At 38.5% G+C, this 56,954-nt stretch carries 70 protein-coding genes and 1 other annotated feature (2 of these 71 running past the window's edge); of the genes, 67 read left to right on the forward strand and 3 right to left on the reverse strand.

Annotated elements, in window-relative coordinates; genetic code table 11:
• Together ACKVQX_RS12735 and ACKVQX_RS12740 are read left to right on the forward strand one after the other, a co-directional pair.
• Positions 1-1,250 carry the 3' portion of an aldehyde dehydrogenase family protein gene (locus ACKVQX_RS12735; protein WP_068450056.1) on the forward strand. Its footprint begins 178 nt before the window's first position, so only the last 1,250 of its 1,428 coding nucleotides appear in the window; its start codon lies beyond the left edge, outside the window; its stop codon occupies positions 1,248-1,250.
• A 117-nt stretch (positions 1,251-1,367) separates the two neighbouring features.
• Positions 1,368-1,856: an acyl-CoA thioesterase gene (locus ACKVQX_RS12740; RefSeq protein ID WP_068450058.1), complete on the forward strand. Its 489-nt coding sequence runs from the start codon at positions 1,368-1,370 to the stop codon at positions 1,854-1,856.
• A gap of 46 nt (positions 1,857-1,902) precedes the next feature.
• On the opposite strand, the gene ACKVQX_RS12745 is transcribed toward ACKVQX_RS12740, so the two are convergent.
• The 3 genes from ACKVQX_RS12745 to corA form a co-directional block, all read right to left on the reverse strand.
• Positions 1,903-2,529, reverse strand: coding sequence for a histidine phosphatase family protein (locus ACKVQX_RS12745; protein ID WP_068450061.1), 627 nt, complete (start codon positions 2,527-2,529; stop codon positions 1,903-1,905).
• Positions 2,530-2,628: 99 nt separating this feature from the next.
• A complete protein-coding gene (locus ACKVQX_RS12750) occupies positions 2,629-3,933 on the reverse strand; it encodes a globin-coupled sensor protein (RefSeq protein ID WP_087681992.1) in 1,305 nt (434 codons plus the stop codon).
• Between the two features lie 576 nt (positions 3,934-4,509).
• Complete coding sequence (gene corA, locus ACKVQX_RS12755; protein WP_087681991.1) at positions 4,510-5,475, reverse strand: magnesium/cobalt transporter CorA; 966 nt, start codon at positions 5,473-5,475, stop codon at positions 4,510-4,512.
• Between the two features lie 136 nt (positions 5,476-5,611).
• On the opposite strand from corA, the gene ACKVQX_RS12760 reads away from it, so the two are divergent.
• From ACKVQX_RS12760 to ACKVQX_RS13080, 65 genes are all read left to right on the forward strand, one after another.
• Positions 5,612-5,926, forward strand: coding sequence for a DUF4870 domain-containing protein (locus ACKVQX_RS12760; protein WP_068450068.1), 315 nt, complete (start codon positions 5,612-5,614; stop codon positions 5,924-5,926).
• 161 nt (positions 5,927-6,087) lie between these two features.
• Positions 6,088-6,558 (forward strand): CtsR family transcriptional regulator, encoded by a 471-nt coding sequence (locus ACKVQX_RS12765; protein WP_068450070.1) that lies wholly within the window; start codon positions 6,088-6,090, stop codon positions 6,556-6,558.
• Positions 6,559-6,575: 17 nt separating this feature from the next.
• On the forward strand, positions 6,576-7,130 hold the full coding sequence (locus ACKVQX_RS12770) for a UvrB/UvrC motif-containing protein (RefSeq protein ID WP_068450072.1): 555 nt from the start codon (positions 6,576-6,578) through the stop codon (positions 7,128-7,130).
• The gene (locus ACKVQX_RS12775) at positions 7,120-8,223 is read left to right on the forward strand and encodes a protein arginine kinase (protein ID WP_409136389.1); all 1,104 of its coding nucleotides are present in this window, start codon (positions 7,120-7,122) and stop codon (positions 8,221-8,223) included. The genes ACKVQX_RS12770 and ACKVQX_RS12775 overlap by 11 nt, the downstream gene beginning before the upstream one ends.
• The gene (locus ACKVQX_RS12780) at positions 8,213-10,651 is read left to right on the forward strand and encodes an ATP-dependent Clp protease ATP-binding subunit (protein ID WP_068450076.1); all 2,439 of its coding nucleotides are present in this window, start codon (positions 8,213-8,215) and stop codon (positions 10,649-10,651) included. The genes ACKVQX_RS12775 and ACKVQX_RS12780 overlap by 11 nt, the downstream gene beginning before the upstream one ends.
• Before the next feature lie 109 nt (positions 10,652-10,760).
• Positions 10,761-12,140: a DNA repair protein RadA gene (gene radA / locus ACKVQX_RS12785; RefSeq protein ID WP_068450078.1), complete on the forward strand. Its 1,380-nt coding sequence runs from the start codon at positions 10,761-10,763 to the stop codon at positions 12,138-12,140.
• A 91-nt stretch (positions 12,141-12,231) separates the two neighbouring features.
• On the forward strand, positions 12,232-13,311 hold the full coding sequence (locus ACKVQX_RS12790) for a PIN/TRAM domain-containing protein (protein WP_409136390.1): 1,080 nt from the start codon (positions 12,232-12,234) through the stop codon (positions 13,309-13,311).
• 98 nt (positions 13,312-13,409) lie between these two features.
• Positions 13,410-14,108 (forward strand): 2-C-methyl-D-erythritol 4-phosphate cytidylyltransferase, encoded by a 699-nt coding sequence (gene ispD, locus ACKVQX_RS12795; protein ID WP_325922554.1) that lies wholly within the window; start codon positions 13,410-13,412, stop codon positions 14,106-14,108.
• Positions 14,101-14,577: a 2-C-methyl-D-erythritol 2,4-cyclodiphosphate synthase gene (gene ispF / locus ACKVQX_RS12800; RefSeq protein WP_068450084.1), complete on the forward strand. Its 477-nt coding sequence runs from the start codon at positions 14,101-14,103 to the stop codon at positions 14,575-14,577. The genes ispD and ispF overlap by 8 nt, the downstream gene beginning before the upstream one ends.
• A gap of 78 nt (positions 14,578-14,655) precedes the next feature.
• Entirely contained in the window at positions 14,656-16,116 is a 1,461-nt protein-coding gene (gene gltX / locus ACKVQX_RS12805; RefSeq protein ID WP_121176055.1) for a glutamate--tRNA ligase, read from the forward strand.
• Positions 16,117-16,457: 341 nt separating this feature from the next.
• Entirely contained in the window at positions 16,458-17,858 is a 1,401-nt protein-coding gene (gene cysS / locus ACKVQX_RS12810; RefSeq protein WP_087681984.1) for a cysteine--tRNA ligase, read from the forward strand.
• Positions 17,859-17,862: 4 nt separating this feature from the next.
• On the forward strand, positions 17,863-18,270 hold the full coding sequence (locus ACKVQX_RS12815; protein WP_276309703.1) for a Mini-ribonuclease 3: 408 nt from the start codon (positions 17,863-17,865) through the stop codon (positions 18,268-18,270).
• A gap of 165 nt (positions 18,271-18,435) precedes the next feature.
• Entirely contained in the window at positions 18,436-19,161 is a 726-nt protein-coding gene (gene rlmB / locus ACKVQX_RS12820; protein ID WP_231727016.1) for a 23S rRNA (guanosine(2251)-2'-O)-methyltransferase RlmB, read from the forward strand.
• Positions 19,162-19,171: 10 nt separating this feature from the next.
• Positions 19,172-19,681, forward strand: a complete 510-nt coding sequence (locus ACKVQX_RS12825) for an NYN domain-containing protein (protein ID WP_068450092.1) — start codon at positions 19,172-19,174, stop codon at positions 19,679-19,681.
• 73 nt (positions 19,682-19,754) lie between these two features.
• Entirely contained in the window at positions 19,755-20,393 is a 639-nt protein-coding gene (sigH, locus tag ACKVQX_RS12830; protein WP_373863103.1) for an RNA polymerase sporulation sigma factor SigH, read from the forward strand.
• 47 nt (positions 20,394-20,440) lie between these two features.
• Complete coding sequence (rpmG, locus tag ACKVQX_RS12835; RefSeq protein ID WP_255314689.1) at positions 20,441-20,608, forward strand: 50S ribosomal protein L33; 168 nt, start codon at positions 20,441-20,443, stop codon at positions 20,606-20,608.
• A 34-nt stretch (positions 20,609-20,642) separates the two neighbouring features.
• On the forward strand, positions 20,643-20,828 hold the full coding sequence (secE, locus tag ACKVQX_RS12840; protein WP_068450094.1) for a preprotein translocase subunit SecE: 186 nt from the start codon (positions 20,643-20,645) through the stop codon (positions 20,826-20,828).
• Between the two features lie 97 nt (positions 20,829-20,925).
• The gene (gene nusG, locus ACKVQX_RS12845; protein WP_068450096.1) at positions 20,926-21,459 is read left to right on the forward strand and encodes a transcription termination/antitermination protein NusG; all 534 of its coding nucleotides are present in this window, start codon (positions 20,926-20,928) and stop codon (positions 21,457-21,459) included.
• A 167-nt stretch (positions 21,460-21,626) separates the two neighbouring features.
• Positions 21,627-22,052 carry a 50S ribosomal protein L11 gene (gene rplK / locus ACKVQX_RS12850; protein ID WP_068450098.1) on the forward strand — a complete coding sequence of 142 codons (426 nt, stop codon included), beginning with the start codon at positions 21,627-21,629 and terminating at the stop codon, positions 22,050-22,052.
• A 124-nt stretch (positions 22,053-22,176) separates the two neighbouring features.
• Positions 22,177-22,872 (forward strand): 50S ribosomal protein L1, encoded by a 696-nt coding sequence (gene rplA / locus ACKVQX_RS12855; RefSeq protein WP_068450100.1) that lies wholly within the window; start codon positions 22,177-22,179, stop codon positions 22,870-22,872.
• Between the two features lie 46 nt (positions 22,873-22,918).
• Positions 22,919-23,067: a sequence feature (ribosomal protein L10 leader region), on the forward strand.
• A gap of 34 nt (positions 23,068-23,101) precedes the next feature.
• Positions 23,102-23,602 (forward strand): 50S ribosomal protein L10, encoded by a 501-nt coding sequence (gene rplJ, locus ACKVQX_RS12860; protein ID WP_068450102.1) that lies wholly within the window; start codon positions 23,102-23,104, stop codon positions 23,600-23,602.
• A gap of 76 nt (positions 23,603-23,678) precedes the next feature.
• Positions 23,679-24,038, forward strand: a complete 360-nt coding sequence (gene rplL, locus ACKVQX_RS12865) for a 50S ribosomal protein L7/L12 (protein ID WP_087681983.1) — start codon at positions 23,679-23,681, stop codon at positions 24,036-24,038.
• Between the two features lie 82 nt (positions 24,039-24,120).
• On the forward strand, positions 24,121-24,720 hold the full coding sequence (locus tag ACKVQX_RS12870) for a class I SAM-dependent methyltransferase (protein WP_068450106.1): 600 nt from the start codon (positions 24,121-24,123) through the stop codon (positions 24,718-24,720).
• A gap of 245 nt (positions 24,721-24,965) precedes the next feature.
• Positions 24,966-28,526: a DNA-directed RNA polymerase subunit beta gene (rpoB, locus tag ACKVQX_RS12875; RefSeq protein ID WP_068450108.1), complete on the forward strand. Its 3,561-nt coding sequence runs from the start codon at positions 24,966-24,968 to the stop codon at positions 28,524-28,526.
• Positions 28,527-28,654: 128 nt separating this feature from the next.
• Positions 28,655-32,254 carry a DNA-directed RNA polymerase subunit beta' gene (rpoC, locus tag ACKVQX_RS12880; protein WP_325943733.1) on the forward strand — a complete coding sequence of 1,200 codons (3,600 nt, stop codon included), beginning with the start codon at positions 28,655-28,657 and terminating at the stop codon, positions 32,252-32,254.
• Between the two features lie 448 nt (positions 32,255-32,702).
• Positions 32,703-33,122 carry a 30S ribosomal protein S12 gene (rpsL, locus tag ACKVQX_RS12885; protein WP_068450113.1) on the forward strand — a complete coding sequence of 140 codons (420 nt, stop codon included), beginning with the start codon at positions 32,703-32,705 and terminating at the stop codon, positions 33,120-33,122.
• Between the two features lie 37 nt (positions 33,123-33,159).
• On the forward strand, positions 33,160-33,630 hold the full coding sequence (rpsG, locus tag ACKVQX_RS12890) for a 30S ribosomal protein S7 (RefSeq protein ID WP_066790941.1): 471 nt from the start codon (positions 33,160-33,162) through the stop codon (positions 33,628-33,630).
• A gap of 42 nt (positions 33,631-33,672) precedes the next feature.
• Entirely contained in the window at positions 33,673-35,754 is a 2,082-nt protein-coding gene (gene fusA / locus ACKVQX_RS12895) for an elongation factor G (RefSeq protein WP_121176051.1), read from the forward strand.
• Between the two features lie 142 nt (positions 35,755-35,896).
• Complete coding sequence (gene tuf, locus ACKVQX_RS12900) at positions 35,897-37,084, forward strand: elongation factor Tu (protein ID WP_068450118.1); 1,188 nt, start codon at positions 35,897-35,899, stop codon at positions 37,082-37,084.
• Between the two features lie 385 nt (positions 37,085-37,469).
• Positions 37,470-37,778 (forward strand): 30S ribosomal protein S10, encoded by a 309-nt coding sequence (gene rpsJ, locus ACKVQX_RS12905; protein ID WP_029500598.1) that lies wholly within the window; start codon positions 37,470-37,472, stop codon positions 37,776-37,778.
• A gap of 48 nt (positions 37,779-37,826) precedes the next feature.
• A complete protein-coding gene (gene rplC, locus ACKVQX_RS12910) occupies positions 37,827-38,456 on the forward strand; it encodes a 50S ribosomal protein L3 (RefSeq protein WP_068450120.1) in 630 nt (209 codons plus the stop codon).
• Between the two features lie 26 nt (positions 38,457-38,482).
• Entirely contained in the window at positions 38,483-39,106 is a 624-nt protein-coding gene (rplD, locus tag ACKVQX_RS12915) for a 50S ribosomal protein L4 (protein ID WP_068450123.1), read from the forward strand.
• The gene (gene rplW / locus ACKVQX_RS12920) at positions 39,106-39,384 is read left to right on the forward strand and encodes a 50S ribosomal protein L23 (protein ID WP_068450125.1); all 279 of its coding nucleotides are present in this window, start codon (positions 39,106-39,108) and stop codon (positions 39,382-39,384) included. The genes rplD and rplW overlap by 1 nt, the downstream gene beginning before the upstream one ends.
• Positions 39,385-39,417: 33 nt before the next feature.
• Positions 39,418-40,248 (forward strand): 50S ribosomal protein L2, encoded by an 831-nt coding sequence (gene rplB / locus ACKVQX_RS12925; RefSeq protein ID WP_068450128.1) that lies wholly within the window; start codon positions 39,418-39,420, stop codon positions 40,246-40,248.
• A gap of 60 nt (positions 40,249-40,308) precedes the next feature.
• Positions 40,309-40,590: a 30S ribosomal protein S19 gene (gene rpsS / locus ACKVQX_RS12930; protein ID WP_068450130.1), complete on the forward strand. Its 282-nt coding sequence runs from the start codon at positions 40,309-40,311 to the stop codon at positions 40,588-40,590.
• A 22-nt stretch (positions 40,591-40,612) separates the two neighbouring features.
• The gene (gene rplV, locus ACKVQX_RS12935) at positions 40,613-40,957 is read left to right on the forward strand and encodes a 50S ribosomal protein L22 (RefSeq protein ID WP_068450132.1); all 345 of its coding nucleotides are present in this window, start codon (positions 40,613-40,615) and stop codon (positions 40,955-40,957) included.
• Positions 40,958-40,960: 3 nt separating this feature from the next.
• The gene (gene rpsC, locus ACKVQX_RS12940) at positions 40,961-41,617 is read left to right on the forward strand and encodes a 30S ribosomal protein S3 (RefSeq protein WP_068450135.1); all 657 of its coding nucleotides are present in this window, start codon (positions 40,961-40,963) and stop codon (positions 41,615-41,617) included.
• A 2-nt stretch (positions 41,618-41,619) separates the two neighbouring features.
• The gene (gene rplP / locus ACKVQX_RS12945) at positions 41,620-42,054 is read left to right on the forward strand and encodes a 50S ribosomal protein L16 (protein ID WP_068450137.1); all 435 of its coding nucleotides are present in this window, start codon (positions 41,620-41,622) and stop codon (positions 42,052-42,054) included.
• Entirely contained in the window at positions 42,044-42,241 is a 198-nt protein-coding gene (gene rpmC / locus ACKVQX_RS12950) for a 50S ribosomal protein L29 (RefSeq protein ID WP_068450139.1), read from the forward strand. The genes rplP and rpmC overlap by 11 nt, the downstream gene beginning before the upstream one ends.
• Positions 42,242-42,263: 22 nt before the next feature.
• The gene (gene rpsQ, locus ACKVQX_RS12955) at positions 42,264-42,527 is read left to right on the forward strand and encodes a 30S ribosomal protein S17 (RefSeq protein WP_068450141.1); all 264 of its coding nucleotides are present in this window, start codon (positions 42,264-42,266) and stop codon (positions 42,525-42,527) included.
• Positions 42,528-42,566: 39 nt separating this feature from the next.
• Positions 42,567-42,935: a 50S ribosomal protein L14 gene (rplN, locus tag ACKVQX_RS12960; protein ID WP_068450143.1), complete on the forward strand. Its 369-nt coding sequence runs from the start codon at positions 42,567-42,569 to the stop codon at positions 42,933-42,935.
• Between the two features lie 34 nt (positions 42,936-42,969).
• Positions 42,970-43,278, forward strand: coding sequence for a 50S ribosomal protein L24 (rplX, locus tag ACKVQX_RS12965; RefSeq protein WP_068450144.1), 309 nt, complete (start codon positions 42,970-42,972; stop codon positions 43,276-43,278).
• Between the two features lie 24 nt (positions 43,279-43,302).
• Positions 43,303-43,842, forward strand: coding sequence for a 50S ribosomal protein L5 (rplE, locus tag ACKVQX_RS12970; RefSeq protein WP_068450146.1), 540 nt, complete (start codon positions 43,303-43,305; stop codon positions 43,840-43,842).
• A gap of 16 nt (positions 43,843-43,858) precedes the next feature.
• Positions 43,859-44,044 carry a type Z 30S ribosomal protein S14 gene (locus ACKVQX_RS12975; RefSeq protein WP_068450148.1) on the forward strand — a complete coding sequence of 62 codons (186 nt, stop codon included), beginning with the start codon at positions 43,859-43,861 and terminating at the stop codon, positions 44,042-44,044.
• A gap of 30 nt (positions 44,045-44,074) precedes the next feature.
• Positions 44,075-44,473: a 30S ribosomal protein S8 gene (rpsH, locus tag ACKVQX_RS12980; protein WP_068450150.1), complete on the forward strand. Its 399-nt coding sequence runs from the start codon at positions 44,075-44,077 to the stop codon at positions 44,471-44,473.
• Between the two features lie 32 nt (positions 44,474-44,505).
• Positions 44,506-45,045: a 50S ribosomal protein L6 gene (gene rplF / locus ACKVQX_RS12985; protein ID WP_068450152.1), complete on the forward strand. Its 540-nt coding sequence runs from the start codon at positions 44,506-44,508 to the stop codon at positions 45,043-45,045.
• A gap of 33 nt (positions 45,046-45,078) precedes the next feature.
• Complete coding sequence (gene rplR / locus ACKVQX_RS12990; RefSeq protein WP_068450154.1) at positions 45,079-45,438, forward strand: 50S ribosomal protein L18; 360 nt, start codon at positions 45,079-45,081, stop codon at positions 45,436-45,438.
• A gap of 21 nt (positions 45,439-45,459) precedes the next feature.
• On the forward strand, positions 45,460-45,963 hold the full coding sequence (gene rpsE, locus ACKVQX_RS12995) for a 30S ribosomal protein S5 (RefSeq protein ID WP_068450156.1): 504 nt from the start codon (positions 45,460-45,462) through the stop codon (positions 45,961-45,963).
• Positions 45,964-45,978: 15 nt separating this feature from the next.
• Positions 45,979-46,161, forward strand: coding sequence for a 50S ribosomal protein L30 (gene rpmD / locus ACKVQX_RS13000; protein WP_068450158.1), 183 nt, complete (start codon positions 45,979-45,981; stop codon positions 46,159-46,161).
• A gap of 36 nt (positions 46,162-46,197) precedes the next feature.
• Positions 46,198-46,638 carry a 50S ribosomal protein L15 gene (gene rplO, locus ACKVQX_RS13005; RefSeq protein ID WP_068450160.1) on the forward strand — a complete coding sequence of 147 codons (441 nt, stop codon included), beginning with the start codon at positions 46,198-46,200 and terminating at the stop codon, positions 46,636-46,638.
• Positions 46,638-47,924, forward strand: a complete 1,287-nt coding sequence (gene secY / locus ACKVQX_RS13010) for a preprotein translocase subunit SecY (RefSeq protein ID WP_068450162.1) — start codon at positions 46,638-46,640, stop codon at positions 47,922-47,924. Before rplO ends, secY begins: the two co-directional genes overlap by 1 nt.
• Positions 47,925-47,989: 65 nt before the next feature.
• Entirely contained in the window at positions 47,990-48,643 is a 654-nt protein-coding gene (locus tag ACKVQX_RS13015) for an adenylate kinase (protein WP_068450164.1), read from the forward strand.
• 456 nt (positions 48,644-49,099) lie between these two features.
• On the forward strand, positions 49,100-49,318 hold the full coding sequence (gene infA / locus ACKVQX_RS13020; protein WP_038179110.1) for a translation initiation factor IF-1: 219 nt from the start codon (positions 49,100-49,102) through the stop codon (positions 49,316-49,318).
• 38 nt (positions 49,319-49,356) lie between these two features.
• The gene (gene rpmJ, locus ACKVQX_RS13025; RefSeq protein WP_000868344.1) at positions 49,357-49,470 is read left to right on the forward strand and encodes a 50S ribosomal protein L36; all 114 of its coding nucleotides are present in this window, start codon (positions 49,357-49,359) and stop codon (positions 49,468-49,470) included.
• A 24-nt stretch (positions 49,471-49,494) separates the two neighbouring features.
• Positions 49,495-49,860 (forward strand): 30S ribosomal protein S13, encoded by a 366-nt coding sequence (rpsM, locus tag ACKVQX_RS13030; protein WP_068450165.1) that lies wholly within the window; start codon positions 49,495-49,497, stop codon positions 49,858-49,860.
• Between the two features lie 26 nt (positions 49,861-49,886).
• Positions 49,887-50,276: a 30S ribosomal protein S11 gene (gene rpsK, locus ACKVQX_RS13035; RefSeq protein WP_068450167.1), complete on the forward strand. Its 390-nt coding sequence runs from the start codon at positions 49,887-49,889 to the stop codon at positions 50,274-50,276.
• 125 nt (positions 50,277-50,401) lie between these two features.
• Positions 50,402-51,346 (forward strand): DNA-directed RNA polymerase subunit alpha, encoded by a 945-nt coding sequence (locus tag ACKVQX_RS13040; protein ID WP_068450169.1) that lies wholly within the window; start codon positions 50,402-50,404, stop codon positions 51,344-51,346.
• A 56-nt stretch (positions 51,347-51,402) separates the two neighbouring features.
• Positions 51,403-51,783: a 50S ribosomal protein L17 gene (rplQ, locus tag ACKVQX_RS13045; RefSeq protein ID WP_068450171.1), complete on the forward strand. Its 381-nt coding sequence runs from the start codon at positions 51,403-51,405 to the stop codon at positions 51,781-51,783.
• Between the two features lie 476 nt (positions 51,784-52,259).
• Complete coding sequence (locus ACKVQX_RS13050; RefSeq protein ID WP_068450173.1) at positions 52,260-53,105, forward strand: energy-coupling factor ABC transporter ATP-binding protein; 846 nt, start codon at positions 52,260-52,262, stop codon at positions 53,103-53,105.
• The gene (locus ACKVQX_RS13055) at positions 53,081-53,953 is read left to right on the forward strand and encodes an energy-coupling factor ABC transporter ATP-binding protein (RefSeq protein ID WP_409136391.1); all 873 of its coding nucleotides are present in this window, start codon (positions 53,081-53,083) and stop codon (positions 53,951-53,953) included. Before ACKVQX_RS13050 ends, ACKVQX_RS13055 begins: the two co-directional genes overlap by 25 nt.
• The gene (locus ACKVQX_RS13060) at positions 53,950-54,753 is read left to right on the forward strand and encodes an energy-coupling factor transporter transmembrane component T family protein (RefSeq protein ID WP_409136392.1); all 804 of its coding nucleotides are present in this window, start codon (positions 53,950-53,952) and stop codon (positions 54,751-54,753) included. Before ACKVQX_RS13055 ends, ACKVQX_RS13060 begins: the two co-directional genes overlap by 4 nt.
• A 15-nt stretch (positions 54,754-54,768) precedes the next feature.
• Complete coding sequence (gene truA, locus ACKVQX_RS13065; protein WP_141275014.1) at positions 54,769-55,521, forward strand: tRNA pseudouridine(38-40) synthase TruA; 753 nt, start codon at positions 54,769-54,771, stop codon at positions 55,519-55,521.
• A 175-nt stretch (positions 55,522-55,696) separates the two neighbouring features.
• Positions 55,697-56,134, forward strand: a complete 438-nt coding sequence (gene rplM / locus ACKVQX_RS13070; protein ID WP_068450181.1) for a 50S ribosomal protein L13 — start codon at positions 55,697-55,699, stop codon at positions 56,132-56,134.
• Positions 56,135-56,155: 21 nt separating this feature from the next.
• Positions 56,156-56,548 carry a 30S ribosomal protein S9 gene (rpsI, locus tag ACKVQX_RS13075; RefSeq protein WP_068450183.1) on the forward strand — a complete coding sequence of 131 codons (393 nt, stop codon included), beginning with the start codon at positions 56,156-56,158 and terminating at the stop codon, positions 56,546-56,548.
• Positions 56,549-56,653: 105 nt separating this feature from the next.
• A protein-coding gene (locus ACKVQX_RS13080) for a GNAT family N-acetyltransferase (RefSeq protein ID WP_409136393.1) crosses the window boundary here: on the forward strand, positions 56,654-56,954 show its 5' portion. It continues 230 nt past the right edge of the window; the window shows 301 of its 531 coding nt (coding positions 1-301); its start codon is at positions 56,654-56,656; its stop codon lies off the right edge, out of view.

Here is a 56,954-nt window from a genome sequence, read left to right on the forward strand (position 1 = left end):
CTTATGAAAGAGCTGAAATTTTACATCGCGTATCTGAAATTATGAAAGATAAAAAAGAAGAACTAGCTAAAATGATTGCAATGGAAGCAGCGAAGCCTTTAACAGCTGCTTTAGGTGAATTAGATCGTACAATTGCAACGTATGAGTTTGCGGCGGAGGAAGCAAAACATTTACATGGTGAAACAGTACCTTTAGATGCAGCGCCTGGCGTACGTGATCGAATTGGTTGGACAAAAAGAGAATCACTTGGTGTCGTATCTGCTATTACACCATTTAACTTTCCGTTCAATCTAGTTGCACATAAATTAGGGCCTGCTTTTGCTGTAGGTAACGCAGTTGTATTGAAACCAGCTTCTCAAACACCTTTAAGTAGTATTGCGCTAGCTGAAATATTTAAAGAAGCAGGATTACCAGATGGAATGTTACAAATTGTAACGGGAAAAGGTAGTGAATTAAGTGAGATTCTTGTAACACATCCATTAGTTAAAAAGGTGACATTCACAGGTAGCAGTGCTGTCGGAATGAAGATTAAGGAACAAGTAGGCCTACGTAAGATTACACTTGAACTTGGATCTAACGCAGCAGTCATTGTTGAACCAAGTACACCAATCGATAAGATGGTGAAACGTTGTGTAGATGGCGCATTTGGTTTTGCAGGACAAGTATGTATTTCAGTACAACGTATTTATGTACATGCGTCGATTTATGAAGAATTCACAAAAGCTTTTGTAGAAGAAACAGAAAAGCTAGTTGTAGGTAGTCCAATGGATCAAAAAACAGATGTAAGTGCAATGATTCATCCAAAAGAAGTAACGCGTATTAAAGAATGGGTGGATGAAGCAGTAGCAGACGGTGCAAAGGTAGCGACAGGTGCAGAATATACAGAACGTACGATGAAACCAACTGTGATATTAAACGCTAAACATGATGCGAAAATTATTAAACAAGAAACATTCGCACCGATTGTTTCAATCATTCCATATGGCACATTAGACGAAGCGATTCAATATGTGAATGAATCAGATTTAGGCTTAAATGCGGGTATTTTCACAATGAATATTGAAGATGCTTTAAGAGCAGCAGATGAGATTGAAGCTGGCGGCGTTATTATTAATGATATTCCAACATTCCGCACAGATAATATGCCATATGGCGGTGTGAAAACGAGTGGTTATGGACGAGAAGGAATTAAATATGCTGTTCAAGAAATGTCTGAAATGAAATTCATTACTATAAAAACAAAACTGTAATAATATATTTTCATTGTGTATAGGTACAGAATATTTATTTTAATATGTAAATAATGGGTGTGTTTCATTTTATTTATGTTAAAATAGATACAGAAAATAAAAAAAGGAGTGTTGATCATGTTAGAAGCGATTCCAATGTCAAATTCACGTACAGTTCAAACAAGGCTGGTTGCTCCACCTGATACCAACTATATGAATACAATTTTTGGTGGTAAGGTATTAGCGTATATCGATGAAATTGCAGCAATTATTTCGATGAAACATTCTAAAATGGAGACAGTTACAGCATCTTTTGATTCAGTGGATTTCTTCTCACCAATTCGTGCAGGAGAAATTATGGAGTTAGAAGGAATTGTCAGTGCAACAGGTCGCACTTCGATGGAAGTTTATATTCGTGTATCTTCACTTAACATTCAAACAAAAGAACGAAAATTAACAACTGAATCTTTTGTAACGATGGTAGCGATTGATGCAGATGGGAAACCTCAAGCTGTTCCACCTGTTTTCCCTGAGTCAGAAGAAGAAAAGAGACTGTTTGAATCAGGTCCACTGCGTCGTGCTCATCGTAAAGAAAAAAGAAATATGCCACATTCATTCTTTTTATAAATATAAAAAACACCTTTCACGCGAATATGCTGGAAGGTGTTTTTTGTTAGCTATTCTGTTTTTGCATGTGTTCTGTATCACCAATGCATTCAAAGTGTACATCACCATTTTTCTTTAAATGAAGTACGGTTAAACTCGTTCCGTGAATGAAGGGAGGATCCCACACATGATCAATGGATTGATTTTGAAAATGAGCAATCAATAGTTTCTTTACAACGGCATGTGTGACGATTAAAACAGGTTCATCATCTTCGTAATCTTCTATTACATCTTTAATTACTGGAAGTACACGTTGTAATACATCTTCAAAAGTTTCACCTTCTTCAGATTTATATTCTGTTGGGTGATTATAATAATGATGATACTGTTCAGGATATGTTCGCTTAATTTCGCTATCCGTCATGCCTTGCCACTCACCTACGTTAATTTCGCGTAGTTGTTGTTTAAAGAAAATAGGGATTTGGCGTTCACAACAAATAAATTTCGCAGTATCCACTGTTCGACCGCTAGAACTAGCATAAATAGCACTAAAAGGAATTTGCGCCAGTCTTCTACCAAGCGCGATTGCAGCTTGTTGACCCTCTTGCGTAAGAGGGGAATCAAACCAGCCTTGCATTCTCTTTTGTAAATTCCATTCTGTTTGCCCATGTCGTGTAAGATAAATTTTAACCATATTGAACCCTCCTCCATCTGCATGGACATATTGTAGCGAAGAATGAAAAAAATAGATAGCCTATATCGCATGGATTAGCTATCTATTTCATATTTCGTTTTAATTTAACTCATAAGTAACTTCTAATAGTTGTTCAGCAGAATTACATACTTGAATTGTACCCTCTGTTAAATCATCTAATAAACGTGAAATTGTATTTACATCTTCTGTTGTACTTTCATTGATTGCTTGAATACCACTCACAGCTTCAACAATTGTATGGAAGCTAGTAGATAAATCATCCTGCATTTGAACACCTTCGTTAATTTGTTCATCAACATCGTTTACGGATACAGACATATTTTCAATATTATTTTCAGTTTCTAAAATTAATTTGGATACATTTTGAACAGCTGATTTTGTTTCTTCAGCTAATTTACGAACTTCTTCAGCAACAACAGCAAAGCCTTTACCATGCTCCCCAGCACGTGCTGCTTCAATTGATGCATTCAATGCTAATAAATTTGTTTGGTCGGCAATACCTGTTACTAAATGAACAATATCATTAATTTGTTTAGAAGAGATTTTCAATTTAGACATGGTTTCGTCAAGCATTTGGACGCTTGCAGACATTTTTTGCATTAATTCATTTTGCGTATGTAGTAATGCGCGACCATTTTCAGATTTTTCTTTTGTTGAATTTACAAAGTCTAAACCTTGTTTTGTAGAAGAAGCAATTTCATCAGCTTGGCGAGATAGTGATTGGATTGCAGCGGTTGTTTCTTCACTAATCGCATTTAATTCTTCTGAAGTATTTTGAACTGTATGAATAACTTGTTGTTTTACACGACCGTGTTCATCACGAATGGCATCCACTCGATTTTCATAAGCTTCAATAACAATTTGCTGTTCAAAGTTAATCAGTTTTGTAAATGCTTTAATTGCTTGAGCAGATTCACGTGTTGAAATTTGTAAATCTTCAATAAAGTCAATGAATGAATTTGTTAGTGATTGGAATGAGTTTAAGTACCATTTTGAAGGTAGACCAATCTTAACGTGAACGTGTGCAATAATTTTTCGCTGTTCAATATATTGTGCATCAATTCGTCCATCGAACATTTCGCTGATATGCTTTGTTAGCGTTACTTTTAAACGATCAATACTAGAGTTCTGTGAAATCATATGTGTTAATTCAGGTGCTTTTACAATCGCATCATAGAATGCATCTGTCATATGTACAAAAGTATCTGCTGCAACAAATTTTAATTGATGAATAATAGCTAAGTCCTCTAATGTTAAACTAAGTAGTTCAATTTGTTTTTGTAAGTGCTGATTATGTGATAAATCAATTTTGACGTTTTTCTTATATTGTTCTATATCGAAAAAAGTCTCGTTCTTTGTCTTTTTCGAACGGTTCCAAATCATAGATGAAGCCTCCAAAATATTATAGTAAAAAAGTCTTTTTAATCTTAAAAGGGTATGTCATTTCTTTAGTCTTGTTTTTTTGAAAAAGAATAAGTAATAAGTTTTAAATGTTGGGGTGTATCATCTAATAATTTATCATTTTATTAAGAAAAAGAGAACCGTATTCAACGAAAAAAAAGAGATTTCACATAAATTTCTATATATTTGTGTTTATAGCAACAGAAATATAAAATGATGATTTAAATAGTTTTTTTGAAATAAAAAGAGTATAAAATGTATTTAACAGTGAAAAAAGTTAAGTAATAATAAAATATGAGTAATTCATATGGTTATTAATGAATAAATGATATTTTTTTGATATCGTAAATGGGTTGAAAATAAAGAGCTTACAACAGAGTAAAATTAGAGTGTTTCAAACGCGAATAATCAAATCAATTGAACACATAGAAAAAATGATTCCTGCTCGCGAAACGCATTGTTCGTATCGAAAATTGATTGAAAAGAATAATCCCATATGATTTTGAAATCATACGGGATTTTCGCTGTTAAAAATGCTTTTTTCTTAGACATACCTTACTAATCATCTTTAAAAAATCCAAGCCAACCACGTTTTTTAAATAGCATGAGCATCGCAAATACGATGAAAATCATAAGTCCTAATGTAATGAAGTATCCATAATGCCAATTCAATTCGGGCATATTCACAAAGTTCATGCCATAAACTCCTGCGATGAATGTGAGTGGGATAAAAATAGTTGATACAATGGTAAGCGTCATCATAATATTATTCATACGAATTGCGTTCATCGACATATGACTATCTCGCATGTCAGCAGTTAACTCACGATTTGATTCAACCATTTCAGTCAATTTCACGAGATGGTCGTGTACATCACTAAAATAGGCTTTTTCTTTTTGTGTTAAATTTAGGCGGTTTGAATTTAAAATCCGATATAACAAATCACGCATTGGGAGAACCGTTCTTCTTATATGGAGTAAATCATTGCGAAGGTCGAATACATCGTTCATTAAGTCTACGCTATTTTTATAATCTAACTGATCTTCAATGGTATTAAGTCGATCTTCAATAGTAAAAACAAGGGGGAAAAACTCATCGACAATTTTATCGATTGTTTGATACATGATGAAAAATGTACCGCGATCCCAGCGATTCGGATGACTTTCTAATTCACGTTTGACGATTTCAAATTCGTGAACAGGGAATTGATGATATGAGACGACAAATTTAGAAGAAATAAATAGACTAATCTCCTCAGATGTTAGTTCTTTTGGGTTTAATTTATGGACAACAGTGAAATAATAATCATCATAGTAATCTATTTTTGGACGCTGTAAACGCATCAAGGCATCTTCTACAGCTAGGGGATGAAATTGGAAAAAAGTATGCAGTAATAAATTTTCTTTTGCAGTAGGTTCTGAAAAATCAACCCAAAACCAATCGAAACGATCTTCTTTAATATGTTCTAAAGGGAAGTTTTCCACGAGCTGCTGGTCTTTTGTAAGACCTAGAGTGTAAATCATTTTGTCACCTCTTCACGATTTATTTACTCTATATCTTCCCATAATTAAATTTTTTTGTCACATCATCACAAAAATAAAATGAAACGGATGACACTGTTCATGCGTATATATAAGAAAGAAAAGGAGCGTGTTTTAGATGGAACAAGACAATAAATGGATTAAAGTTGTACTACACTCAAGTGCATATTATTTACCGATTCTACTTCCATTACTCTTTATGCTCTTAATTGATGATTCGAGAGTGAAAAGTTTATCACTACAAGCATTGTTATTCCAAATTGTTATGTCAATTCTTATTGGTATTTCAGTTGTATTCTCGTATGTGTTAATTGGAATTCCGTTTTTAATCGTCTTTGGATTAATGGGGTTCATTGTTCCAATTATCGGGATTATTCGTGCATTGCAAGGTGAGTATTGGAATTATCCAATCGTTGGACGCTGGGTTAAATAATCATAAATAGACAGATATTCTAATTGTAATGGTTAGGATGTCTGTTTTTTTATAAAACAAAAAAGGAACGAGCATTTTTATTGCAATTTATAAAACAATTTATTTATAATATAGTCAAAGATAGTCAAAGTCAGCTTGATTAAAGGAGGTGGGGACTCGACATGAAGAATATGTCGAATATTATTGAGGCGTATTTGAAAGAAATTATTGAAATGGGCGGTAATGGACACATTGAGATTAAACGAAGTGAGATTGCAGACCGCTTCCAATGTGTACCGTCGCAAATAAATTACGTCATCAATACAAGATTCACAGTAGAGAGAGGTTATATCGTCGAAAGTAAACGTGGAGGTGGGGGGTATATTCGCATTTTACGTGTACGTACGAACTCGAAAACAGAACTGTTAGACGATATTCTATCTCAAATCAATTATCAAATCTCGCAAACGGCTGCAGAGGATATTGTACATCGCTTAACTGAAGAGCAAGCAATTACAAAACGTGAGGCAAAGCTCATTCTTACTGCTATGGACCGAGAAGTCATTGCGATTGATTTACCATATCGTGATCAGCTCCGCTCTCGTATTTTACAAGCAATGCTAGTAGCACTGAAGTATGAAAAAGAATCTTAAAAGAAGGTGTATAGAGGATGATCTGTGAAAACTGTAAACAACGTCCAGCTACTGTCACCATTACGATGACAAAAAATAATGAAGAAGTCGTAAAACACTACTGCGAAGTTTGCAGTGGGCAACAAGATTATTTGCATATAGATGAAGAAGTAAAGCCTGTGACAATCGAACAAATCTTTTCGGACTGGTTTGGTATTCCAACATGGTCATCCAACGCACCTCAGTCAAAACAACCACCGCAAGAAAAGCAGCAATGCGAGACATGTGGTATGACGTACCAACAGTTTTTAAAAGAAGGTAAATTTAATTGTCCAAATTGTTATCATGCTTTTTATGAACGTTTGCCTGAAGTATTTAAAAGACTTCATAATGGTGCAACAGAACATACTGGTAAGATACCGGGCGGATTAAATAAAACATATCAAATTAAAAAAGAGATTGAAGTATTACGTCAGAAGATGAAATCAGCTGTAGAGCAAGAAGAGTTTGAAGAAGCAGCAAAACTTCGAGATGAGGTAAAGCAACTTGAAAAACAGTTAACGCAAGGTGGTGCAGCGAACGATGAAAATTGATCATTTTCTAAAAGGTGACAATATTAGTTGGATGGCTGGCGATGGTGAGCACGGTGATATTGTCATGAGTACACGTATTCGTTTAGCGCGTAACATGTCTGCGTATCGTTTCCCACGTGCTTTTAGTGAAGAAGAAGCGATGGCTGTTGATCGTCAAGTGAGTAGTGCTTTACTCGATTGTGAAACACTTCAAACACCACTCTATCATTTTGATTTGGGGCAAAGACCTTCTTTGCAAAAACAAATTTTAGTAGAGAAGCATTTAATTAGTCCGCAACTTGCGAAAAAAGAACGGATTGGTTCGATTCTCGTATCTGAAGATGAATCAATTAGTGTCATGATTAACGAAGAAGACCACATTCGTATTCAATGTTTAGAACCAGGACTTAATCTTAAAAAAGCTTTACTAAAAGCAAATGAAATTGATGATTGTATTGAAAAACACGTGAACTATGCATTTGATGAACAATTTGGTTATATGACTACTTGTCCGACGAATGTAGGAACAGGGTTACGTGCTTCCGTCATGATGCACTTACCAGCTCTTACGATGACGAATCAAGTTCGTGCCTTAATCAATATGATGCCACGACTCGGTTTAATCGTACGTGGAATCTATGGTGAAGGAACCGAAGCTGTAGGGAATTATTATCAAATTTCAAATCAAGTAACACTTGGTAAATCAGAAGAAGAAATCATTCAAGAATTAGAAACAATTGTAGAACAAGTTGTTGCAAAAGAAGTAGAAGCTAGAAAGGCGATGTTAGAACATGCGCCGATTGCAATTTCAGACCGTTTGCATCGCTCGCTAGGAGTCTTACAAACAGCTCGAATCCTATCGAGTACAGAAGCTGCGAATTGTTTATCTAACGTGCGTTTGGGTATAGATTTAGGTATCATACAAAGAATTCCAAATGAAGTTTTAAATAAATGTATGCTGATTATGCAACCAGGCTTCTTACAACAATATACAGGTACAACATTGAAGCCAAATGAGCGAGATGTGTACCGCGCGACATTGATTCGCGACATGATTGGCGAAGCATGCCAACATAAATTGGAAGATGAAGGAGAGGACTCATATGATGTTTAATCGATTTACACAAAGAGCTCAAAAAGTATTGCAATTAGCACAAGAAGAAGCCGTTCGTATGAAGCATGAAGCGATTGGAACAGAACACATCTTACTTGGATTAATTCGAGAAGGTGGCGGAATCGCTGCAAAAGCTCTTGAGGCTATTGAAGTGAGTCCTGAAATGATTGAAGAAGGCATTGAAGAACTTGTTGGTACAGGTTCTAAAAATGTTGGGCCAATCGTTCATTACACACCTCGTGCTAAAAAAGTCATTGAGTTATCAGTAGATGAATCTCGTAAATTAGGTCATTCATATATCGGAACAGAGCACATTTTATTAGCTCTTATTCGTGAAGGTGAAGGTGTTGCTGCACGTGTATTAAATAATGCAGGTGTTAGCTTAAATAAAGCGCGTCAACAAGTGTTACAACTGCTTGGTAGTGCAGATGCAGGTCAAAATGGTAATGCTGCTGCACCGACAGCAAATACGCCAACATTAGATAGCTTAGCGCGTGATTTAACAGAGATGGCGCGTGAAGGTAATTTAGATCCAGTAATTGGACGTAGTAAAGAAATTACACGTGTGATTGAAGTATTATCTCGTCGTACAAAAAACAACCCTGTTATTATCGGTGAACCAGGTGTAGGTAAAACAGCGATTGCAGAAGGATTAGCACAACAAATTGTGAATAATGAAGTGCCTGAAATCCTACGTGATAAGCGTGTTATGACACTTGATATGGGGACGGTAGTTGCAGGTACAAAATATCGTGGTGAGTTTGAAGATCGCTTGAAAAAAGTGATGGACGAAATACGCCAAGCAGGTAACGTTATCTTATTCATTGATGAGTTACACACATTGATTGGAGCGGGTGGTGCAGAAGGTGCAATTGATGCATCAAATATCTTAAAACCTTCTCTAGCGCGTGGTGAACTACAATGTATCGGTGCAACAACATTAGATGAGTATCGTAAATACATTGAAAAAGATGCTGCATTAGAACGTCGTTTCCAACCAATTCAAGTAGATGAACCTTCTGTAGAAGAAGCGATTCAAATTATCGAAGGTTTACGTGATCGTTATGAAGCGCATCACCGTGTGAAAATCTCAGATGTTGCAGTAGAGGCAGCTGTTAAAATGAGTGACCGTTATATTTCAGATCGTTTCTTACCAGATAAAGCGATTGATTTAATTGACGAAGCAGGTTCAAAAGTACGCTTACGCTCTTACACAACACCTCCGAACTTGAAAGAGTTAGAAGTTCAATTAGAAGCACTTCGCTCAGAAAAGAATGAAGCGGTGCAAAGTCAAGAGTTTGAAAAAGCGGCGAACCTACGCGATTCTGAACAAAAATTAGTAGCGCAATTAGAAGAGACAAAGAAACAATGGAAAGAAGACCAAGGTCGTTCAGAGTCTGAAGTGACAGTGAATGATATTGCAGAAGTTGTTTCGATGTGGACAGGCATTCCAGTTGCAAAGCTAGAACAAGAAGAGTCTACAAAGTTACTAAATTTAGAAGAAGAATTACACAAACGTGTAGTAGGGCAAAGTGAAGCAGTTGAAGCAATCTCTCGTGCGATTCGTCGTGCTCGTGCAGGGTTAAAAGATCCAAAACGTCCGATTGGTTCATTCATCTTCTTAGGACCTACTGGTGTAGGTAAAACAGAATTAGCTCGTGCGTTAGCTGAAGTTATGTTCGGTGAAGAAGATGCGATGATTCGCGTTGATATGTCTGAGTACATGGAAAAACATTCTACTTCTCGTTTAGTTGGTTCACCTCCAGGCTATGTAGGATTCGACGAAGGTGGTCAATTAACAGAAAAAGTACGTCGTAAACCATATTCAGTTATCTTACTAGATGAAATTGAAAAAGCGCATCCAGACGTATTCAACATTCTATTACAAGTACTAGATGATGGGCGTTTAACAGACTCAAAAGGACGCGTTGTTGATTTCCGTAACACAGTCGTTATTATGACTTCAAATATTGGTGCAGAAGCATTGAAATACCGTAAATCTCTTGGTTTCGGCGCACAAGAGAAAAAACAATCACAAGAAAATTCAAAACAAGTGATGTTAGAAGAACTGAAAAAAGCATTCCGTCCAGAGTTTTTAAACCGTGTGGATGAAATGATTGTCTTCCATGCACTTGAGAAGAAAGAATTGAATGAGATTGTTGAAAAAATGGCAGCTCAATTAACAAAACGTCTAAAAGAACAAAACATCGAATTAGAATTAACAGAAGCTGCATTAGATCGAATTGCAAATGAAGGTTATGACCCAGAATATGGTGCAAGACCACTACGTCGTGCAATTCAGAAAAATGTAGAAGACCGTTTATCAGAAGAAATTCTAAAAGGTACAGTTCTAACAGATCAAGTTGTTGTATTTGATGTACAAGATGGCGATTTTGTTGTTCATGTCAAAGAAAAAGCGAAAAACTAATTTTAGATAGGTGAAAACCTGTACGAAATTAAAATTCAAAAACACTCCAAACAGACGTTTGGGGTGTTTTGCTTTATAATAAGGGAATATGAATACGGAGGTGCACAAAGTGGCAAAGAAAAAAACAAAGTTTATGTGTACAGGGTGCGGTTATGAAGCACCAAAATGGATGGGGCGTTGTCCAGGTTGTGGTGAATGGAATACGATGATTGAAGATGTTGAGATTGTACAAAAAGGCCCTCGCGGTGCATTCCAACATACAGTGAGTAAATCACAACAAAAAGCTATGCCGATTATTTCAGTCGAAACACAAGAAGAACCACGTGTACAAACAGAATTACACGAGTTGAATCGCGTGTTAGGTGGTGGTGTTGTACCAGGTTCGCTTGTCTTAATCGGTGGCGACCCAGGGATTGGGAAATCGACATTATTACTACAAGTGTCTGCTTTATTATCGAATCAAGGACATCGCGTTTTATATATATCTGGTGAGGAATCAGTTCGCCAAACGAAGCTACGCGCAGAACGCTTAGGGGTAAAATCTGCTGAACTCTATATCTATTCTGAAACAAATTTAGAATTTTTACATGAAACAATTGAAGAAGTACAGCCGAAGTTTGTGATTGTCGATTCCATTCAAACCGTACATCATCCAGAAGTAACGAGTGCACCTGGGAGTGTATCGCAAGTACGTGAATGTACAGCGGAATTAATGCGTATTGCAAAAACGAAAAATATCGCTATTTTCTTAGTTGGTCATGTAACGAAAGAAGGGCAAATTGCAGGACCGCGTATTTTAGAACATATGGTAGATACCGTTCTTTATTTTGAAGGAGAACGTCATCACACATATCGTATTTTACGCAGTCAAAAAAATCGATTCGGTTCTACGAATGAAATTGCGATTTTTGAAATGTTGCAAGGTGGGTTGAAGGAAGTACTAAATCCATCAGAGTTATTTTTACAGGAACGTTCACAAGGTGCGCCTGGCTCTACAGTTGTCGCCTCAATGGAAGGAACAAGACCGATCCTAGTAGAGATTCAAGCTCTTGTAACACCATCAAGTTTTAACTATCCAAAACGCATGGCAACAGGATTGGATCAAAATCGAATTTCATTATTAATGGCTGTTTTAGAAAAACGTATGGGTTTAATGCTACAAGCACAGGATGCTTATATTAAAGTAGCAGGTGGTGTAAAGTTAGACGAACCTGCCATCGATTTAGCCGTCCTAGTATGTATCGTATCGAGTTTTAAAGATGCGAATGCTAACGCTACGGACTGTTTTGTAGGTGAGGTTGGTTTAACGGGTGAAGTGCGACGTGTATCACGTATCGAACAACGTGTTCAAGAAGCAGCGAAACTCGGTTTCAAACGCGCGATTATTCCAGCATCTAACTTAGGTGGTTGGGAGTACCCAGAAGGGATTCAAGTGATGGGTGTAGAGACAGTAAACCAAGCTTTGAAAATTGCGTTCAAAGAAATGTAATGATTTCAAAAAGAAAATGACAAAACGTCCACCTCAAAAGAGAGTTTAGTTGGCAAAGTATGTATAATGAGCTCAAGGGGAGGTGAGAGAAATGTTAAAACGAATCGTTCAAGTCGCATTTTTGTTCATCGGGGGTACATTAGGGTTTATATTATTACCGCCATTATTCGATGTTATTCATTTAAGTTCAAACTCTTGGATTAACAATCCCTATGTGACGGTTTCGCTTGGTGCAGTTCTTTTATTCATTCTGTCATTTGTATTGGCAGATCCGTTTATTCGGTTTATGAAATTCTTTGAAGAGCGCCTATTAAAAGCACCTGTGGGCGACTTGTTATTTGGAACAATTGGTTTAATCATCGGTTTAACATTAGCGTTTTTAGTTGGTGTCGCACTTGATGGTCTTCATTTAGCAGTAATTAGTGATATTGCACCAATCCTATTATCCATTGTTTTAGGATATGTTTTCTTCCAAGTCGGCTTCAAAAAACGCGACGAATTAATGTCTGTTTTCACATCGCGTTCTAATAAGAAAAAAGAAGCTGATGTAGGTGCGGAGAGTTTTAACGAAGTAGGTTACAAGCTGCTTGATACAAGTGTTATTATTGACGGTCGTATTGCAGATATTTCAAAAACCGGATTTATTGAAGGTATTTTAGTTGTTCCGCAATTTGTATTAACGGAATTACAGCATATTGCCGACTCATCTGATACATTAAAGCGTACAAGAGGTCGACGAGGACTTGATATTTTAAAAGTACTTCAAGATGCTTCAAATTCAAATGTCTTAATTACTGAAATCGATTTTGAAGATGTACCTGAAGTGGATTTAAAATTAGTACGTCTGGCTAAAAAGATGGGTGCGCAGATTCTAACGAATGATTTTAACTTAAATAAAGTATGTGAGCTACACAAAGTAAGTGTGTTGAACATTAATGACTTAGCCAACGCAGTAAAACCTGTCGTCATTCCAGGTGAAGAAATGAATGTCGTCGTTATCAAAGATGGTAAAGAACATAATCAAGGGGTTGCCTACTTAGACGATGGTACGATGATTGTTGTAGAAGAAGGAAAGTCATATATTGGAAAAGCGATTGTTGTAATTGTGACGTCTGTTCTCCAAACTTCAGCAGGACGAATGATTTTTGCTAAGCCAAAAAACCATAAATAATGGTAGTATAAATGTATAAATGAACAGGGGCTGTCCCCAAGAACCAATTGAGGTTTTTTACGGACAAGCCCCTTTTATATTGAAGGAGTGTACGTTATATGCAGTATGACGTGATTTTGCCTGCTGCTGGTAGTGGGAAACGAATGGGCGCTAATCAAAATAAGTTGTTTTTAGAACTAGCAGGTGTACCTATTTTGATTCATACATTACGTGTTTTCGAACAAGATACGCAGTGTCGAGCAATTTATTTAGCTGTAAAATCAGAAGAACGTGATTATATTCAGCAACAATTGGCACAATATGAAATTCATAAAGTAGTTGCGATGCCTGATGGTGGTGAAGAACGCCAGCATAGTGTTTATGCGTGTATGCAAGAAATCAAGAATAGTGAAATTGTTCTTGTTCATGATGCAGCAAGACCATTCATTGAATTACCGACGATACATGAGCTTGTACAACAGGCAACAGAAAAGGGTGCAGCAATCGCAGGTGTTCGAGCAAAAGATACAATGAAGAATGTACAAGATGGTAAAATACAAGAAACGGTGGATCGTTCAAATCTCTGGATGATTCAAACACCACAAGCGTTTCGTTTTGAATTATTAAATCGTGCAGAACAACAAGCAGCAGCGGACGGTTTTTTAGGAACCGATGAAGCGATGCTAGTGGAACGACTAGATGAATCTATCTATATTGTAGAAAGTAGTTATGAAAATATAAAAATGACAACCAAAGAAGACTTAGTTTTTGGTGAAGCGATTTTAAATCGTAGAACAGGAGGACATTCATATGTTTAGAATTGGACAAGGTTTTGATGTACATGAGTTTGCGGAAGGACGACCATTAATTATTGGTGGTATTACAATTCCACACGAAAAAGGATTAATTGGACACTCAGATGCAGATGTATTGTTACATACGGTAACAGATGCAGCATTAGGCGCAATCGGTGAAGGTGATATCGGACGACACTTCCCAGATACAGACCCAGAGTTCAAAGATGCAGATTCAGCAAAATTATTAGCGTACATTTGGAAGATTGTTGAGGAGAAAGGGTATAAGTTAGGAAACGTAGATTGTACAATCATGGCACAACGTCCTAAAATGGCTCCGTACATTGAACCAATGCGTAATCGTATTGCAGAACTATTAAATGCAGAACCAGATCAAGTGAATGTGAAAGCAACAACAACAGAAAAGCTTGGATTTGTTGGTCGTGAAGAAGGTATTGCAGCAATGGCAACAATTTTGTTAATCAAAGCCTGAGTTCCTTTAAATTTCAAGGAGCGAGTGGTAAAATGAGAAAAGTTGAATTTTTCTCGACAAATTAGGAGGATCTGAATTATGACTAAAAAAGTTCGTGTACGTTACGCACCAAGTCCAACAGGACATTTACACATCGGTGGCGCACGTACAGCATTATTTAATTATCTATACGCAAAACATTATGATGGGGATTTCGTATTCCGTATTGAAGATACAGATGTAGCTCGTAACATCGAAGGCGGAGAAGAATCTCAACTTCACAACCTTGAATGGTTAGGCATCATCCCTGTAGAATCACCAATCATTGGCGGTCCATACGGTCCATATCGTCAAATGGAACGTTTAGACACATATACAGAGCATGCACAACAATTACTTGAAAAAGGTCTTGCTTACAAATGTTTCTGTACATCAGAAGAATTAGAAGCAGAACGCGAAGCGCAACGTGCAAATGGTGTAGCCGCTCCTATGTATAAAGGGACTTGTCGTCACTTAACTGCAGAAGAAGTTGCAGAAAAAGAAGCAGCGGGTTTACCATACACGATTCGCTTTAAAGTACCAGCAGAAGAAACATATGTAGTTGATGATTTAATTCGTGGCGAAGTAACGTTTGAATCAAAAGACATCGGTGACTGGGTAATCGTAAAAGCAAATGGAATCCCAACATACAACTATGCCGTTGTTTTAGATGATCACTTAATGGAGATGACACACATCTTCCGTGGTGAAGAGCATCTATCAAACACACCAAAACAAATGATGATTTACCGTGCATTTGGTTGGGAAGTACCTCGTTTTGGTCATATGACATTAATCGTAAACGAAAACCATAAAAAATTATCAAAACGTGATGAGTCAATTATTCAATTCATCTCACAATATAAAGATTTAGGTTACTTACCAGAAGCAATGGTCAACTTCCTTGCATTACTTGGTTGGTCTCCAGAGGGTGAAGAAGAAATCTTCTCAATGGATGAGTTAATCGCTCAATTCACTGAAAAACGTTTAACAAAATCACCTTCTATGTACGATACTCAAAAGTTAAAATGGATGAACAACCAATACATGAAGAAGTTATCGCATGAGCAAGTGGTTGAACTATGCTTACCATTCTTACAAAAAGAAGGTCTTGTTCCTGAAAATCCAACAGAAGAAGAAGCGGCGTGGGCATCTCGTTTAATCGGCTTATACCATGAGCAAATGAGTTACGGTGCAGAAATCGTTGAATTATCAGCACAATTCTTCACAGACGCATTAACATATAATGAAGAAGAACAAGAAGTATTAGCTGGTGAACAAGTTTCAGAAGTAATGGCTTCATTCAAAGCACAACTAGAAGCACTTGAAGACTACGTAGCACCAGAAATTAAAAAGGCGATCAAAGCTGTTCAAAAAGAAACAGGTCATAAAGGTAAAAATCTATTCATGCCAATTCGTGTTGCAACAACAGGCGAAATGCATGGACCAGAATTAACAGATGCACTTGAACTTTTAGGTAAAGAAACAGTCATTGCACGCATCGAACCATTTATTAAATAAGTTTTCTTTTTTGCAAAGACATTGTAGAATAGAGTTACTTATACAACATAAAGCGTTGAAGAGGAGAAGTACGTGACGCAAGCTCGAAAAAGAGAGGACCATCATCGGCTGAAAGTGGTCTGAGCCTCTGTAAAGCAGAAATGCACCTCTGAGTATTTGATTGAACCATGTTTTTAATGGGGTAGGTCAAATCGGTTTGTCACCGTTATCGACCTTGAGTGGAATAGAGGCTGATTAGTCCTATTCAATCAGAGTGGAACCGCGTACTTTCTCGCCTCTGTCTATCTTTACGATAGATGGAGGTTTTTTTATTAAACTTAATATCTAAAGGAGTGTTTCATTTGGCTATTCAAATTTTTAATACATTAACACGCGAAAAAGAAGAATTTAAACCAATCGAAGAAGGAAAGGTGCGCATGTATGTATGTGGACCAACTGTTTACAACTACATTCATATCGGAAATGCACGTCCAGTAATCGTTTATGATACAGTTCGTCGCTATTTAACATACCGTGGTTATGAAGTAGATTACGTTTCAAACTTCACAGATGTAGACGACAAAATCATCAAAGCAGCAAATGAATTAGGTGAAGACGTATCTGAATTAACAGAGCGTTTCATTGCAGCATATTTTGAAGATATTACAGCACTAGGAGCGCAAAAAGCAGATGCCCATCCACGTGTAACAGAACATATGGATGAAATTATTGAGTTCATTGATGTATTAGTACAAAAAGGATATGCGTATGAATCACAAGGTGATGTGTATTACCGTACACGTAAATTTAAAAATTACGGACAATTATCACATCAATCTGTAGATGATTTAAAAGTAGGCGCGCGTATTGAAGCAGGAACAAAAAAAGAAGATGACTTAGATTTCGCATTATGGAAAGCTGCAAAACCAGGTGAGATCTCATGGAAGAGTCCTTGGGGCGAAGGTCGTCCAGGTTGGCATATCGAATGTTCTGTTATGGTTCACAATCATTTTGGTGATACAATCGATATTCACGCTGGTGGACAAGATTTGAAATTCCCTCACCATGAAAACGAGATTGCACAATCAGAAGCTTATACAGATAAAAAATTCTCAAATTATTGGATGCATAACGGGTATATCAATATTGATAACGAAAAAATGTCAAAATCACTAGGTAACTTTATTTTAGTACATGACATCATTCAACAAATTGACCCACAAGTGTTACGATTCTTTATTCTATCTGTACATTACCGTAACCCAATTAACTTTGCGCAAGACTTGGTGGAAGCAGCAGCGAATGGTTTAGATCGCCTTCGTACAACGCATCAAAACTTACAACATCGTTTAAAAGCAGCAACGAATTTAGTTGAGGTAGACGAAGCTGAATTACAAATTATTGAAGATGCAAAAGCTTATTTTGTTGAATCAATGGATGACGATTTCAATACAGCAAATGCCATTTCAGCACTATTCACCATTTCAACTGCTGCAAATAAATATTTAACAGCTGAAAATACAAACACAGAAGTTTTAGAAGCTTATAAAACAGCACTAGAAGAATTAACAGGTGTATTAGGTATTCAATTAGCGCAAGCAGAGGAATTATTAGACGCAGACATCGATGCGTTAATCGAAGAACGCCAGCAAGCTCGTAAAGACCGCAACTTTGCACGCGCAGATGAAATTCGCGATATCTTAAAAGAACAAAACATCATTTTAGAAGATACACGTCAAGGTGTACGTTGGAAACGAGGCTAATCAATTGGGACAATTACGAGATATTGATGTAAAACAATTGAATGCTTTAGCGCTTGCTTATATGGGAGATTCTGTTTTAGAAATTGCAGTACGTGAACATTTATTGCGTAATGGTAAAGTGAAGCCGAATATTTTACATCGTGAAGCAACGCGCTATGTTTCTGCGAAAGCACAAGCAAAAGTTGTACGAAAAATGATTGAAGAAGAGTTCTTTACGGAAGATGAAGCGGGCGTATTAAGAAGAGGACGCAACGCAAAATCAGGTTCTGTACCGAAGAATACAGACGTACAAACATATCATTACAGTTCAGCATTTGAAGCTGTTTTAGGTTATTTATATTTATTAGGACAAGAAGAACGTATAGCGGAAATAATTTCCTATACGATTGAAACAGTGGAAGCTGAGAAATAGGAGGTTATCAATATGGATAACAGACGAGGTAAACGAGAGGAACGTGATCGTCGCGGTAATAAAATTACACGCGATGGTCGCAAACCTAAAAAACATACAAGAAGACCATACGAAGAGCCAAAAGAAATCGTAGAAGTTGTCGAGGTAGAACAAAAAGATAAAGAAATGATTGCAGGTAAAAACCCTGTATTAGAAGCATTGCGCGCGACACGCGATATTAATAAAATTTGGGTAGCAGAAGGTGTAAAAAAAGCAGGGATTGCAGAACTGCTTGAATTGGCAAAAGAACGTGGAATTGTTGTACAATTTGTACCAAAACAAAAAGTCGACGGTCTAACTTCTGAAAACCATCAAGGTGTTGTTGCATCAGTAGCTGCATATAATTATGCGGAATTAAATGATATTTTTGCGATTGCTGAAGAACGTGGTGAAGATCCATTTATTTTAATTTTAGATGAATTAGAAGACCCGCATAATTTAGGTTCAATTATGCGTACAGCAGATGCTGTTGGTGCACATGGCATCATCATTCCAAAACGTCGCTCAGTTGCTTTAACAGCAGTGGTAGCAAAAGCTTCAACTGGTGCAATTGAGTACATTCCAACAGTACGTGTCGGTAATTTATCGCAAATCGTTGATGAATTAAAAGAGCGTGGTGTATGGATTGCTGGGACAGATGCAAAAGGTTCTGAAGATTATCGTCGCATGGATGCAACATTACCTCTTGCCATCATTATTGGTAGTGAGGGCAAAGGAATGAGTCGAGTATTAAAAGAGAAGTGTGACTTCCTTTACAATTTACCAATGGTTGGACATGTTACGTCATTAAACGCCTCGGTAGCTGCATCATTATTGATGTATGAAGTGTACCGTAAGCGTCACGAATTATAAGTGATTGCCTATGGATATTATGTTGGTAGATGGGTATAACATCATCGGAGCTTGGAAAGAGCTACAAGAATTAAAAAAGCATGGACTAATTGAAGCACGTGATCGTTTAATTGAAATGATGGCAGATTACCAAGCGTATTCAGGCATGAAAGTAATCGTCGTTTTCGATGCATACCTTGTCCCAGGGAATGCGACCAAACTGAAAAAACACGAAGTCGAAGTTATTTTTACAAAATCAAAAGAAACAGCAGATGCTCGTATTGAAAAATTATCGAATGAGTTAATGTCACGTCGAACAAAAGTTTATGTAGCCACAAATGATATGGCTGAACAAAATGTCATTTTTGGTAATGGTGCACTAAGAAAATCAGCGCGTGAATTTGAAATCGATGTTCAAACTGCTCAAAAAGGTATTGAAGAAAAAGTACGACAAACGCTGAAAGAAAAACCTGTGCGTCCACTAAATATGTCAGAAGAAGTACATGAAGCGCTTGAAAAAATGCGTAGAGGAAAATTTTAGGTATATGGATAAATATTGTTAGTTACGTTATACTAGGTCTAACTATGCAGGGAGCATAAATTGGGGTGATACTTTGATAACTGATCAATTACAAGAAAAGCAACAACGGTTTAAAACCCTTACAGATGAGCAGTTAGTCGTTCGTTCTCGTGAGGGCGATAGTGATGCGCTAGATTTTTTGATTACAAAGTATAAAAACATTGTTCGACATAAAGCAGGGTCTTATTTTTTAATAGGAGCTGACCGAGAAGATATTGTGCAAGAAGGCATGATTGGTCTATATAAAGGGATTCGAGATTTTAACGAAGATAAGCAAGTAACATTTAAAGTTTTTGCGGAACTATGTATCACACGTCAAATTATCACAGCAATCAAAACAGCGACGCGTCAAAAACATATTCCTTTGAATTCTTCTGTTTCGCTTGATAAGCCGATTAATGATGATGAACAAGTGAATACATTGTTAGATATTTTGTCGACGAATGAACAAGATGATCCGCAAGAAGTGATGGTGAGTAAAGAACGAGTCCATTACATGGAATCGCAAATAAAAGATGTGCTTAGTGCGTTTGAAAAACAAGTATTGGCTCTCTATTTAGATGATTGTACATATCAAGAGATGTCATTAGCACTGAAAAAAGAAGTGAAGTCGATTGATAATGCTTTACAACGTATTAAGCGCAAGTTAGAACATCATATTTTGAATATATGAGCTAGTTGACAGAAAAGATTGTAAAGTGTTAGTCTTTTAACAGAACAATGCCTAAAAAGGTGATGACAATGGCAAACAAAATCGTTTTATGTTGTGAAAAATGTGGCGCTCGTAATTATCATTTACCGGCCCCAAAAGATCTTTCAAAACGCATGGAGTTAAAAAAATTCTGCTCAACTTGTAATGAACACACATTACATAAGCAGACACGATAGCATTTATATAAGATTTATTCGGAGGTTAGGTTAGATGGCAAAGTTAAAGCAGTTTTTCAAAAACGTCCTATCTGAGATGCGAAAAACAAGCTGGCCGAAACGTAAAGAGCTTAGTAAATATACACTTGTTGTAATTTCTACATTAATCTTTATGGCAGTATTCTTTATGCTAGTGGACTTAGGAATCTCAAAATTATTCCGTATGTATTTGGATTTATAGACGAAAAATGTTATGATTTGTGAAAGAGCCCGTAATGTGTACGGGTTTTTTCATTTGCCTTAAAAAAGGAGGGAATGGACCACGCGTCCAGACAATTATGGAGAAGAATTGGTATGTTGTTCATACGTATTCAGGTTACGAGAATAAAGTAAAGTTAAATCTCGAAAAACGTATCGAAACAATGGGAATGTCGGATAAAATTTTCCGCGTAATCATCCCAGAAGAACAAGAAACAGAAGTAAAAGATGGTAAGAAAAAAACATATATGCGTAAAACATTCCCAGGTTACGTTCTTGTCGAGTTAATTATGACAGACGATGCTTGGTATGTAGTACGTAATACACCAGGTGTAACAGGATTTATCGGTTCATCAGGTGGCGGTGTTAAGCCAACTCCATTATTACCAGAAGAAGTGGAAGTCATCCTTGCGCAAATGGAAGCGAACTCACCAACTGTAGAACTAGATTTCGCAGTAGGCGACTTAGTAGAAGTGAAAGAAGGACCTTTCGCACACTTCCAAGGTGTGGTTGAAGAAATTGATGCTGATAAACAAAAAATTAAAGTAAATGTTGATATGTTCGGCCGTGAAACGGTTATGGAACTAGATTTTGCACAAGTTTTAAAAGTTTAATCACTTTTGAACTTGCCACAAAAACATAAAAGTGTTATCATTTCAAAGGTCAGACTGTAATGTATGACTACCGTAATTTTTAATGTTATCGGAATAAGCCGACAGACAGATATTGAGTGGGAGGGGAAACCCTTTGACCACATCACGGACTTAAGGAGGTGTGTCTCGTGGCTAAAAAAGTTGTAAAAGTTGTAAAACTTCAAATTGAAGCTGGTAAAGCAAATCCAGCTCCACCAGTAGGTCCTGCACTAGGTCAAGCAGGTGTTAACATCATGGGATTCTGTAAAGAATTCAATGCTCGTACACAAGACCAAGCAGGTTTAATCATTCCAGTAGAGATTTCTGTATTTGAGGATCGTTCATTCACATTCATTACAAAAACTCCGCCGGCAGCAGTGTTACTTAAAGTAGCAGCTGGTATTAAATCAGGTTCAGGTGAACCAAACCGTGTTAAAGTAGCTACAGTGAAACGCGATAAAGTTCGCGAAATCGCTGAAACAAAAATGCCAGACTTAAACGCAGGTTCTGTAGAAGCTGCTATGTTAATGGTAGAAGGTACTGCACGTAGCATGGGTATTGTCATCGAAGACTAATCCCATTACTTGATAGAGAAGTTTTGTTTTTTGGAGGTTGCGACAGTTTCACAAGATTGAAACTCGCAGCCTTTATTCGTGGGAGGTTTATTCCGCTACAACCACAATCAAGGAGGAAATTATAATGGCTAAAAAAGGTAAAAAACTACAAGAAGCTGCTAAGCTAGTAGATAAAAATAAACTATACACAGTAGCAGAAGCTGCTGAGTTAGCAAAAAGCACAAGCGCTGTAAACTTTGATGCAACTGTAGAAGTTGCTTTCAACTTAAACATCGATACTCGTAAAAACGACCAACAAATCCGTGGTGCAGTAGTACTACCAAACGGTACTGGTAAAACTCAAAAAGTTTTAGTATTCGCTAAAGGTGAAAAAATCAAAGAAGCAGAAGCTGCTGGCGCTGACTACGTAGGCGATGCTGAGTACATCCAAAAAATCCAAGGTGGCTGGTTCGATTTCGACGTAATCGTTGCGACTCCAGACATGATGGGTGAAGTTGGTAAACTTGGTCGTGTATTAGGACCTAAAGGTTTAATGCCAAACCCTAAAACAGGTACAGTTACTTTCGACGTAACTAAAGCTGTTAACGAAATCAAAGCTGGTAAAGTTGAATACCGTGCTGACAAAGCTGGTATCGTACACGCACCAGTAGGTAAAGTTTCATTCGAAGCTGACAAATTAGCTGAAAACATCCAAACAATCGTTGATGTAATTACAAAAGCTAAACCTGCAACTGCTAAAGGTGTTTACATGAAGTCTGTTCACGTAACAACTACAATGGGACCATCAATCAAAATTGACTCTCTTTCTTTAGCAAAATAATTTCACATTGACAATGTACTGTTCTATTGTTAAAATAGACAACGTTGTGAATTATCCATTTGTACCATAGACAGTAGGGGTAGCTTAATTGACTACTTAATGATCCTACCGAGGGCAAAGGAACTCAGACTCTTTAATGATGATGAATTTCCGCCCCTCTCTATTTTATTGATGAGGGGCTTTTCTTTTGTCGGTATAAGTGACCCATTCTTATAGGAGGTGTCCAATCATGAGCAAAGCAGTTGAAATGAAACAAACTGTTGTTCAAGAAATCGCTGAGAAATTCAAAAGCGCAGCGTCAGTAGTAGTAGTTGACTACCGTGGTCTTACAGTTGCACAAGTAACTGAATTACGTAAACAATTACGCGAAGCTGGTGTTGAATTCAAAGTATACAAAAATACTTTAGTTCGCCGTGCTACTGAAGAAGTTGGTCATGCTGATTTAAATTCTGCATTAACAGGCCCTAACGCTATTGCATTCTCAACTGAAGATGTAATCGCTCCAGCCCGTATTATCAACAACTTCGCGAAAGAAAACGAACAACTTGAAATTAAAGCTGGTTTAATCGAAGGCGCTGTGGCTTCTGCTGAAGAAATCAAAGCACTTGCAGAACTTCCATCACGCGAAGGTCTATTATCTATGCTTTTATCAGTTCTACAAGCACCAATGCGCAACTTCGCGCTTGCAACAAAAGCTGTTGCAGACCAAAAAGAAGAACAAGGCGCTTAATAGCAAGTTGATCTTCATCGCATAGTAATATGCACAAAAAAATAAAAAATTAGATTCCAAATAGGAGGAACTCATAATGAACCAAGAACAAATCTTAGCTGCAATCAAAGAGATGACAGTTTTAGAATTAAATGACTTAGTAAAAGCAATCGAAGAAGAATTCGGTGTAACTGCTGCAGCTCCTGTAGCTGTTGCTGGTGGCGCTGCTGGTGCTGCTGAAGAGAAAACAGAATTTGATGTTGTATTAGCATCTGCTGGTGAATCTAAAATTAAAGTAATCAAAGTGGTTCGTGAAATCACTGGTTTAGGTCTTAAAGAAGCTAAAGAAGTTGTAGATAACGCTCCTAAAGCTCTTAAAGAAGGCGTATCTAAAGAAGAAGCTGAAGAAATCAAAGCTAAACTTGAAGAAGTTGGCGCAAACGTAGAAGTTAAGTAATTAATTTTCTATTGATTAACAAAAGCTCGTCAATATACTTATTGACGAGCTTTTCTTCATTTTATGTGAAGGAGGGCGAAATATGTCAGAACATTATTATTCAAAAAACCCGCATGTAGAAAGCAAACCAAGAAAGTGGAATTTCACATTAAGAGGTTTTACATTTTCTTTTGAAACTGACGCAGGCGTGTTTAGTAAAAGCGAAGTAGATTTTGGATCCCGTGTGTTAATCGACTGCTTTGAATTACCGAGTGTTTCTGGAGATATTTTAGATGTAGGTTGTGGTTATGGGCCGATAGGGTTGTCGATTGCTAAAAGTTATCCGGATCGCACAGTTCATATGATGGACGTGAATGATCGGGCATTAAGTTTAGCTGAGAGAAATGCGGAAAATAACGGAGTACAAAATGTGCAGATTTATGAGAGTGACGCACTTTCATCTGTGAAAACAGATCAAGTCGCTGCTGTTTTGACAAACCCGCCAATCCGCGCAGGAAAGAAAACGATTTTTCGTTTTTACGACCAAGCGTATGATGTGCTAAGAGAAGAAGGCGAGCTGTGGATTGTAATTCAAAAGAAGCAAGGAGCCCCTTCGACGATGGATCATTTAGCTGAAAAGTTCCGTTTGGTAGAAGTTGTTGATAAGGTCAAAGGTTATTGGATTATCAGAGCTGTTAAATAATTTGTCAACAATAAAAGATTGACTTGACAAATTGGCTATGATATTATAAGAAAATGCAAAAATATTTAAATTGCATAGGTATGTCTTTTTATCGTTCAAGGTAAAAAGTCAGCAATTTTTTAAGTTTGGTTAAACGAGAATGAGCTCTAAATTATATGAACTCGTTTTCTTTTTTGTCTTTCAAATCATACACGATGTGTAAAGATTTTGAAAGACCTATTATCGCTTTATGAGGGGTGAATGAGTTGACAGGTCAACTAGTTCAGTACGGACAACACCGCCAGCGTAGAAGCTTCGCGCGTATTAAAGAGGTGCTGGAACTTCCGAATCTTATTGAGATTCAAACCGCATCTAACGAGTGGTTCCTAGAAGAAGGATTACGTGAAATGTTCCGCGATATTTCACCGATTGAAGACTTCACAGGGAATTTATCACTAGAGTTTGTCGATTACAGTCTTGGGGAACCAAAATATGATGTCGATGAATGTAAACAACGCGACGCAACTTTTGCCGCGCCATTGCGTGTGAAAGTACGTTTGCATAACAAAGAAACTGGAGACGTGAAAGAACAAGAAGTATTCATGGGTGATTTCCCATTAATGACTGAAACAGGTACTTTCATTATTAACGGTGCAGAACGCGTTATCGTTTCCCAATTAGTAAGATCACCAAGTGTATACTACCACGATAAAACTGATAAAAACGGTAAAAAAGGTTTCGGAGCTACAGTGATTCCTAACCGTGGTGCATGGCTTGAATATGAAACAGATGCGAAAGATGTAGTACATGTTCGTATCGACCGTACACGTAAATTACCAGTAACAGTACTTTTACGTGCATTAGGTTTCGCTTCAGACCAAGAAATCATCGATTTAATCGGTGATAACGAGTACTTGCGTAATACATTAGAAAAAGATAATACAGAAAGCACAGAAAAAGCGCTTCTAGAAATTTATGAGCGTCTACGTCCTGGTGAACCACCAACAGTAGAAAGTGCGAAAAACTTATTGTATTCTCGTTTCTTCGACCCAAAACGCTATGATTTAGCAGCTGTAGGTCGTTATAAAATGAACAAAAAGCTTCACATTAAAAATCGTTTATTCAACCAAACAATCGCTGAAACACTGGTAGATCCAGAAACAGGCGAAATTTTAGTTGAAAAAGGCACATTAATTGATCGTCGTGTCCTAGACAAAATTATTCCAAACCTTGAGAATGGTGTTGGTTTCAAAACACTTTCTAAAGTGGGTGGCGTAATCGAAGGCGACGTATTAGTACAAGAAGTAAAAATCTTCGCGCCGAATGACGAAGCTCAAAAAGAAATTAAAGTTATTAGTAATGCATATGTTGATGATGAAGTAAAACACTTAACACCAGCAGATGTTGTTGCTTCAGTATCTTATTTCTTTAATTTATTATATGGTATCGGTGATACAGATGATATCGATCACTTAGGTAACCGTCGCCTACGTTCTGTAGGTGAGTTACTGCAAAACCAATTCCGTATCGGTTTATCTCGTATGGAACGTGTTGTACGTGAACGTATGTCAATCAATGATACTGAATCAATCGTGCCACAACAATTAATCAATATTCGTCCAGTAATTGCGTCTATTAAAGAATTCTTTGGTAGTTCTCAATTATCTCAATTCATGGACCAAACAAACCCACTTGCAGAATTAACGCACAAACGTCGTCTATCTGCATTAGGACCTGGTGGTTTAACACGTGAACGTGCTGGCTTTGAAGTACGTGACGTTCACTATTCTCACTATGGCCGTATGTGTCCGATTGAAACTCCTGAGGGACCGAACATTGGTTTAATCAACTCACTATCTTCTTATGCAAAAGTTAATCCATTTGGTTTCATCGAAACGCCATATCGTCGTGTCGATCCTGAAACAGGTGCTGTAACTGCGCATATCGATTACTTAACAGCAGATGAGGAAGATAACTATGTAGTAGCTCAAGCGAACTCACCATTAAATCCAGATGGTACATTCGTAGAGAGTGAAGTGGTAGGTCGTTTCCGTGGAGATAACTCTGTTTTCAAGCGTGAAACAATTGACTACATGGACGTATCTCCTAAACAAGTAGTATCTGCTGCGACAGCATGTATCCCATTCTTAGAAAACGATGACTCAAACCGTGCTCTAATGGGTGCCAACATGCAACGACAAGCTGTTCCTTTATTAAACCCTGAAGCTCCATTCGTTGGAACTGGTATGGAACACGTAGATGCACGTGATTCTGGTGCTGCAGTAGTAGCGAAATATGCTGGTATTGTAGAACATGTAGAAGCTCGTTCAATCCACGTACGCCGTATTGAAGTTGTAGACGGTAAAGAGGTTCAAGGAGATTTAACTAAATATAAACTACAAAAATTCGTTCGTTCAAACCAAGGTACAAGTTATAACCAACGTCCACTTGTGAGCGTAGGCGAGCGCGTAAAACCACGCGATATTCTTGCTGACGGTCCATCAATGGAAAAAGGTGAACTTGCATTAGGTCGTAACGTAGTTGTAGCCTTCATGACTTGGAATGGTTATAACTATGAGGATGCTGTCATCATGAATGAACGCCTAGTTAAAGAAGATGTATACACTTCAGTTCATATCGAAGAATATGAATCAGAAGCACGTGATACAAAGCTAGGGCCTGAAGAAATCACTCGTGACATTCCAAATGTCGGAGAAGAAGCACTTCGTAACCTTGACGAACGTGGTATTATTCGTATCGGTGCTGAAGTAAATGACGGTGATATTTTAGTAGGTAAAGTAACGCCAAAAGGTGTAACAGAATTAACTGCTGAAGAACGTCTATTACATGCAATCTTCGGTGAAAAAGCACGTGAAGTACGTGATACATCACTTCGTGTACCACATGGTGCCGGTGGTATCGTACTTGATGTTAAAGTCTTCAACCGTGAAGATGGCGACGAATTATCTCCAGGTGTTAACCAATTAGTTCGTGTTTACATTGTTCAAAAACGTAAAATTCGCGTTGGTGACAAAATGGCTGGACGACATGGTAACAAAGGGGTTATCTCGCGTATCCTTCCAGAAGAAGATATGCCATTCTTACCAGACGGTACACCAGTCGATATCATGCTTAACCCACTTGGGGTACCATCTCGTATGAATATCGGACAAGTATTAGAGCTTCATTTAGGTATGGCTGCTCGTTACTTAGGTGTTCACATGGCTACACCAGTATTCGATGGTGCGTCAGATGAAGATGTATGGAAAGTGATGGAAGAAGCTGGTATGAACCGTGATGGTAAAACAGTTCTTTATGATGGTCGCTCAGGTGAACCATTAGACAACCGCGTATCAGTTGGGGTTATGTACATGATCAAACTTGCGCACATGGTTGACGATAAACTTCACGCACGTTCAACAGGACCTTACTCACTTGTTACGCAACAACCACTTGGTGGTAAAGCGCAATTCGGTGGACAACGTTTTGGTGAGATGGAAGTTTGGGCTCTTGAAGCATATGGTGCTGCGCACACACTTCAAGAAATCTTAACTGTTAAATCAGATGACGTTGTTGGTCGTGTGAAAACATACGAAGCAATCGTAAAAGGCGATCCGGTTCCAGAACCAGGCGTTCCAGAATCATTCAAAGTATTAATTAAAGAGTTACAATCTTTAGGTTTAGATGTGAAAATGTTAAACATCAATGACGAAGAAATTGAACTACGCGACTTAGATGATGAAGAAGAAAACACATCAAATAACGCATTAAACATTCTTCCAAATGATGAAAATGCAGAAGCATCAGCGACTGTACAAGAAGATTAATCGAGTATTTTTGTGGAAGATGGACAGGCTCTTTTTGGGCTTGTCCTAATTCCAATTTATCTATAAAAATCAATCGTCGAGCTAATTTATAAGTCAAATAGACTTCAGAATAAAGGGAGGTAGGCTCCTTGATAGACGTTAATAATTTTGAGTATATGAAAATCGGTTTAGCTTCACCAGATAAAATCCGCTCATGGTCTTATGGAGAAGTAAAAAAACCTGAAACAATCAACTACCGCACACTAAAACCAGAAAAAGATGGTTTATTCTGTGAGCGTATTTTCGGACCTACAAAGGACTGGGAATGTCATTGTGGTAAATACAAACGCGTTCGTTATAAAGGCGTAGTTTGTGACCGTTGTGGCGTAGAAGTAACACGTGCTAAAGTTCGTCGTGAACGTATGGGTCACATCGAATTAGCAGCATCTGTATCACACATTTGGTACTTTAAAGGTATTCCATCTCGTATGGGTCTAATTTTAGACATGTCACCTCGTGCACTAGAAGAAGTTATCTACTTTGCTTCTTACGTAGTAATCGATTCAGCTGATACACCTTTAGAGAAAAAACAATTACTTTCTGAAAAAGAGTATCGTGCTTATCGTGAAAAGTTCGGTTCAACATTCAAAGCATCAATGGGTGCTGAAGCGATTAAAGACCTTTTACGTGAAATCGATCTTGATAAAGAAACAGAAATGTTAAAAGAAGAATTAAAAACTGCTCAAGGTCAACGCCGTACACGTGCGATTAAACGTCTTGAAGTAGTTGAATCGTTCCGTCACTCAGGTAACCGTCCTGAATGGATGATTTTAGATGTACTACCTGTAATTCCACCAGAATTACGTCCAATGGTACAACTTGATGGTGGTCGTTTTGCGACTTCAGATTTAAACGATTTATATCGTCGTGTAATCAACCGTAACAACCGTTTAAAACGTTTATTAGACCTTGGTGCTCCTGGCATCATCGTACAAAACGAAAAACGTATGTTACAAGAAGCGGTAGATGCATTAATCGATAATGGTCGTCGTGGCCGTCCTGTTACAGGTCCTGGTAACCGTCCATTAAAATCACTTTCACATATGTTAAAAGGTAAACAAGGTCGTTTCCGTCAAAACTTACTTGGTAAACGTGTTGACTACTCTGGTCGTTCAGTAATCGTAGTTGGTCCATCTTTAAAAATGTACCAATGTGGTTTACCAAAAGGTATGGCAATCGAGCTATTCAAACCTTTCCTAATGAAAGAATTAGTTGAGCGTGGTTTAGCGCACAACATTAAATCTGCAAAACGTAAAATTGAACGTATGCATGAAGATGTATGGGATGTTTTAGAAGAAATCATTCGCGAGCACCCAGTATTACTAAACCGAGCGCCAACGCTTCACCGTTTAGGTATCCAAGCATTCGAACCAACATTAATTGAAGGTAAAGCGATTCGTCTTCATCCATTAGTATGTACAGCTTACAATGCTGACTTCGACGGTGACCAAATGGCGGTCCATGTACCACTTTCAGCAGAAGCGCAAGCAGAAGCTCGTCTATTAATGTTAGCTGCTCAAAACATCTTGAACCCTAAAGATGGTAAGCCAGTTGTAACGCCTTCTCAAGATATGGTATTAGGTAACTACTACCTAACTTTAGAACGTAAAGGTGCACCTGGTGAAGGTACAGTATTTACAGATGCTGAAGAAGTAATGGTAGCTTACCAAAACACTGAAGTACATCTGCATACACGTGTAGCAATTAAAGCATCATCTTTAAATAATAAAACATTTACAGAAGAACAGAATGGTAAACTATTAGTTACAACTGTTGGTAAAATTATTTTCAACGAAATTCTTGATGAGAACTTCCCGTTCATTAATGAACCATCAAATGATAACTTATTAGAAACACCAGATCACTTCTTCTTACCAACGAATACAAATGTAAAAGAATACTTCGAAAATACAGACGTAGTAAAACCATTTACAAAGAAATTCTTAGGTAATGTTATTGCGGAAGTCTTTGCACGTTATCATATTACAGAAACATCTGTTATGTTAGACCGTATGAAAGACTTAGGTTTCAAATATTCTACTAAAGCGGGTATTTCAATCGGTATCTCAGATATCATCGTATTACCAGACAAAGGTGAAATTTTACATCATGCGCAAGAACAAGTAGATAAAGTACAAAAACAATTCCGTCGTGGTTTAATCACAGAAGAAGAGCGTTATGATCGCGTTATTTCATTCTGGGGTGCTGCAAAAGACGAAATTCAAGCACGTCTGATGAAATCTTTACCAGCTGAAAACCCAATCTTCATGATGAGTGACTCTGGTGCCCGTGGTAACGCATCTAACTTTACACAGTTAGCTGGTATGCGTGGTCTGATGGCAAACCCATCTGGTCGTATCATCGAGTTACCAATCAAATCATCATTCCGTGAAGGTTTAACAGTATTAGAGTACTTCATCTCGACTCATGGTGCGCGTAAAGGTCTTGCCGATACAGCACTTAAAACAGCCGATTCAGGTTACCTTACTCGTCGTCTAGTTGACGTAGCGCAAGATGTAATCGTACGTGAAGATGATTGCGGTACTGACCGTGGTTTAACAATTACTTCATTAAAAGAGGGTTCTGAAATTATCGAAGCATTAGACGAGCGTATTATCGGTCGTTATGCGAAGAAAACAATTCGTCACCCAGAAACAGAAGAAGTAATCGTTGCGCGTAACGAATTAATTACGCAAGAGTTAGCTCGCGTAATTATTGATGCTGGAATCGAAGAAGTTACAATTCGTTCTGCATTTACATGTAACACACGTCACGGCGTATGTAAAAAATGTTACGGTATGAACTTAGCTACAGGAGATAAAGTTGAAGTGGGTGAAGCGGTTGGTACAATCGCAGCTCAATCAATCGGTGAACCAGGTACACAGTTAACAATGCGTACATTCCATACTGGTGGGGTTGCCGGTGCCGATATCACACAAGGTCTTCCTCGTATCCAAGAGATTTTTGAAGCACGTAATCCAAAAGGTCAAGCAGTAATCAGTGAAATCACTGGTGTTGTTTCTGATATTGAGGAAATTCGTGAAGGTCAAAAAGAAATTACAGTAACAAGCCCAATTGAATCACGTAAATATTTAGCACCATACAATGCACGTTTAAAAGTACAAGTAAACGATGAAGTTGTTCATGGTCAAGTATTAACAGAGGGTTCAATTGATCCAAAACAATTAATCAAAGTAACAGATGTTTCAACTGTAGAAGAATATCTATTAAAAGAAGTACAAAAAGTTTACCGTATGCAAGGGGTAGAAATTGGCGATAAACACATTGAAGTAATGGTTCGTCAAATGCTACGCAAAGTACGCGTAATCGAAGCTGGTGATACTGATTTATTACCTGGTTCACTTCTAGATGTTCACCAATTCTATGATGCAAATAAAACTGTTCTTAAAGAAGGTAAACTACCTGCTACATGTACACCAGTGATTCTTGGTATTACAAAAGCATCACTTGAAACAGAATCATTCTTATCTGCTGCATCATTCCAAGAAACAACTCGTGTTCTTACAGATGCTGCAATCAAAGGAAAACGCGATGAGTTATTAGGACTTAAAGAGAACGTTATCCTTGGTAAGTTGATTCCTGCTGGTACAGGTATGCAACGCTACCGTCAAATCCAAATTGCTGGTGAAGACGAGCAAAAATCAGAAGAAACAGTTTCTGCTGAATAACTGATGAAAATCGAGGGAGATTTCTCCCTCGATTTTTTATTTTGGGTTGACACGTTGTTTCGAGAATGATAATATATTTTAGGTTGATAGTTGTCTGTCTATCATTTCGGAGGATATGAAAATTTTCTCACGGAAAAATCAACAGTCTGGTTTAAAACGAACAATAGTTAATATTTGTTGGTCATGTATGAGGATAATGAACCTCTAAATGTATACGATCGAATGGCCACGCATGCGGTGCGACTAGTAGCACATATATTGGTGTTCCCGTTGCATTTGAACTGGCAGCTAAGCTAGTAGAGAATTTTATTATTTGAACATGTGGCAAGCGATATTAGTATTGATGGTAGTTTTTGCACTGATCATGCGAAAGCTTTGTTTTTTACCCTAAAATGAACCACCTGGATGTGTGGATTTAAAACACAATCAATGAGAGGAGGAAGAATCGATGCCTACAATTAACCAATTAGTACGTAAGCCTCGTCAATCCAAAAGTAAGAAATCAAACTCACCAGCACTAAACAAAGGCTATAACAGCTTTGACAAAGCGTTAACAAACGTTAACTCACCACAAAAACGTGGTGTTTGTACACGTGTTGGTACAATGACACCTAAAAAACCTAACTCAGCGTTACGTAAGTACGCTCGTGTGCGTTTAACTAACCAAATCGAAGTTAACGCTTATATCCCTGGTGAAGGTCACAACTTACAAGAGCACAGTGTTGTTCTTATCCGTGGCGGACGCGTAAAGGATTTACCTGGTGTTCGTTACCACATCGTACGTGGTGCGCTTGATACTGCTGCTGTACAAGGACGTATGCAATCACGTTCATTATACGGTGCTAAAAAACCTAAAGAGAAAAAATAATTTACATTGAGCTATATAGCTGAAAGGAGGAAAACACATGCCTCGTAAAGGTCCTGTTTCCAAACGTGACGTGTTACCAGATCCAATTTATAATTCAAAACTAGTAACTCGTTTAATCAATAAAATGATGGTAGATGGTAAAAGAGGTACTTCTCAAAAAATCTTATACGGAGCTTTCGAATTAGTAAAAGAACGCTCAGGTCAAGATCCACTAGAAGTATTTGATGCTGCACTTAACAACGTAATGCCTGTACTTGAAGTACGCGCTCGTCGTGTTGGTGGTGCTAACTACCAAGTACCAGTAGAAGTACGTCCAGAACGTCGTACAACTCTTGGTCTTCGTTACCTAGTAAACTACTCTCGTCTTCGTGGCGAAAAAACAATGGAAGAACGTCTTGCTAACGAAATTTTAGACGCTTCTAACAACACTGGTGCGTCAGTTAAAAAACGCGAAGATATGCACAAAATGGCAGAAGCAAACAAAGCGTTCGCTCACTACCGTTGGTAATATTAAAAATATCTTAATCCATTATGGAAGGAGAAATACCGCATGACTAGAGAATTCTCACTAGAGAACACTCGTAATATCGGAATCATGGCTCACATCGATGCTGGTAAAACAACAACTACAGAGCGTATCCTTTATTACACTGGTAAGATTCACAAAATCGGTGAAACTCACGAAGGTGCTTCTCAAATGGACTGGATGGAGCAAGAGCAAGAACGTGGTATCACAATCACTTCTGCTGCGACAACAGCTCAATGGAAAGGCCACCGCGTAAACATCATTGATACACCAGGACACGTAGACTTCACTGTAGAAGTTGAACGTTCTCTTCGTGTACTTGATGGTGCTGTAACTGTACTTGATGCTCAATCAGGTGTAGAGCCACAAACTGAAACTGTATGGCGTCAAGCTACAACATACGGTGTACCACGTATCGTATTCATTAACAAAATGGATAAAATCGGTGCAAACTTCCTATACTCTGTAGGAACTCTTAAAGAACGTTTAGAAGCAAACGCTCACCCAATTCAGTTACCAATCGGTTCTGAAGATGAGTTCCACGCAATCATCGACCTTGTAGAAATGAACGCTACTTTCTACAAAGAAGGTGACGACGGTTCTAATGCTGAAGTGAAAGAAATTCCTGAGGAATACAAAGCTCAAGCTGAAGAATACCGCGAAAAATTAATCGAAGCTGTTGCTGAATTAGACGAAGAGCTAATGGAAAAATACTTCGCAGGTGAAGAAATTACAAAAGAAGAGTTAAAAGCGGGTATCCGTAAAGCGACTCTATCTGTTGAATTCTACCCAGTAGTATGTGGTACAGCGTTCAAAAACAAAGGTGTTCAATTAATGCTTGATGCAGTAATTGACTACTTACCAGCTCCAACAGACGTAGCTGCTATTACTGGTACATCTGTTGACGGCGACGAAGAAATCGTACGTCATTCATCTGATGAAGAGCCATTCGCTGCACTAGCGTTCAAAGTTATGACTGACCCTTATGTTGGTAAATTAACTTTCTTCCGTGTGTACTCTGGTATCTTAGAATCAGGTTCTTACGTGCAAAACTCATCTAAAGGTAAGCGTGAACGTGTAGGTCGTATCCTACAAATGCACGCTAACTCACGTGAAGAAATCGAACGCGTTTACGCAGGCGATATCGCAGCAGCTGTAGGTTTAAAAGTTACAACTACTGGTGATACTTTATGTGATGAAAAAGCTTTAGTAATTCTTGAGTCTATGGAATTCCCTGAGCCAGTAATCTCACTTTCTGTAGAACCAAAATCAAAAGCTGACCAAGATAAAATGGGTCAAGCTTTACAAAAACTTCAAGAAGAAGATCCAACTTTCCGTGCACATACTGATCCTGAAACAGGACAAACAATCATCTCTGGTATGGGTGAACTTCACTTAGATATCTTAGTTGATCGTATGAAGCGTGAATTCCGCGTTGAAGCTAACGTTGGTGCTCCACAAGTTTCTTACCGTGAAACTTTCCGTTCATCAGCTCAAGTTCAAGGTAAATTCACTCGTCAATCAGGTGGTCGCGGTCAATACGGTGACGTATGGGTTGAGTTCACTCCAAATGAAGAAGGTAAAGGTTTCGAATTCGAAAACGCAATCGTTGGTGGTGTTGTTCCACGTGAATACATCCCTGCAATCGAAGCTGGTTTAAGAGACTCATTAGCAAACGGTGTATTAGCTGGATTCCCACTAATCGACGTTAAAGCTAAGTTATACGATGGTTCTTACCATGATGTCGATTCAAACGAAATGGCCTTCAAAGTGGCTGCATCTCTTGCAGTTAAAAAAGCAGCAACTGCTTGTAACCCAGTTCTTTTAGAACCAGTTATGAAAGTAGAAGTTGTAATGCCAGAAGAATATCTTGGTGATATCATGGGTAACATTACTGCTCGTCGCGGACGCGTTGAGGGTATGGAAGCTCGCGGTAACGCACAAGTTGTTCGTGCAATGGTTCCACTTGCTGAAATGTTTGGTTATGCAACAACTTTACGTTCAGCTACACAAGGTCGCGGTACATTCTCAATGGTATTTGACCACTACGAAGAAGTACCAAAATCAGTTTCTGAAGAAATCATCAAGAAACACAAAGGTGAATAATTCAATTATTTTTAATTGAATTTTCTACTGTTATCAAGTATAAATAACTATGTAAGCTATGATTTATTATGGGGTAGGGCCCTGCCCCTTCAATAAATTATGACTATAAACTAAATTACAAACCCTAGGAGGCACATTTAAAATGGCTAAAGAAAAATTCGACCGTTCTAAAACACATGCTAACATTGGTACAATCGGACACGTTGACCATGGTAAAACTACATTAACTGCTGCAATCGCTACAGTTCTTTCTAAAAAAATGGGTGGAGAAGCTAAATCTTACGATCAAATCGATAACGCTCCAGAAGAAAAAGAGCGCGGTATCACAATCAACACTTCTCACATCGAGTACGAAACTGAAAAACGTCACTACGCTCACGTTGACTGCCCAGGACACGCTGACTATGTTAAAAACATGATCACTGGTGCTGCACAAATGGACGGCGGTATCTTAGTAGTATCTGCTGCTGATGGTCCAATGCCACAAACTCGTGAACACATCCTTTTATCTCGTCAAGTAGGTGTTCCATACCTAGTTGTATTCTTAAACAAATGCGATATGGTAGACGACGAAGAATTACTAGAATTAGTTGAAATGGAAGTTCGTGACTTATTATCAGAATACGATTTCCCAGGCGACGATGTTCCTGTAATCAAAGGTTCTGCTCTTAAAGCTTTAGAAGGCGAAGAAAAATGGGAAGAAGCAATCGTTGAATTAATGGACGCTGTTGATTCTTACATCCCAACTCCAGAACGTCAAACTGACAAACCATTCATGATGCCTGTAGAGGATGTATTCTCTATCACAGGTCGTGGTACAGTTGCAACTGGCCGTGTTGAACGTGGTCAAGTTAAAGTCGGCGACGTAATCGATATCGTAGGTATCGCTGAAGAAACTGCTCAAACAACTGTAACTGGTGTTGAAATGTTCCGTAAATTATTAGATTACGCTGAAGCTGGCGATAACATCGGTGCTTTATTACGTGGTGTTTCTCGTGAAGATATCCAACGTGGTCAAGTATTAGCTAAACCAGGTTCAATCACTCCACACACAAACTTCAAAGCTGAAGTTTATGTATTATCAAAAGAAGAGGGTGGACGTCACACTCCATTCTTCTCTAACTACCGTCCTCAGTTCTACTTCCGTACAACTGATGTAACTGGTGTTATCACTCTTCCAGAAGGCGTTGAAATGGTAATGCCTGGCGATAACGTTGAAATGGACGTTGAATTAATTCACCCAATCGCTATCGAAGATGGTACTAAGTTCTCAATCCGTGAAGGTGGCCGTACAGTAGGCGCTGGCGTTGTAGCTTCAATCCAAAAATAATTTCTTCTATTGAAGAATGTTATAACTGTAATAAAACCCAAGGAGTGCGCACTCCTTGGGTTTTTCTTTTAGCTATTGTTAAATAAGATCAAAAGATTTTTTAAAAATATACAGTTAACAATTGAAATTGAGTTCATAATTTTATATACTATAAAGCGTTGTAAAGACCGAACACGTGAAGAAATAAGGGAAACGAGTTACATATAAAATATTTTCCTGAAACGACTTGCACATTGCGATATTATTATGTATAATATTGAATGTTGGTCTTTGACTGCGATGAAGCGAGAGGTTACCGACACACCCGGCCGCATTGCCATGGCGAGTGCTCGGAAAATTTTCGTGGAGAATTGTCTAGGAAATAGGCGAAAAGGGAGGGAAAATAATGGCAAAACAAAAGATTCGTATCCGTTTAAAAGCATATGATCACAGAATTCTTGATCAATCGGCTGAGAAAATTGTTGAAACTGCTAAACGTTCAGGTGCTGGTGTATCAGGTCCGATTCCACTACCAACTGAAAAATCAGTTTACACTATCTTACGTGCGGTTCATAAGTACAAAGATTCTCGTGAACAATTCGAAATGCGTACACATAAACGTCTGATCGATATCGTTAACCCAACACCACAAACTGTTGATGCGTTAATGAAACTTGATTTACCATCTGGCGTTGATATTGAAATCAAACTTTAATGGTAAAAATAAAAATAATATTTTAAATCTTACAGGAGGTGCGACTAAATGACTAAAGGAATCTTAGGTAGAAAAATCGGTATGACGCAAGTTTTTGCAGAGAATGGCGATCTAATTCCAGTAACTGTAATCGAAGCTACTCCAAACGTAGTTCTTCAAAAGAAAACAGTTGATACTGATGGTTACGAAGCAATTCAATTAGGTTTCGAAGATAAGCGTGCAAAGCTTTCTAACAAGCCTGAACAAGGGCACGTAGCTAAAGCAAACACTGCTCCTAAGCGCTTCATTCGCGAAATTCGCAATGCAAACTTAGCTGAGTACGAAATTGGTCAAGAAGTCAAAGTTGATAGTTTCGCAGAAGGCGATGTAGTAGATGTAACAGGTGTTACTAAAGGTAAAGGTTTCCAAGGTGTTATCAAACGCCACGGACAATCTCGTGGACCTATGTCACATGGTTCTCGTTACCACCGTCGTCCTGGTTCAATGGGTCCAGTTGCTCCGAACCGCGTGTTCAAACAAAAGAAATTACCTGGTCAAATGGGTGGTACAGTAGTAACAATCCAAAACTTAACAATCGTTAAAGTGGATGCTGAACGTAACCTTATTTTAGTAAAAGGTAATGTTCCTGGTTCTAAAAAATCATTAGTAACAGTTAAATCTGCTATTAAAGGTAACTAATTTTCCGAAGAAAGGAGGAAACAGGAATGACAAAAGTTAATGTACTTAGTCAAACAGGTTCTTCTGTAGGCGAAATCGAATTAAACGATGCGATCTTCGGAATCGAACCAAATGAATCAGTTGTATTTGATGCAGTAATCGCTCAACGCGCTTCACTACGTCAAGGTACACACAAAGTAAAAAATCGTTCTGAAGTTGCAGGTGGTGGTCGTAAACCATGGCGTCAAAAGGGTACTGGTCGTGCTCGCCAAGGTTCAATCCGTTCTCCACAATGGCGCGGCGGTGGTATCGTATTCGGTCCAACACCACGTAGCTATGCATACAAACTTCCTAAAAAAGTTCGTCGTTTAGCTCTTAAATCAGTATTATCAGCAAAAGTTGCAGATACTGAATTAGTAGTATTAGACGCATTAACATTAGCAGCACCTAAAACTAAAGATTTCGTACAAGTTCTTTCAGATCTTAAAATCGAATCTAAAGCTTTATTCGTAACTGCTGATGTGGAAGAAAACGTAGCACTTGCTGCTCGTAATATTCCAGGTGTAACAGTATTAACAGCTGAAGGCATCAACGTTCTTGACCTAGTTGGTCATAACCAAGTTGTAATGACTAAATCTGCTGTAGAAAAAATTGAGGAGGTGCTTGGTTAATGGAAGCACGTGACATTTTAAAACGTCCTGTCATTACTGAGCTTTCTTCAGAACAAATGGCAGAACAAAAATACACTTTCGAAGTTGACACTCGTGCCAACAAAACAGAAGTGAAAAACGCTGTTGAAACAATCTTTGGAGTTAAAGTTGAGAAAGTAAACATCATGAACTACAAAGGTAAAAAGAAACGCGTTGGCCGCTACACTGGTTTAACAAACAAACGTCGTAAAGCTGTTGTAACACTAGCTGAAGGCGAAATCGAATTATTCGAAATGTAATTCGAATAGACATTTTTAAAGGAGGGAAAACACATGGCGATTAAAAAGTATAAACCTACCACTAATGGACGTCGTAACATGACTTCATCGGACTTTGCTGAAATCACTACTAATAAGCCAGAAAAATCATTATTAGAGTCTACAAAACGCAAAGCTGGTCGTAACAACCAGGGTAAAATCACTGTTCGTCATAATGGTGGTGGACATAAACGCCAATACCGTATCATTGATTTCAAACGTATCAAAGACGGTATCCCAGGTAAAGTCGCTACTATTGAGTATGATCCAAACCGATCTGCTAACATCGCATTAATTAACTATGCTGATGGTGAAAAACGCTATATCTTAGCACCAAAAGGTCTTAAAGTAGGTATGGAAGTTGTTTCAGGTCCAGATGTTGATATTAAAGTTGGTAACGCGTTACCATTAACAAATATCCCAATGGGTACAACAATCCACAATATCGAAATGAAACCTGGTAAAGGTGGACAATTAGTACGTTCTGCAGGTACTTCAGCTCAAGTACTTGGTAAAGAAGGTAAGTATGTAATTGTACGCTTACAATCTGGTGAAGTACGTATGATTCTTGCTACATGCCGCGCTACAATCGGTGCTGTAGGTAACGAACAACACGAACTTATCCACATTGGTAAAGCTGGACGTAAACGTTGGATGGGTAAACGCCCAACTGTACGTGGTTCTGTAATGAACCCTAACGATCACCCACACGGTGGTGGTGAAGGTAAAGCTCCAGTTGGACGTAAGTCACCAATGACTCCATGGGGTAAACCAGCACTTGGTTACAAAACTCGTAACAAAAAAGCAAAATCTGACAAGCTTATTATTCGTCGTCGTAAAAAATAAAGTGGTTAAACTACGGTTCAATGGTCGAACCGTGGTGGAATCACGGAGGGAGGTTCCAAAATGGGTCGTAGCTTGAAAAAAGGACCTTTTGTTGACGCTCACTTAATGACTAAGGTTGAAGCTCAACAAGATTCAGAAAAAAAGCAAGTTATTAAAACTTGGTCTCGCCGCTCTACAATCTTCCCGAACTTTATCGGATTAACAATCGCAGTATATGATGGACGCAAACATGTGCCTGTATACGTGACTGAAGATATGGTAGGTCATAAACTTGGCGAATTCGCACCAACACGTACTTATAAAGGTCACGGTGCAGATGATAAGAGAACATCAGTACGCTAATTAAGAGGGGAGGTTAATCCTAATGCAACAAGCTAAAGCAATCGCTCGCACAGTTCGCATTGCTCCTCGTAAGGTACGTCTAGTAGTAGACTTAATTAGAGGCAAGCAAGTTGGCGAAGCAATCGCTATTTTAAAACATACTCCTAAAGCAGCTTCTCCTGTAGTAGAGAAAGTTTTAAACTCAGCAATCGCTAATGCAGAGCACAACTATGATTTAGATGTAAACAGCCTAATCGTTTCTGAAGTATTCGTAGACGAAGGTCCAACATTAAAACGTTTCCGTCCACGCGCACAAGGTCGTGCAAGTGCGATCAACAAACGTACAAGCCACATTACTCTAGTGGTATCTGAGAAGAAGGAGGGATAATACGTGGGTCAAAAAGTACATCCAATAGGTTTACGTGTAGGTGTCATTCGTGATTGGGAATCTCGCTGGTACGCTGAGAAAGACTACGCAACATTACTTCACGAAGATATCAAAGTACGTAATTACATTGAAAAAACTTTAAAAGAAGCATCAGTTTCTAAAGTAGAAATTGAACGTGCTGCTAACAGAATTAACATTACAATTAGTACAGCGAAACCAGGTATGGTTATCGGTAAGGGTGGTACTGAAGTTGAAGCACTTCGTAAAAACCTTAACGCTATGACTGGCAAACGCGTACACATCAACATCGTTGAAATCAAACGTGCAGATCTTGATGCAAAACTAGTTGCTGAGAACATCGCTCGCCAATTAGAAAACCGTGTATCATTCCGTCGTGCACAAAAACAAACAATTCAACGCACTATGCGTGCAGGTGCTAAAGGTATCAAAACTCAAGTATCTGGTCGTCTAGGTGGCGCTGATATCGCTCGTGCTGAGCACTACAGTGAAGGAACTGTTCCACTTCATACACTTCGCGCTGACATCGATTATGCTCACGCTGAAGCTGACACTACTTATGGTAAGTTAGGTGTTAAAGTATGGATCTACCGTGGAGAAGTACTTCCAACTAAGAAGAACTCTGTGGAAGGAGGCAAATAATTATGTTATTGCCAAAACGCGTTAAATACCGTCGTGTACACCGTGGTAAAATGCGTGGCCAAGCAAAAGGCGGTACTACAGTAACATTCGGTGAATTCGGTTTACAAGCTCAATCAGCTAGCTGGATCACTAACCGTCAAATTGAAGCAGCCCGTATTGCAATGACACGTTATACAAAACGTGGTGGTAAAGTATGGATTAACATCTTCCCACACAAACCTTACACTAAAAAGCCTCTAGAAGTACGTATGGGTTCTGGTAAAGGTGCTCCTGAAGGTTGGGTAGCAGTTGTAAAACCAGGCCGTGTAATGTTTGAAATCGGTGGGGTTTCGGAAGAAGTCGCTCGTGAAGCACTTCGCTTAGCATCTCATAAGTTACCTGTTAAGTGTAAAGTTGTTAAACGTGAAGAAATTGGTGGTGAATCTAATGAAAGCTAATGAAATTCGTGAACTTACAAGTGTTGAAATTGAAGATCAAGTAAAATCACTGAAAGAAGAGCTTTTCAACCTTCGCTTCCAATTAGCGACTGGTCAATTAGAAAACACAGCTCGCATTCGTGAGGTACGTAAAACTATCGCTCGTATGAAAACTGTTATTCGTCAAAGAGAAATCAGTGCTAATTAACTGATAAAGGAGGTTTGCAAGCATGTCTGAGCGTAACCAACGCAAAGTTTACACAGGCCGTGTTGTTTCTGACAAAATGGATAAAACGATCACAGTAGTCGTTGAAACATACAAGAAACACTCACTTTACGGTAAACGTGTAAAATACTCTAAAAAGTTCAAAGCGCATGATGAAAACAACACAGCAAAAGTTGGAGATATCGTACGCATTATGGAAACTCGTCCGCTATCAGCTACTAAACGTTTCCGTTTAGTTGAAGTTGTAGAAAAAGCGGTTATTATCTAAATAATTTCGGAACACTCGATCCGAAGGGAGGTAACCTAAGTGATTCAACAAGAAAGTCGTTTGAAAGTTGCCGACAACTCAGGTGCTAAAGAAGTACTTACAATTAAAGTACTTGGTGGTTCTGGCCGTAAAACTGCTAATATCGGTGATGTTATTGTTTGTACAGTTAAGAAAGCAACACCAGGTGGCGTTGTCAAGAAAGGCGAAGTAGTTAAAGCTGTAATCGTTCGTACTAAGAGCGGTGCACGTCGTAAAGACGGTACTTACATCAAATTCGATGAGAACGCATGCGTAATCATCCGTGATGACAAGTCACCACGTGGAACTCGTATTTTCGGACCAGTTGCTCGTGAACTACGTGATAGCAACTACATGAAAATCGTTTCATTAGCTCCGGAAGTTCTTTAATTACATGAAAGTAGCCATCAAGGAGGTGCGACAAATGCACGTTAAAAAAGGCGATAAAGTAAAAGTGATTACAGGTAAAGATAAAGGCAAAGAAGGCGTTATCCTATCTGCATTCCCGAAAAAAGATCGCGTTTTAGTTGAAGGTGTTAACATCGTTAAAAAACACGTTAAGCCTAACCAACTAAATCCACAAGGTGGAATTGTAAGCCAAGAAGCTGCAATTCACGTATCGAACGTAATGTTAATCGATCCGAAAACTGGCGAGCCGACTCGCGTAGGTTACAAAATGGAAGATGGCAAAAAAGTTCGTGTTTCAAAAAAATCAGGTAAAGTAATCGACTAATAGTAATAGAGAGGAGGTATACAAATGAGCCGCCTAAAAGACAAATTTGTAAATGAAGTATCATCTGCTCTAATGAGCAAATTTGAATATACATCAGTAATGCAAGTACCAAAAGTTGAGAAAATCGTTGTTAACATGGGTGTTGGTGACGCTGTTCAAAACTCTAAAGTTCTTGACTCTGCTGTTGAAGAATTAGCTTTAATCACTGGTCAAAAACCAGTTATCACAAAAGCGAAAAAATCAATCGCTGGCTTCCGTCTACGTGAAGGTATGCCAATCGGTGCAAAAGTTACATTACGTGGAGAGCGTATGTATGACTTCTTAGATAAATTAATCGCTGTTTCATTACCACGTGTACGTGACTTCCACGGTGTTTCTAAAAAAGCATTCGACGGTCGCGGTAACTACACTCTTGGTGTGAAGGAACAATTAATTTTCCCAGAAATCGACTATGATAAAGTATCAAAAGTACGCGGTATGGATATCGTTATCGTTACTACTGCGAACTCTGACGAAGAAGCTCGCGAGTTGTTAACACAATTCGGTATGCCATTCCAAAAATAATAAGGGAGGCGAGATCGTGGCAAAAAAATCTATGATCATCAAGCAACAACGCGGTTCTAAATTCAAAGTACAAGAATATACTCGCTGTGAACGCTGTGGCCGTCCACACTCTGTATACCGCAAATTTAAACTTTGCCGTATTTGTTTCCGAGAACTTGCTTACAAGGGACAAATTCCTGGCGTGAAAAAAGCCAGCTGGTAATCCCCTAATATTGGGAAGGAGGTAAATGTAATGACAATGACAGATCCAATCGCTGACATGCTAACTCGCGTACGTAACGCGAACATGGTTCGTCACGAAAAATTAGAGCTTCCAGCTTCTAATATCAAAAAAGAGATCGCTGAAATTTTAAAGCGTGAAGGTTTTGTACGTGATGTAGAGTATGTTGAAGATGACAAACAAGGAATTATCCGTATCTTCTTAAAATACGGTCAAAATAACGAACGTGTTATTACAGGTTTAAAACGTATTTCTAAACCGGGTTTACGCGTTTACGCTAAAACTGAAGAATTACCTAAAGTATTAAACGGTCTAGGGATCGCTTTAGTTTCTACTTCAAACGGTTTATTAACAGATAAAGAAGCTCGCGCTCAAAAAGTTGGCGGCGAAGTTTTAGCATACGTTTGGTAATAAGCAACAAATGAATGGAGGTGCAACATTAAATGTCTCGCGTAGGTAAAAAACCAATCGAGGTACCTGCAGGTGTTACTGTATCAGTAGATGCAAACAACGTAGCAACTGTTAAAGGTCCAAAAGGCGAATTAGTTCGTTCTTTCCACAAAGATATGAAAATCGAACAAGAAGGTAACGTGATTACAATCACTCGTCCTTCTGAATCTAAAGAGCACCGTACTAACCACGGTACAACTCGTGCGTTACTTGCTAACATGGTAACTGGTGTATCTGAAGGATTCTCTAAATCATTAGAATTAATCGGTGTAGGTTACCGTGCTCAATTACAAGGCAAAAAACTAGTACTTAACGTTGGTTATTCTCACCCAGTTGAGTTTACACCAGAAGACGGTGTTGAAGTTGAAGTACCTTCTAACACAAAAGTTATCGTTAAAGGTATTTCAAAAGAAAAAGTTGGTGCTCTTGCATCTAACATCCGTGACGTTCGTCCTCCAGAGCCTTACAAAGGTAAAGGGATCCGTTACGAAGGCGAATACGTTCGTCGTAAAGAAGGTAAAACAGGTAAATAATGCTGCATAAGCATTAGAAAGGAGTGACCTTTTGTGATTACGAAACAAGATAAGAATCAAGTTCGTAAAAAACGTCATGCACGCGTACGTTCAAAAATTTCTGGTACTACACAACGTCCTCGTTTAAACGTGTACCGTTCTAATAAAAACATTTACGCTCAAATCATCGACGATTCTCAAGGCGTAACATTAGTTTCAGCTTCAACAATGGATAAAGGTTTCGAAGGTTCTGCAGGGAACGTAGAAGCTGCATCTAAAATTGGTGAAACTATCGCTAAAAAAGCTGCAGAAAAAAACATCAAAGCTGTTGTATTTGACCGCGGCGGTTACTTATACCACGGACGCGTAAAAGCTTTAGCTGAAGCTGCTCGCGAAAACGGTTTAGAATTTTAATAAGAAGGAGGTACACATTTCATGGGTCACATTATTGACGCAAACAAACTAGAACTTGAAGAACGCGTTGTTACAATCAACCGCGTAGCTAAAGTTGTTAAAGGTGGACGTCGTTTCCGTTTTACTGCATTAGTAGTAGTAGGAGACCGCAATGGCCATGTTGGTTTTGGTACAGGTAAAGCTCAAGAAGTACCTGATGCTATTCGTAAAGCTGTTGAAGATGCGAAGAAAAACCTAGTGGAAGTTCCACGTGTTGGTGGTACTACACCTCATTTAGTAATTGGTAAATTCGGTGCAGGAAACATCATGATCAAACCTGCTGCTCCTGGTACAGGAGTTATCGCTGGTGGTCCAGTGCGTGCTGTATTAGAGTTAGCTGGTATTACGGACATTCTTTCAAAATCTTTAGGTTCAAACACACCAATCAACATGGTACGTGCGACTATTAAAGGTTTAACAGAACTTAAACACGCTGAAGAAGTTGCAAAACTTCGTGGTAAATCAGTAGAAGAGTTATTAGGTTAAGGGAGGGAAATGACTATGGCAAACAAATTAGAAGTTACCCTAACAAAAAGCCTAATTGGCGCTAAACCAGGTCAACGTGCAACTGCACAAGCTCTAGGTTTACGCAAAATGAATCAAACTGTTGAACACAACGATAACGTTGCTGTTCGCGGTGCGATTGCAAAAGTTGCTCACTTAGTAACTGTTATTGAAAAATAATACATTATTCTATATATAAGGAGGTGCCATCTAATAATGAAACTTCATGAGTTACAACCAACTGCTGGTTCACGTAAAGAACGTAACCGTGTAGGTCGTGGTATCGCGACTGGTAACGGTAAAACTTCTGGTCGTGGTCATAAAGGTCAAAAAGCACGTTCTGGCGGCGGCGTTCGTCCGGGCTTTGAAGGTGGTCAAAACCCTTTATTCCGTCGTTTACCAAAACGCGGCTTCACAAACATTAACCGTAAAGAGTTCGCTATCGTGAACCTTGATGCGTTAAACCGTTTTGAAGAAGGTACAGAAGTTACACCAGCTTTACTTATCGAATCTGGTGTTGTAGGCAATGAAAAATCTGGTATCAAAATCCTAGGTAATGGATCACTTGATAAAAAGCTTTCTATTAAAGCCCACAAATTCTCAGCTTCAGCAAAAGAAGCAATCGAAAATGCGGGCGGGAACATTGAGGTGATTTAATGTTTCAGACAATCTCGAGCTTTTTACGTGTGAGAGATATTCGAAATAAAATCATCTTTACACTTTTGATGCTGGTAGTGTTCCGTATTGGAACATTTGTGCCAGTGCCAAATGTGAACGCTGACGTATTAAAGCAAACAGACCAATATAGTCTTGTCGGCTTTTTAAATACATTCGGTGGAGGAGCCTTACAAAACTTCTCAATCTTTGCGATGGGGATTATGCCTTACATTACGGCATCGATCATCGTACAGCTGTTGCAAATGGACGTTGTTAAGAAGTTTACAGAGTGGTCAAAACAAGGTGAGGCAGGACGTAAGAAAAGTGCGCAATTTACTCGTTACTTTGCTATTATTCTTGCATTCATCCAATCAATCGCCATGTCTTACGGTTTCAACCGTATGTACGGTGGGGAATTGATTCAAGGTGAAGGTTTCCTAACTTACTTTACAATTGCTATTGTGTTAACTGCTGGTACAGCATTTCTTTTATGGTTAGGTGAGCAAATTACTGATAAAGGTGTTGGTAATGGTGTTTCAATCATTATCTTCGCAGGTATCGTAGCCGCTTTACCAACAACAGTGAACCAAATTTATGCTCAAGAATTTGAAAATGCTGGTGATCAAATGTTCATCAACATTATCAAAGTCGTACTGATTGCTCTTGCAGCTCTTCTTATTATTGTCGGAATCATTTACTTCCAACAAGCGGATCGTAAAATTCCAATTCAATATGCAAAAGGCACAAGTGCTAATCGTGGAGCACAACAATCTCATTTACCATTGAAAGTTAACGCTGCCGGCGTTATTCCAGTAATCTTTGCGGTTGCGTTCATCGTAACACCTAGAACATTGGCTAGTTTCTTCGGTGATGGGAAAGTAGCTATCTTTATCCAAAACACTTTTGATTATTCAAAACCAGTTGGTATGATTATCTACGTTGCATTGATTGTTGCATTTACGTACTTCTATGCTTTCGTACAAGTGAATCCGGAAAAAGTAGCGGACAACTTGAAAAAACAAGGTGCTTATATCCCGGGTATTCGCCCAGGTAAAAGTACTGAAAGTTATTTAACAAGTGTCTTATATCGCTTAACTTTTGTTGGGGCTATTTATCTGTCAGTTGTGGCAATTTTACCGATTTTATTCGTAAATATCGCTAATCTTCCGCAGTCGGCTCAAATTGGCGGTACAAGTTTAATCATCGTTGTGGGTGTTGCACTCGAAACAATGAAACAACTTGAATCACAGTTAGTAAAACGTCACTACAAAGGTTTTATGAAATAAAAGTTGGTTTTCAGGGGCGTTTTCGTTCCTTTGAACCATCATAATTGAAAGAGGGGGCTCACCGTATGAATATCGTTTTAATGGGTTTGCCTGGTGCTGGTAAAGGTACTCAAGCAGACAAAATTGTTGAGAAGTACGATATCCCTCATATTTCTACAGGCGATATGTTCCGTGCAGCTATTAGTAACGGTACGGAATTAGGCTTACAAGCGAAATCGTTTATGGATAACGGTTCTTTAGTTCCGGATGAAGTAACGATTGGTATCGTTCGCGAGCGCTTAAGCCAACCTGATTGTAACCAAGGATTCCTACTTGATGGTTTCCCACGTACAATTGAGCAAGCTGAAGCACTAGATGCAATTCTAGCTGATTTAGGTAAATCAATTGAACATGTGGTAAATATTGAAGTAGCTAAAGAAGATCTGGTTAAACGTTTAACAGGTCGTCGTATCTGTAAAGTATGTGGTTCATCTTATCATTTAATTTTCAACCCTCCAAAAGAGGAAGGAAAATGTGATAAAGATGGAGGAGAACTTTATCAAAGAGCAGACGATAATCCAGAGACAGTTAATAACCGTCTGGAAGTAAATATTAAGCAATCACAACCATTATTAGATTTCTACGCTGCTAAAAATGTTTTAACAAACATTAATGGCGATCAAGAAATCGGTAAAGTGTTTGCTGATGTAGACGCTCTTTTACAGAGCAGCCGCAACTAATAACCCGTGTCTCGGGCGCATTGATTTTGCTGAGGCAAGGTAGTATGCGGTGGCACAACGGAAAGTTAATTTTCGAGAGCTGCAAAAGCATATTGTGCCCGGTCTATGCACTGAAGAATGGATTGTTTCGTTTAAAGGATACCCTTTTTCCTAGATGCAATCAGTATTCGAACAGGGTATAATGGGTTTCGTGAAAAGTATCTGTTTTTAACAGGTATGCAGGATCTCATCTAGGACATTCCGGGTGATCGTGTTGACATGAAGGGATACAAGGTTCTCCGGGGACATATTATCCTGGGATTATGAGATGCGAAACCTGATGAACGTCTTTCGAACATCCTCATAAACCAAACCATTGTTGATGCGAATTATCTTGTTTAAGATGAAGCTTGCAGCAAATTCCGTTTGAATTTGACGATGAGAACCTGAATTGCATATAGAAGGGAGACAGGCTCGATGGCGAAAGACGATGTAATTGAAATCGAAGGTACAGTTGTTGAAACTTTGCCAAACGCGATGTTTAAGGTAGAATTAGAAAATGGTCATACAGTGCTAGCTCATGTATCTGGCAAAATCCGTATGCACTTTATCCGTATTTTACCTGGAGATAAAGTTACAATTGAATTATCTCCGTATGACTTAACACGCGGTCGTATCACATACCGTTTTAAATAATCTTTTGCACTCCGGACCACTAAGGAGGTTAGGTTAAGATGAAAGTAAGACCATCAGTAAAACCGATCTGCGAAAAATGTAAAGTTATTCGTCGACGCGGTAAAGTAATGGTAATCTGTGAAAATCCTAAACACAAACAAAAACAAGGATAATTCTAAAGGAGGTGCACATCGTACATGGCACGTATTGCTGGTGTTGACATTCCACGCGAAAAACGCGTTGTAATTTCATTAACATACATTTACGGTATCGGTAACACAACTGCTAAACAAGTTCTTGCAGACGCAGGTGTTTCAGAAGATACTCGTGTAAAAGATCTAACTGAAGATCAATTAAACCAAATCCGTGAACAATTAGACAAGTATAAAGTAGAGGGTGACTTACGTCGCGAAATCTCACTTAACATCAAACGTCTAATGGAGATCGCTTCATTCCGCGGTATCCGTCACCGTCGTGGTTTACCAGTTCGTGGACAAAATACGAAGAACAATGCGCGTACGCGTAAAGGTCCTCGTAAAACTGTTGCGAACAAGAAAAAATAATTAAGTAAAGGAGGTTTCTTCTTAACATGGTACGTAAACAACAATCACGTAAACGTCGTGTGAAAAAGAATATCGAATCTGGTATCGCTCACATCCGTTCTACATTTAATAATACAATCGTAACCATCACAGATGTACAAGGTAACGCTATTTCTTGGTCTTCTGCTGGTGCATTAGGTTTCCGTGGATCACGTAAATCTACTCCATTCGCTTCTCAAATGGCTGCTGAAACTGCTGCTAAAACTGCAATGGAACACGGTTTAAAAACATTAGAAGTAACTGTTAAAGGTCCTGGTGCAGGTCGTGAAGCTGCTATTCGTGCACTTCAAGCTGCAGGTTTAGAAGTTACAGCTATTAAAGACGTAACTCCAGTTCCTCATAATGGTTGCCGCCCACCAAAACGTCGTCGCGTATAATTAAGTTTCTTGTCTTGTCGACTAGATTTAATGTACACATATATTTAATATCGTAAAGATTGATTGACATTTGATTTTATGTTGAAATAGATATATATTCGATGTTTTTAAGGAGGGTAAATTGAATGATCGAAATTGAAAAACCAAAGATTGAAACCGTTGAGATCAGTAATGACCTTAAATATGGCAAATTTGTTGTAGAGCCACTTGAACGTGGTTATGGTACTACTTTGGGTAATTCACTACGTCGCATTCTGCTGTCTTCTTTACCAGGCGCTGCTGTAACTTCTATTCAAATTGACGGCGTACTTCACGAGTTCTCTACTATTGAGGGTGTAGTTGAAGATGTTGCTTCAATCATTTTGAATTTAAAGAAACTTGCATTAAAAATTTACTCTGACGAAGAAAAAGTTATTGAAATTGATTTTGCAGGCGAAGGTGTTATCACAGCTGCTGACATCATGCATGACAGTGATGTGGAAGTGTTAAACCCAGATCTATATATCGCAACTGTTGCTAAAAACGGTCATTTGCGCATGCGTATGCACGCACAACGTGGACGTGGATACACTCCAGCTGATCAAAACAAACGCGAGGATCTTCCTATCGGCGTTATCCCGATCGACTCTATTTACACTCCAGTTTCACGCGTCAACTTCACTGTGGAGAATACTCGTGTTGGACAATCGTCTGATTTCGACAAACTTTCACTAGATGTGTGGACAGATGGCAGCATCGGTCCTAAAGAGGCGATTTCGCTCGGAGCAAAAATTTTAACCGAGCATCTAAATATCTTCGTTGGTTTAACTGATGAAGCTAAAACAGCTGAAATCATGGTTGAAAAAGAAGAAGATCAAAAAGAAAAAGTATTAGAGATGACTATCGAAGAGCTTGATCTTTCTGTTCGTTCTTACAACTGCCTAAAACGTGCTGGTATCAATACTGTTCTTGAACTTGCTAACAAGTCTGAGGATGATATGATGAAAGTTCGCAACTTAGGTCGTAAATCACTTGAAGAAGTAAAAGCTAAGTTAGAAGAGCTTGGTTTAGGATTACGAGAAGAAGACTAAGCGATTTTATATAAAAAAATGTATGATCAGTAATTGAACGAAGGAGGGAAACATCCATGGGTTACAGAAAACTTGGACGTACAAGTTCTCAACGTAAAGCGATGTTACGTGATTTAGCAACTGACTTAATCATTAACGAACGTATTCAAACAACTGAAACGCGTGCGAAAGAATTACGCTCGGTTGTAGAAAAAATGATTACTTTAGGTAAACGCGGTGATTTACATGCTCGTCGTCAAGCGGCAGCATACATTCGTCGTGAAGTGGCTACAATCACTGACGCTGAAGGTAATGAATCAACAGTTTTTGCATTACAAAAATTGTTTGATGATGTAGCACCACGCTACGCTGACCGTCAAGGCGGTTATACTCGCATTATGAAAATGGGACCTCGCCGTGGTGACGGTGCGCCTGTAGTTGTGATTGAACTAGTTTAATCATTGCGAAATGCGATGGAGGGTGTACTTGTTCACGCAAATGAACTTTGCACCCTCTTTTTTATAAAAACAAGATTTATACGACAAATTTAAAAGCCGAGCGTTATGATGAGCGGACATAAGTGCTGTCTCGTTTAGCTCTACGCACCCCATTCACTCTAAGGTCTGAGCAACCTTAGAAGGTGAGAATATTCGATTATTGCGCATTTCTCTTGAATGGGGTGCGCGCTTTTTTATTGCATTAATGCACGAGGCTATTTAAAAACTTCCAAGTTGCACGTTTTTTTGAGTTGAATGACAAAAATCTTATAACATAAGTTTTTTCATCTTAACAGTTCGAGAAGGACGTCTTACGGAGGCTTTTAGGTAGCCTCGTTTATTTATACATAGAAAATTCTGTCTAGCATTTAAAGAGAAAACAGTGTAACGTAAAGAGATGAGCAGAGCTTAGTAAACTAGCACGAGGAGATGGTCATATGACGGAGATTTTATCTTTACAAAACATAACATTCACATATGATCTGGAGCAGCCAGAAGTGAAAAATGCTGTAGAAGATGTTTCATTTTCTGTAGAACAAGGCGAATGGATTGCCATTGTTGGTCATAATGGGTCGGGTAAATCGACGATTGCCAAAATCATGAATGGTTTATTGTTTCCGCAAGAAGGAACAGTAGAAATTTTTGGTATGCCAATGAACGAAGAAAATCTATGGTCGATTCGTTCACAACTGGGCATGGTTTTTCAAAATCCAGATAATCAATTTGTTGGAGCAACTGTACAAGATGACGTTGCTTTTGCGTTAGAAAATAATGGGGTACCATATGAAGATATGGTGAGTCGAGTTGAGCAGGCGTTAGAGCAAGTAAAAATGTCGGGTTTCATGAATCATGAACCACAACATTTATCTGGTGGTCAAAAGCAGCGTGTCGCGATTGCGGGTGCGTTAGCATTAAGACCGAAATTATTAATTTTAGATGAAGCGACTTCGATGTTAGATCCACAAGGGCGACAAGAAGTTTTAGATACAGTTCGTACATTAAGAGAAGAAACCGGTTTGACGGTTTTATCAATTACACATGATTTAGAAGAAGCGATTTTAGCAGACCGTCTTTTATTCATGAATCAAGGTGAGAAGTTTGCAGAAGGAAAACCTTCAGAGATTTTTGCATTGGGTGAGCAGTTGATCGCATTGGGATTAGATTTACCATTCTCAATGAAGATGGCTCATCTATTAATGCAGGAAGGTGTTTCGTTAGAAGGAACACATATGTCGGAGAGAGAGTTGGTGGAAGATCTATGGATATCAAACTTCAAGAAGTAGGTTTTTCATACGCTCAAAATACGCCTTTTGAAAAGCGAGCATTACATGATGTGAATATTGCGATTGAAAATGGCACTTTCCACGCGATTATTGGTCATACAGGATCGGGTAAATCAACGGTTCTACAACATTTAAATGCGCTTTTAAAACCAACTGAAGGGCAAATTCAAATTGGTGAAAAGACGATTGTGGCAGGTAAGAAAGAAAAAGATTTACGTGCTGTACGTCAAAAAGTAGGGATCGTGTTTCAATTTCCTGAACATCAACTGTTTGAAGAAACGGTTTTGAAAGATATTTGTTTTGGTCCGATGAACTTTGGTGTTCCAGAGCAAGAAGCAGAACAGCGCGCACGTCAATTAATTGAAGTAGTGGGCTTGCCACCAGCGATATTAGAAAAGTCACCATTTGATTTGTCGGGTGGTCAAATGCGTCGTATTGCGATTGCAGGTGTGTTAGCGATGGACCCAGAAGTTATTGTGTTGGATGAGCCAACAGCAGGACTTGATCCTCGTGGTCGCCAAGAAATTATGGAGTTATTCAATCGTCTACACCATGAGAAGAATCTAACGATGATTCTTGTGACACATAGCATGGAAGATGCAGCACGTTATGCAGATGCGATTACAATTATGTATGACGGGGAGAGCGTATTACATGGTACACCGAGAGAAGTATTTAGTGATGCAGAGAAGCTCGCTGCTTATCGTTTGGAAGTACCACACATTATTCAATTTCAAAAGCAATTAGAGGCGAAAATTGGACGAAAGTTGAATACGCTATGTCTAACTGAAGAAGAGTTAGCAAAAGAGATTGGTCAGCTTGTACGTGAGGAGCGTGATCAATCATGATGGAAAAAATGATTTTCGGACGATTTATTCCAGGGGATTCATTTGTACATAAGATGGACCCGCGTGCAAAATTGATTTTTGTTTTTGCTTTCATCTTTGTTGTATTCGTGGCAAATAACATTCCAGCTTATATTGCACTTGTTGTATTTACTTTCTTTATTGTCTTTGTATCACGTATTCGTTTGTACTTTTTAATTAATGGGTTGAAGCCGGTCTTAATTTTGATGATTTTCACCTTTTTACTCCATGTATTCTTTACAAAAGGTGGCGATTTATTAGTTGAGATTGGTTTTGTGAAGATTTATGAAGAAGGATTGAAACAAGGGATTTTTATTTCGATTCGATTCTTAGTTTTAGTATTTGTTACATCCATCTTAACTTTAACAACATCGCCTATTTCGATTACAGATGGTTTAGAGACATTGCTGAATCCATTAAAGAAAATTAAAGTACCTGTGCATGAATTAGCATTGATGATGTCGATTGCGCTACGTTTTATTCCAACATTAATGGATGAAACAGATAAAATTATGAAAGCACAGATGGCACGAGGTTCAGATGTAACGTCAGGGTCGATTAAAGAGCGTATTAAAGCAGTTGTACCATTATTGATTCCATTGTTCGTTAGTGCATTTAAACGAGCAGAGGACTTAGCTACAGCGATGGAGGTAAGAGGCTATCGTGGTGGTGAAGGAAGAACGCGTTATCGTCAGTTGAAATGGACGGGGCGTGATACAATTGCGATGGTTGTATTTGTAGTATTAGCAGCCATTTTAATTTATTTAAGAATTTATTATTAGGAGACTTGCATAACGATGAAAAGAAGAATGAAAGCTACAATTGCATATGACGGTACAAATTTCGCAGGATATCAGGTTCAGCCTCAACAGCGAACAGTCCAAGAAGAAATTGAGAAAGTACTGACAGCGATGCATAAGAGTGATGAAATCGTGCATGTAGTAGCGAGTGGTCGTACAGATGCTCGTGTACATGCAACTGGTCAAGTACTACACTTTGATACGACTTTATCCATTCCCCTTGATCGTTATGCACACGCATTAAACGTTCAATTACCACGAGATATTCGTGTGTTAGAAATAGAGGAAGTAGCAGATGATTTTCACGCGCGCTATGGTGTGAGTGGAAAACGTTATCGCTATATTTGGTCTTGTGAAAAGATTCAAAATCCATTTCGACGTTTTTATGCAACACCCACCAATGGGGTGAAACCAGATGTGACTTTAATGAAAGAAGCGGCACAGTATATTTTGGGTACACATGACTTTTCTTGTTTTTGTGCAGCAAATACAGGAGTAAAAGATAAAGTACGTACAGTGCATGCAATTAACTTTGAATGGCATGATGAGGAATTGCATATGACCATTGAGGGGAATGGCTTTTTATATAACATGGTGCGCATTATTGCGGGTACATTATGGGAAGTAGGTATTGGTAAAAGAGATGTGAATACATTATCTGCCACCATTGCTTCGATGGACCGTTCGAAAGCCGGTAAAACCGCGCCAGCACAGGGTTTATACCTTGAAAAAGTTCATTATCCACAGTGAAACAACATCACCTGGTGTTTTACTTAAAGCACTTGACTTTCATTGTTTTTTATTATAAGATAACGTATGGTATTTTCATTACCCCACAAGATAAGCCCCGAATCTTAGCTTTTGAGGATAAAGAAAACAATTGGAACAGAACTATAGAACAATTAGTTAGTAGGAGGATACTAAAATGCGTACAACATTCATGGCTAAAGGTCACGAAGTAGAACGTAAATGGTTAGTTGTAGATGCTGAAGGCCAAACTCTTGGTCGCTTAGCTTCAGAAGTAGCTGCTATTTTACGTGGTAAAAACAAACCAACATTCACACCAAACGTTGATACAGGTGATCATGTAATCATCATCAACGCTGAAAAAATCGAGTTAACAGGTAATAAATTACAAGGTAAAATTTACTACCGTCACACGCAATTTGCAGGTGGTTTAAAAACTCGTACTGCTGGCGAAATGAAAGAAAAATACCCAACTCAAATGTTGGAACTAGCAGTAAAAGGCATGCTTCCTAAAAACTCTTTAGGTCGTCAAATGTTCGGTAAACTTCACGTTTACACAGGTGCAGAACACCCACATGCAGCACAAAAACCAGAAGCTTACGAGCTTCGCGGATAATTAATAGAGGAGGATATTCCCTTGGCACAAGTTCAATATATCGGCACAGGTCGTCGTAAAAGCTCTACTGCCCGCGTACGTTTAGTACCAGGCGAAGGTAAAATCGTTATCAACAACCGCGACGTTGAAAACTACGTCCCATTCGCATCTTTACGCGAAGTTATTAAACAACCATTAGTAGCTACAGAAACTCTAGGTAGCTATGATGTTCACGTTAACGTGAACGGTGGTGGATTCACAGGTCAAGCTGGCGCTATTCGCCACGGTATCGCTCGTGCGTTACTAACTGTTGACCCTGATTTCCGTCCAGCTCTTAAATCAGCAGGATTACTTACTCGTGACCCTCGTATGAAAGAACGTAAAAAACCAGGTTTACGCGGCGCTCGTCGTGCACCTCAGTTCTCAAAACGTTAATCATTCAATTTACGATTCAAAAAGTCACTTCACTTTTGTGGAGTGGCTTTTTTGTTTGTATTTTTTTACAGAGATTTGTATTGTGAGAGAAAGGGGGAGATATAGATGTACATTCAAACAGAGAGAGTGATACTTCGTTTATTTAAAGAAGAAGACTGGGAAGCAGTATATGCGTATACATCTCAAGTGGATGTGATGCACTATATACCAGAAGGTGTTTTTTCAAAAGAGGATGCGAAACGCTTTGTCTTAGAAAATAAGGGAGAGAAGGCAAGGTATTTTCCAATCATCGAGAAGTCATCGAATCAATTAATAGGTCATCTATTTTTTGAGCCTTACTTTGGAACGCATACATATGAAATTGGATGGGTGATGAATCCTTGTTATACAGGTAAGGGATATGCTT

The sequence above is a fragment of the Kurthia sp. ISK08 genome (assembly GCF_046159805.1).
Taxonomy (GTDB): Bacteria; Bacillota; Bacilli; order Bacillales_A; family Planococcaceae; genus Kurthia; species Kurthia gibsonii.

Bases quoted from the DNA above. Each gene is read 5' to 3' on its own strand.
- rpmC (WP_068450139.1), top strand. From the start codon at position 42,044: ATGAAAGCTAATGAAATTCGTGAACTTACAAGTGTTGAAATTGAAGAT.
- ACKVQX_RS12770 (WP_068450072.1), top strand. From the start codon at position 6,576: ATGATCTGTGAAAACTGTAAACAACGTCCAGCTACTGTCACCATTACG.
- rpsM (WP_068450165.1), top strand. From the start codon at position 49,495: ATGGCACGTATTGCTGGTGTTGACATTCCACGCGAAAAACGCGTTGTA.
- ACKVQX_RS12740 (WP_068450058.1), top strand. From the start codon at position 1,368: ATGTTAGAAGCGATTCCAATGTCAAATTCACGTACAGTTCAAACAAGG.
- rpsJ (WP_029500598.1), top strand. From the start codon at position 37,470: ATGGCAAAACAAAAGATTCGTATCCGTTTAAAAGCATATGATCACAGA.
- rlmB (WP_231727016.1), top strand. From the start codon at position 18,436: ATGATTGCAGGTAAAAACCCTGTATTAGAAGCATTGCGCGCGACACGC.
- rpmD (WP_068450158.1), top strand. From the start codon at position 45,979: ATGGCAAACAAATTAGAAGTTACCCTAACAAAAAGCCTAATTGGCGCT.
- rplE (WP_068450146.1), top strand. From the start codon at position 43,303: ATGAGCCGCCTAAAAGACAAATTTGTAAATGAAGTATCATCTGCTCTA.
- ispF (WP_068450084.1), top strand. From the start codon at position 14,101: ATGTTTAGAATTGGACAAGGTTTTGATGTACATGAGTTTGCGGAAGGA.
- rplP (WP_068450137.1), top strand. From the start codon at position 41,620: ATGTTATTGCCAAAACGCGTTAAATACCGTCGTGTACACCGTGGTAAA.
- rplC (WP_068450120.1), top strand. From the start codon at position 37,827: ATGACTAAAGGAATCTTAGGTAGAAAAATCGGTATGACGCAAGTTTTT.
- secY (WP_068450162.1), top strand. From the start codon at position 46,638: ATGTTTCAGACAATCTCGAGCTTTTTACGTGTGAGAGATATTCGAAAT.
- ACKVQX_RS13050 (WP_068450173.1), top strand. From the start codon at position 52,260: ATGACGGAGATTTTATCTTTACAAAACATAACATTCACATATGATCTG.
- infA (WP_038179110.1), top strand. From the start codon at position 49,100: ATGGCGAAAGACGATGTAATTGAAATCGAAGGTACAGTTGTTGAAACT.
- ACKVQX_RS13060 (WP_409136392.1), top strand. From the start codon at position 53,950: ATGATGGAAAAAATGATTTTCGGACGATTTATTCCAGGGGATTCATTT.
- ACKVQX_RS12870 (WP_068450106.1), top strand. From the start codon at position 24,121: ATGTCAGAACATTATTATTCAAAAAACCCGCATGTAGAAAGCAAACCA.
- rpsE (WP_068450156.1), top strand. From the start codon at position 45,460: ATGGGTCACATTATTGACGCAAACAAACTAGAACTTGAAGAACGCGTT.
- rpsQ (WP_068450141.1), top strand. From the start codon at position 42,264: ATGTCTGAGCGTAACCAACGCAAAGTTTACACAGGCCGTGTTGTTTCT.
- ACKVQX_RS12780 (WP_068450076.1), top strand. From the start codon at position 8,213: ATGATGTTTAATCGATTTACACAAAGAGCTCAAAAAGTATTGCAATTA.
- truA (WP_141275014.1), top strand. From the start codon at position 54,769: ATGAAAAGAAGAATGAAAGCTACAATTGCATATGACGGTACAAATTTC.
- gltX (WP_121176055.1), top strand. From the start codon at position 14,656: ATGACTAAAAAAGTTCGTGTACGTTACGCACCAAGTCCAACAGGACAT.
- rplJ (WP_068450102.1), top strand. From the start codon at position 23,102: ATGAGCAAAGCAGTTGAAATGAAACAAACTGTTGTTCAAGAAATCGCT.
- ACKVQX_RS12765 (WP_068450070.1), top strand. From the start codon at position 6,088: ATGAAGAATATGTCGAATATTATTGAGGCGTATTTGAAAGAAATTATT.
- rpmG (WP_255314689.1), top strand. From the start codon at position 20,441: ATGCCTAAAAAGGTGATGACAATGGCAAACAAAATCGTTTTATGTTGT.
- tuf (WP_068450118.1), top strand. From the start codon at position 35,897: ATGGCTAAAGAAAAATTCGACCGTTCTAAAACACATGCTAACATTGGT.
- rplB (WP_068450128.1), top strand. From the start codon at position 39,418: ATGGCGATTAAAAAGTATAAACCTACCACTAATGGACGTCGTAACATG.
- rplX (WP_068450144.1), top strand. From the start codon at position 42,970: ATGCACGTTAAAAAAGGCGATAAAGTAAAAGTGATTACAGGTAAAGAT.
- rplV (WP_068450132.1), top strand. From the start codon at position 40,613: ATGCAACAAGCTAAAGCAATCGCTCGCACAGTTCGCATTGCTCCTCGT.
- rpmJ (WP_000868344.1), top strand. From the start codon at position 49,357: ATGAAAGTAAGACCATCAGTAAAACCGATCTGCGAAAAATGTAAAGTT.
- rpsS (WP_068450130.1), top strand. From the start codon at position 40,309: ATGGGTCGTAGCTTGAAAAAAGGACCTTTTGTTGACGCTCACTTAATG.
- ACKVQX_RS12775 (WP_409136389.1), top strand. From the start codon at position 7,120: ATGAAAATTGATCATTTTCTAAAAGGTGACAATATTAGTTGGATGGCT.
- rplQ (WP_068450171.1), top strand. From the start codon at position 51,403: ATGGGTTACAGAAAACTTGGACGTACAAGTTCTCAACGTAAAGCGATG.
- ACKVQX_RS12760 (WP_068450068.1), top strand. From the start codon at position 5,612: ATGGAACAAGACAATAAATGGATTAAAGTTGTACTACACTCAAGTGCA.
- ACKVQX_RS13040 (WP_068450169.1), top strand. From the start codon at position 50,402: ATGATCGAAATTGAAAAACCAAAGATTGAAACCGTTGAGATCAGTAAT.
- secE (WP_068450094.1), top strand. From the start codon at position 20,643: ATGGCAAAGTTAAAGCAGTTTTTCAAAAACGTCCTATCTGAGATGCGA.
- rpsG (WP_066790941.1), top strand. From the start codon at position 33,160: ATGCCTCGTAAAGGTCCTGTTTCCAAACGTGACGTGTTACCAGATCCA.
- ACKVQX_RS13015 (WP_068450164.1), top strand. From the start codon at position 47,990: ATGAATATCGTTTTAATGGGTTTGCCTGGTGCTGGTAAAGGTACTCAA.
- rplA (WP_068450100.1), top strand. From the start codon at position 22,177: ATGGCTAAAAAAGGTAAAAAACTACAAGAAGCTGCTAAGCTAGTAGAT.
- fusA (WP_121176051.1), top strand. From the start codon at position 33,673: ATGACTAGAGAATTCTCACTAGAGAACACTCGTAATATCGGAATCATG.
- ACKVQX_RS12745 (WP_068450061.1), bottom strand. From the start codon at position 2,529: ATGGTTAAAATTTATCTTACACGACATGGGCAAACAGAATGGAATTTA.
- rpsH (WP_068450150.1), top strand. From the start codon at position 44,075: ATGACAATGACAGATCCAATCGCTGACATGCTAACTCGCGTACGTAAC.
- ACKVQX_RS13055 (WP_409136391.1), top strand. From the start codon at position 53,081: ATGGATATCAAACTTCAAGAAGTAGGTTTTTCATACGCTCAAAATACG.
- rplD (WP_068450123.1), top strand. From the start codon at position 38,483: ATGACAAAAGTTAATGTACTTAGTCAAACAGGTTCTTCTGTAGGCGAA.
- ispD (WP_325922554.1), top strand. From the start codon at position 13,410: ATGCAGTATGACGTGATTTTGCCTGCTGCTGGTAGTGGGAAACGAATG.
- rplO (WP_068450160.1), top strand. From the start codon at position 46,198: ATGAAACTTCATGAGTTACAACCAACTGCTGGTTCACGTAAAGAACGT.
- rplW (WP_068450125.1), top strand. From the start codon at position 39,106: ATGGAAGCACGTGACATTTTAAAACGTCCTGTCATTACTGAGCTTTCT.
- ACKVQX_RS12750 (WP_087681992.1), bottom strand. From the start codon at position 3,933: ATGATTTGGAACCGTTCGAAAAAGACAAAGAACGAGACTTTTTTCGAT.
- rpsL (WP_068450113.1), top strand. From the start codon at position 32,703: ATGCCTACAATTAACCAATTAGTACGTAAGCCTCGTCAATCCAAAAGT.
- ACKVQX_RS12790 (WP_409136390.1), top strand. From the start codon at position 12,232: ATGTTAAAACGAATCGTTCAAGTCGCATTTTTGTTCATCGGGGGTACA.
- corA (WP_087681991.1), bottom strand. From the start codon at position 5,475: ATGATTTACACTCTAGGTCTTACAAAAGACCAGCAGCTCGTGGAAAAC.
- ACKVQX_RS12825 (WP_068450092.1), top strand. From the start codon at position 19,172: ATGGATATTATGTTGGTAGATGGGTATAACATCATCGGAGCTTGGAAA.
- rplL (WP_087681983.1), top strand. From the start codon at position 23,679: ATGAACCAAGAACAAATCTTAGCTGCAATCAAAGAGATGACAGTTTTA.
- rpsK (WP_068450167.1), top strand. From the start codon at position 49,887: ATGGTACGTAAACAACAATCACGTAAACGTCGTGTGAAAAAGAATATC.
- rplM (WP_068450181.1), top strand. From the start codon at position 55,697: ATGCGTACAACATTCATGGCTAAAGGTCACGAAGTAGAACGTAAATGG.
- rplF (WP_068450152.1), top strand. From the start codon at position 44,506: ATGTCTCGCGTAGGTAAAAAACCAATCGAGGTACCTGCAGGTGTTACT.
- nusG (WP_068450096.1), top strand. From the start codon at position 20,926: ATGGAGAAGAATTGGTATGTTGTTCATACGTATTCAGGTTACGAGAAT.